Below are 57,389 nucleotides of genomic sequence, written 5' to 3'. Positions count from 1 at the left end.
TTAACAGAATATTTCATCTTTAACGTTTCGCAAAAATGTTCGCTGATGGGATCGCGGTTCAAAAAAACAAAGAGGCTTTTCTCTTCCTATTTATGCTGAAGAGAAAAGTCTCTTTAGTTTACGCTTGGCGGTTGTCGAAGTTCAGCTGTTCCATGGCGAACCTGCGATAGTCCATGAATTCGCGGCTGGTACGGCGACGCGGATAGGGCAGGTCGACTTTGATGTCGTTGTGGACGCGGCCGGGACGCGGCGCCATGACAATGACGCGGGAACCCATGTAGAAGGCCTCGTCCACGTCGTGCGTGACCATGGCGACCATGGGGCGGTGGCGTGACCACATGGAGAGGATCACGTCCTGCATGGTCATGCGGGTGAAGGCGTCGAGCGCGCCGAGCGGCTCGTCGAGCAGAAAGACCTGCGGGTTGTTGACCATGGTGCGCAGCAACGCGGCGCGCTGGGCCATGCCGCCGGACAGCTGGTGCGGCCAGTTCTTGCGGAAGTCCCACAGTCCGGCGGTCTTCATCAGTTCCTCGACTTCAGCCTCATGCCCGCGCAGCTGGCCGCGCATTCTCAGGCTGAAGGTGACGTTCTGTTCCACGGTCAGCCACGGGAAAAGCGTCGGCTTTTGAAAGACCATGCCGCGCACGGGGGCGGGGCCGTCGATGACCTCGCCGTTGAGGGTCACTTTCCCGGTCGTCGGCACGATCAGTCCGGCGATCAGGCGCAGGATGGTCGATTTGCCGCAGCCGGAGGGGCCGATGACGCTGATAAACTCGCTGGAACGGATTTCCAGATCGATGTCTTCGAGGGCGTTGGTGACGGAACTGCCGGCGTTGGCGAAACTTTTGCTGACGCGCTCGAGCTTGAGGATATTTTCGGACATCGCGGCGGCCTACCTTTCCTGCCAGCGCAGCATATAGTGGCGGATCGCGCCCAGCAGCGTGTTGACAAGCACGAAGATAACGCAGATGGCTACGACGGCGGCGTACATATTACCGTAGCGGGCCCAGCTTTTCTGCCAGGTGATGTACCAGCCAAGCCCCGATTCGACGCCGATCATCTCGGCTACCATCAGGGCGACGCAAGCCGTGCTCATGCCCTGAGTCATGCCCTGCAGAATGTTCGGCAGCGCCGAGGGCACGGCGATGGTTCCGACGAGGCGCATGCCCTTGACGCCCAGCGTGCGCGCCGCCTCGAAATAGGCGGGGTCGATGTTGGTGATGCCGGTCTTGGTGGCAATCGTGACGGAGTACCACACGCCGAGGGCGATGATGAACACGCTGCCGCGGAAGAGCGTGGCGGCCAGCACCATGACGACGGGAAGCCACGTCGTGGAGGGGATGGCGCCCAGCAGCCGCGTAAACGGTTCGATCCAATAATTGACGTTGCGGTTGTAGCCGCAGGCGATGCCGGTGACCAGCCCGGCGCCGACGCCGATGAAGTAGCCGGTGAACAGCAGGATCAGCGAGTTTTTGGCGCAGTCCATCAAGTACCCCCAGTCGGCGATGGCTGCTTCCAGCATCTGATCGAGCCACGGAAAGTACGGCAGCGGCAGGCCGCCGGTCTTGAGCGTCAGCCAGTCGTAGCCGGCCAGCGCCAGAAAGACGAACGTATAGAAAGGGGCTTTGTAGCGCATCCAGCGGAAGGCGCGGCGCCCGCAGAACGAGGCGAGAAAACCGATCAGCACCAGCCCCATCAAGACAAGAATGAACCAGTTGTAGTCGTTGCCGTGGGTATTTCCCTGCAGATCGGGAAGGCAGTTGTACTCCCACAGGGCGACGCCGCCGGCAACGACGGGAAGGAAACAGACGACGTAATCGAGAAATTTTTGGAATTTCGTTTTCGGGCGGCTCTCGAGAATCGCCAGTTCGTCCCGCGTCAGACGGCGGGGCGGCATCCCGGAAGCGTGGCCGTTTTCATGACCGGGCATAAAGAAAAATCTCCTTTCTTCGGCAAGCACCGCGCAGCGCTGGCTGCCTGTCACATTTTCAGTTTCCGTTTCGCGTCGGACGAAAACGCAAAAAGAGGGGGGGGAAGCCGCAGTGAGCCCTCCCCCTTCTGTGCCATACTGCCGGCAGATTTCGTTCATATCGGACGGAAACTTCGTCCGGAGCAGATCATTTCGAAAAGATGAATTTCATGAAACAGAGATAGGTATAAACCACGAGCACCACAGCGACCAGCGTCGCCGCCGAAGCGGCGTACGACAGGAGCGGCAGCGCATGCCCAAGCTTGACGGCGCAGGCCGCGCCCTGCTTGAAGGCAATCGCCGCGATCACGAACGGAAAAGTGAAAGCCGCATAGCTGGGATAGAACGGCAATTTCAGCATCGAGAAACTCCTGATCAGCGCGAAAACGTACGTCAACAGCGCCAGCGCCAGCAGGAAGATCAGCATCGCGAAGGACTTGGGCATGACCGACTGCACATAACCGGCCACGCAAAGGCTTGTGGGTGCCGCATAAACGCAGATCAGCGGCATCGCCGGCTCCGGCACGGGCAGCGTCTGATACCGCTTCGTCACCACGAACAGCAGGATCAGAAGCGCTGCAAAACCAAACCAGAAAGCGATGGCGCCGACATCGGCGCTGCGTCCATACGCGGGGGCAGTCACCGAAGCGACGACAATGCCGACATAGAGGATGAAGAACACCGTGGTGACTTTTTTCAGGTCAAAGTGGAGCACGAACTTGAGAGTGAACCAAACGATCAGCAGCGCGTGCAGCGCCACGGCGAACCACCAGAGAACGCGCGCCGCCCCGCCGGCAAAGGGCAGGATATACGTGCTCAGCAGCATCAGCGCCATCGGAAACGTGGCGGAGACGCCCGCCGTGATCGGATTTTGCATGTCCTCTCTGACTGCAGCGGGGAAGAAAAACAACTTCAACAGCAGCAGAACCAGCAGAAACGCCGCCAGCACCCCGCAGACGACGCGGATCCCCTCGCCGCAGCTCTGCAGCAGATTGCCCAGCGCGGCGACGCCCAGCATCACGCCCGCCGCGGGAATCGGCACTTTCTTGATGAACTGCATCCGTCGACCTCCGTTCAAATCAGCTCTTCGCAGGCGGCAAATAAGGCGCTTTCAAACCTTCGATCGGTCCGTCGTCAACGTTTTTGATGTTCAGCTCGCGGCACAGGATCTCGGCGACCTTGCCTGCGCAGAGACCGGTGAAGGCAATGCACTGAGCCTTGTGTTCCCCTTCGGCCATCTCGAAGCCTCCGGTAAGCACGCGGCAGCAGTTCGCGTGTTTGGCGTTCGCGTCCCTGAACCAGTCGTGCAGCTCGTGCGTGAGCTTCATGCAGTAGTTGACCTTCGGGTCCTTGGGGCCGTCCTGCGTCGTACGGCCGAAAAACAGGCTCAGCGCCATGATGCCGCCGTTCAGCGCCCCGCACATGCAGCCGGAACGACCGGCGCCGATCGCCATGCCCGACGACAGAGCGATGACTTCTTCGGGGACGTCCACGTTGAAATCGCTTCTGATCGCCGACATCACCGCCTCGCAGCAGAAGAAACCGTTTTTGTAAAGATCTTCCGCGTGCTTCTGGACGGCCTTCGGACTGACCTGTTCGACTGAATACTTTGCCATTGAAATTCCCCCTTTTGGATATGAGCGGATGTTCCCGCCGAGAGCCCTCTCTTGGCGGAAACATCCGAAAAGAAACGCCGCGGTCCGGAGCTAATGGTATCAGTCGTTCTTGACGACGGGATCCCAGACTTTCCGGATCAGCTCTTCGGTGTCCTTCTTGGCGTCGATCATGCCGAAGCTTTTGTAGTCGTCAATGGTGCTGCGCAGCGTGGCTTCGGTCGCCTTGTCGTCGATGCCGAAATTGTAGGTCTTGAAGATCTCGAGCACCAGCTTGGGATCGCCGGCCGCCCATTTGTTGGCCTGAAGAGTGTTCACGGCCTCTTCGGGGTGTTCCATCATCCAGGCGCTGGCGGCTTCGTGGGCGCGAGTCAGCTTTTTGACGGTGACGGGGTTCTCGTTGTAGAAATCGAGGTTGACGGCATGGATGCAGCAGGCTTCCTGCTTGAAATCCTCGTCGAACGTCAGCGAGCGGAGGATGCGCAGTTCGCCGCTGTCGAGGAACTTCTTGGCAAACTGATCGCCGAGCAGCGCCGCCTGCACTTCGCCCTTCTTCATGGCCATCACGGCGATACCGGCTTCGGCGACCTTCCACTTGATCTGGCGCGGATCGATCTTGTCGTGGTTGAAGAAGCGCATGGAGATGTTCTGGTCGGAGCCGCCGATGCCGTCGGGAATGGCGACGTATTTGCCGACGAGGTCGGCCGTAGTCTTGATCGGGCTGTCCGCGGGGACGTAGAGCGATTTGCAGCCGGAATGAATGCCCGTGGTGAATTTGACGCGCACTCCGTTGACGGCTGGAACGAGCATCGTGGCGATATGGTCGCCGGTGACGTCGACCTTGCCGGTGCCGATGGCGTCGATCTGGCCGCTGCTGCCGCCGGACATGCGGACCACCTCGGTCTTCAGCCCTTCCGCCTCGTAGAAGCCTTTGAGCTGGGCGATGCCGAACGTGCCGAGGCACAGCCCGCCGTTGTAGCCGATCTTGATCACCCGTCCGCAGGCGGGTTCCTTCTTCCATGCGGCGTCTTCCTCTTCCTTCGTCATGGCAAAAGCGGACGCGCCCATCAGCGCGGCGCAGAACAGAGCAACAAGAAACTTTTTCATCGACAGTTCTCCTTTGGTTTTCAGTAGACAAGATGGTTGTAAAAAAAAATCAGGCTGCTACCTGGCGCTGAACTGATCGTAGGACTCCAGCACGACTCCGGCATAGGAGAAGCTGGGGCCGCCGCCCATAAGCACGGCGACGGAAAGCGCTTCGGCCAGTTCCTCGCGGGTGACGCCGGCTTTGATGGCATTCTGGACGTGCGCGTTGATGCACATTTCGCAGTGGGACTGCAGGGCAAGCATCAGCGCGATCAACTCTTTCGTCTTCAAAGACAAGGCCCCGTCTTTCAGCGCGGCGGCCCCGAGGGCGCTAAAAGCCTGCGTCGCTTCGGGGGCGGCTTCGCGCAGCTTTTTACCGCGCAGGCCAGCTTGGCGCGCCGCGTTTTTGTAATCGATCTGCGACTTGACCGCCGCGGCATTCTTTTCGCTCATGGCAATGTTCTCCTTTCAAACAAAGTGCCGAAACCATAAAAATCAATCGCGCTGCAAGACCGGATCCCAAATCTTTTTCAGGATCTTGTCGGGATCGAGGCGGGGATCGAGAATGCCAAAGCCTTGGTAATCGCGGATGATAAGACGCAGCGTCTCTTCCGTCGCCTGATCGCTGATGCCGTAATCCAGAGTTTTCTGAATGGACTGCACGAGGTCGAAGCCGCCGGTGACGTACTTGTGGTCGAGCAGGAGGCGGACGCTCTCGTCGATATTGTCGAGAATCCACTGACTGGCCTTTTCATGGGCGCGAGTCAGTTTCTTCACGGTGATCGGGTTCTCGTTGTAGAAGTCCAGATTGACGGCATGAACACAGCAGGCCTCCTTTTTGAAGTCATCGTCGTAGGTCAGCGAACGCACGATGCGCAAAGTACCATCGTCGAGGAAGCGGCGGGCAAACTGATCTTCAAGCAGCGCGGCCTCGATCTCTCCGTTCTGCATAGCCATGATGCTGACTCCCGCTTCAACGACCTTCCATTTGATGTCGCGGAAGGGACTGATACCGTCGCGGCTGAAAAAGCGCATGGCGATGTTCTGATCGGAGTCGCCAATGCCGTTCGGCACAGCCACCGTCTTGCCGACCAGATCTTTTGTGCTCTTGATGTCGCCCTTGGCGGGCACGTACAGTGATTTGCAGCCGGTGTGGATGCCTGTCGTGAATTTCATGCGCACGCCGTTAACCGCAGGAATGATGAATTTAGCGATATGGCCGCCCACCACATCGACTTTGCCGGTGCCGATGGCATCCACATCCTTGGTCATGCGCGTGATCTTGACTTTCAGCCCCTCTTCGGCGTAGAAGCCTTTGATGTCGGCAATGCCAAAAGTGCCGAGACACAGTCCTCCGTTGTAGCCCACGTTAATCACGCGCCCGTAAGCAGGCTCCTTCTTCCAGGCCGCATCTTCCTCTTCCTTCGTCATCGCGAAGGCCGTGGAGGAAACAAGCGCCGCCGCACCTGCCAGAACCGCAACCAGTTTTCTGTCCATAAAACGATCGCTTCCTCTCAACCGTTAATAACGGTTATAGTTTTTATGCTTAATTTAAAATATCATTTGGCTTTTGAAAAGTCAATTCGAATTTATGAACAGTATTACTCTCGAGAAAGCGTTTTACAGCGTCTTGGGCTATCCGAAGGTTCTGCTTCGCCGTAAATCATTAATTCCGTCCGAAAGAATCGTTTGCAAAGGAGCGTTCCTGCCTTATTGTTTTACGGCTCCGTGAGCACGCTCAAAATTTTCCGGCAAAACCGAGAAACACATGCCAAAAATCACAATGCGGCGTTCTCTTTTTGTCCGTTTCGCACTGGACGGAAACGAACCCGTCGTTTATGATGAAACGAGTTTTTTGAAAAGAGCGCCCGTTCGATGAACTTTATTAAAGGGAGAGTCCGTTATGAACGACATGATCAAAGCCGCAGCCGAACAGTTCGCCCGTGAGAACGTAAAAGAGGCTCAAAACCTGCTGCGCACGCTGGGGAAGATTCCGGCGCCGTCGCACGACGAAGGCCGGCGCGCGGCCTTCGTCAGCGAGTGGTTCAAATCGCAGGAATTCAAAGACGTGCAGATCGACGCCGCTCAAAACGTGATCTGTAAGTTGGGGCCGCAGGACGGCGATCTGATCGTCTTCGCAGCGCACACCGACATCGTCTTTCCCGACACGGCGCCGCTGCCCATGCGCGAGGAAGACGGCAGACTCTACGCGCCCGGCATCGGCGACGACACTGCCAACCTCGTCAACCTGATGATCGCCGCCCGTCATCTGGCGCGGCGCGAAGACGAACTGACGCAGGGCGTGCTGATCGTCGCCAACGCCTGCGAAGAAGGGCTGGGCAACCTCGACGGTACGAAGGCTCTGTTCGCCGCCTACGGGGCGCGCGTCAAAGCCTTTTACTCGCTCGACGGCAAGCTTGGCCACTGCTGCAGCGGCGCCGTCGGATCCTATCGTTACCGCGTCACGTGCCGGACCGCGGGCGGCCATTCCTACGCCAACTTCGGCAACGCCAACGCCATCGAGTGCCTGGCGCACCTGATCGAGGATCTCTACGCCGTCAAACTGCCCGAAAGCGCGCGCACGACTTTCAACGTCGGGCGCATCGAGGGCGGCTCCACCGTCAACTCCATCGCCCAGTATGCCGCGATGCTGTACGAATTCCGCTCTCCCTCCCAGGAATGTCTGGATTACATGAAGGTTCAGTTCGACGCGATCCTCGACGCCAACCGCAACCGCGGCGGCGAATTCGCGGCCGAACTGTTGGGAGTCCGTCCCGGCGACGGCGCGCTGAACCGCGAGGCGCTGCAAGCCTTTACCGCCCGCACGTTGGATGTGATCCGCAGCTATTACGACGGCGAGCTGACCGTCACCCCCTCGTCCACCGACAGCAACGTGCCTCTGTCTCTGGGCATCATGGCCAATACGCTCGGCACTATCGTCGGCATGGGGGCGCACACCCGCGAAGAGTGGGTAGACCTGAGCAGCATGGAAACGGGGCTGAAAATCGCCCTCAGTCTGATGCTCGCCGCGCAGCGGTAAGGCGGTAAACGGGAAGAGCAGCATAAAATCGCCCCATCGGAGCCTGCTGAAAAAATTCACAGGCCCCGACGGGGCAATTTTCGTATGCAAAGCATCGCTGTCTTCTACCACACGGCTCTTTCGTATGGCAAACGCGCCGTCAGACAGACGAGCCTCGTTTTCCCGCGCCGTAGTCGCATTTGCGGCACTGGAACAAGAGCCGTTCGCCGCTCTCGCGATGAAACGCTCCCGACCAACGGCAGATGCTTTGCAGAATGGGAACCACCGATTTTCCTCTCTCGGTCAGGGAATATTCCACGCGCGGAGGGATTTCGTCATAGGAACGGCGACGCAGGATCCCGTCGCGCAGCAGCTCTTTCAGCATCGAGGAGAGCACGGCGTCGGTGATGTTTATCATCTCGCTGCGCAGCTCGCTGTAACGCAGCCGCCTTTTTTCGGCCAGCACGCAGATAATTCGCGACTTCCATTTGCCTCCGAAAATTTCCAAGCCATGTTCCAGCGGGCAACGGATGTCCTTTTCCAGTTTCGGCTGATACATAACAAGCCCCCCCTTTCCCGTCTTTCCTCATTTCATTCTACCCTAACGCCTCTTTCCGCAAAAATCGCTATGAAATTTATGAGCGACTCATAAATTTCTCCATATCTTTGATTTTTACAGCGAGACCGCTAAAATTTTCTCGGATTCAAAAACAAACCTTGAGGAGGTCTTACGATGAAAGTCAATGCCTATTTGGAAGTGGTCATGGAAATTGCTCCCGAAAATCGTCCGGCGGCCGCAAAAGTGTATCACGATTATCGAGCGCCTTTCCTCGACGAAATCCCCGGGGCCCTGACCAAGGAACTGCTGATTCGCGACGAAGACGTGCAGGTGATCCATGGTTTCGACAGCGCAGAACATGCGCGGGCCTACCTCGACAGCGCTCTGTTCACACAAAAGGTCGTCCCGGGGTTAAAGCCTCTCTGGGGCGCCGACCCCGACGTGCGCATTTACACAGTGGCGTAAGGCGCCGTCCGCAAAATTCGCACTGCAACGAATGCTCCTGCAAAAACACGGCAAAGGAGAACGGCCGGCGGGATTTTCTACCCCGCCGACCGTTCTCCTTTTTTCTCTTTTTGCAAGGCCCCTCCGCACCGGTGGAGGGACACCGCAGCGTTTCGTTCGAACGCCGATTCGCGCTGTTCCACGTGGAACATTTTCCGCTGTTTCAGTATTCTCAACGGTAGCTGTTCATTAGACACAGCTTAATATAATTTTCCCCGCACGATCTCGCGACGACGTTCACACCGGCAAAACATGATACACTGAGACGGAAAGGGAGGTGAAGCGGATGGCAGATAAAGACAATGACGAACGGCGCGAGATCCTCGGCGTGCCGCTGCTGATCCTGCGCCAGAGGCAGAAAAACATGTATCTGACGGTGCGACCCGACGGCACTCTGCGCATCTCCTGCCCGACGGCCACTCCCGATGCGGAGATCGAACGCTTCGTCGCTTTGCAGTCGCGCTGGCTGTACAAGCGCCGCGCCGCCGTTTTGCAGATGCGGGACGAGCGGGTGAAGCACGACATCGGCGACGCCGTGCTGTTATGGGGCCGTTCTCTGCCGCTGGTCGTCGCACACGGACGGCCGTACGGCGCCAGCCTGCGCGGCGAAACCGTTCTCCTGAACCTGCCGGAGAACGGCACCGCCGATGAACGAGGCAAACTGATCCACAGCTTTCTGCGCGCCCGTCTTGGGCTCGCCATCCCGCCGCTGCTGGCCCGCTGGCAGCCCGTGCTGGGCGTGCGGGCTTCGAGCTGGCGCGTGCGCGACATGACAACGCGCTGGGGCAGCTGCAATACGCGCACGGGACGTCTGTGCTTCAATCTTCGCCTCGCCGCCAAAGATCCGCGCTGCCTCGAGTACGTCGTCGTGCACGAACTCAGTCATCTGATCGTCGCCAGCCATTCGCCCGCCTTCTGGAACTGCGTGGCCCGCTGTCTGCCCGACTGGCGGCAGCGGCGCAAACTGACCAACGAAGGCGCGCAGGGAGCATCAGAAGAAATAGCTCTACGCGAAAACGCGCAGCGAAACCTCCATCCAGAACAGCAACGTCACCATGCACAGCAGCGTCGACGACGCTACCAGCATGGCCGCGTAGTCGGCGTCCATGCCGAAACCGCGGGCCAAAACGTAACAGTTGAAGGCCGGCGCCACGGCGGAACCGACCACCGCCGCCTGCATGACGACGGGACTCTCCACGGGAAAGAGCATGAACGCAGCCATGACGATCGCCGGATGAATGAACAGTTTCATGAACATGTCGGGCCAGGCCGATTTGATATCGCTCCACAGGCGTTCCGGCACCAGCGCCGCGCCGATGACCAGCAGCGCCATGCCGTTGCCGCAGTCTCCCAGGACCTTGAGGACGCGCGCAAACCATTGCGGGATATAAGGCGTCCAGCCCAGAGCTCCGACCAGGATACCGCAGATGCCCGCCAGCAGGATCGGATTCTTGACCGTCCGCGCCAACGCGCTCGCCAATGAGCGGGCGTCGCCCCGACCGCTCATGGCAATCTGCGACATCAGCAGCGGTACGAGGTTGAAATACGGCGTTCCGACCGCCACAAAGAGCAGCTGCGCTTCCGTGCCAGCTTGTCCGAGCCAGAGCGTCATCACCGGCAGACCGATAAAGATCGCGTTGGGACGCACCGACGTGAGCATAGACACGGCACGCCGTTCGGGCGCGATTTTGCGCAGCCCCGACATCACCCAGAGCACTGCCGTTGCCGCCGCATAAGCGCCAATGAGCACGGCGGCAAAACGCCAGCCACGGATCATGGACGCGTTGAAACCAAGTCCGGCCTTGAAAAAGCTGACGGGCATCAGCAACGAGAAAAGCAGCCCGTTCAGCTCCTTCAGTCCGGTTTCAGTCAGCCGCCTCTGTCTTTTCAGACCCCAGCCGCATCCCATGACAATAAAAATCACCAAATTCGTTAAAAGACCTTGCATCGTTTCGGTTCCTCCGCTTCAAACAAAAGCCGCCGCCAAGGCACAAAGAAAGCGAAAAGGACGCGCACGCAAATCCCGGACGCTTCCTCATTTACGCCGTGCCCGGCATGGGCACGGGAATGTCGGCGGGGATGGGACAACGGTAAGGTTCACCGCGGGTGGCTTTGAGGAACTCAGCCTTGGCGGCGGCAACAAGCTGCGGGTCGGCGGCGGCTTTGGAGGCAGTCAGAGCCAGGGCGCGGGCACCGTAAAGCATGCCTTTCATGCCGATGGACGAGCCGGCGCAGGATGTGACCTGCCAGCTGTGGCCGGGCGCGGCGCAGTTCCATGAGGCCGTGTTCACTTCCGCACAGGGAACGATGTGCTGCACGTCGCCCACGTCGGTGGAGCCAAAGCCATTCTCCTCGCGGATACCGACGCTGACGCCAAGCGGGCCGTCGTAATCAGGGCGCCGTTTGATCTGATCGTAATTCGGATTCTGTACGTTGATGGCCTCGGCGAATTCCAGCTCTTCCTCGGTCCAGACGGGCCTTTCCACCTCCTGCAGGCTTTGATGGAGCGCGTCGCCGAGGACGCGGTTCTCCAGCGTCGGATAACAGCCGCCGAGGAACTCGATCTCCACTTTTGTCTCGGTCATGTGCGCCGCCCCCTCGGCGACTAAGACGAGGCGGCGATACGTGTCTTCCACGGCTTCGCGGGTCAGGGCGCGCACGAAGTACCAGACGCAGGCTTTGTCGGGGACGATGTTGGGGGCCATGCCGCCCTCGGTGATGACGTAGTGGATGCGGTTGTCCATGGTGACGTGCTCGCGCAGGTAGTTGGCGCCGACGTTCATCAGTTCGACGGCGTCGAGGGCAGAGCGGCCGTTCTCCGGCGCGCCGCCGGCATGAGACGTGCGTCCGACGAAATGGAACTTGGCGCTGTTCAGCCCGGTCATGACGCCGCGCATGACGCAGTTTTTCGTGCCGCCGTGCCAGGAAAAGGCGATATCCAGCTCACGGAATGCGCCGCCGCGGGCCATGAAGACCTTGCCGGTGAGAGTTTCTTCGGCGGGACAGCCGTAGTAGACCACCGTGCCGGGACGGCCGAAAGCCCGCAGCTCTTCTTTCAAGCCGTACGCCGCCGCCAACGGCGCCGCGCAGAGCAGGTTGTGCCCGCAGCCCTCTCCCGGCGCACCTTCCTGTACAGCTTCCTGGCAGGTGCTGACCTTTTGGCTCAAACCGGGCAGAGCGTCGAACTCGCCCAAAAAACCGATCACCGGGCCGCCGCTGCCCCAACTGGCACGCAGGGCGGTGGGCATGCCGTACAGCCCCGTCTCCACGGCAAAACCCAGCTCGCGCAACAGCTCGGCCGTGACTGCGCACGTGTTCACCTCGTTGTAAGCGGTCTCGGGATGTTCCCAGATCTTTTTGGCGTGAGCGACAAATTGTTCCTCCCGCGCCTGAATCGCTTTTAACGCGACTTCTCCAACCATAAAAAAACCTCCCTCTGGATTTTTCGAATTCATGCGCGGCAAAAACGGGAGATTGCCGCGGAAACCAAGAAAAACATCCGAAAGCATATAACATAACACCAGCTTTCATCCGCTCCGACAGAAAATGTTCCACGTGGAACATTTTATCCGAAAAGGCGCACAGAGCTTTTTTTCCGGATTGACGCGTCTCTTTGCCTTTGGACTTAACAGCGTGGCGCGGGCAGCCCCGGCACGCGCCCGGCCAGATCGGCCAGCGAAACGCGCCGGTGGCCCTGAAAACCCGTCACCGTCTCGGCCGCCAGCATGGAGGTGAGGATCGCCTCGTGCGTCGACTCGATCACGGCGCGGAAGAAGAGATTGGCGTGAACGTCGCTGACCGAACGAAGCGCCAGTTCGCCCGTCGCGTCGATGGGAATCCGCTGCGCGGTGGAAAAGGCCACGGCGATCTCGCCGCTGCCGTTGCCGATGATCGAGCCGGTACGAGTGATGCCGGCGCTGGAGCGTTTGCAGAGCCGCTTCAGCTGGCGCGCGGTCATCGGCGCGTCGGTGGCGATCAGCACGATGCAGGATCCCTGCTCGTGCAGCTGTTCCGCGGCGAGGATCTTTTTCGCTTCGGCGCCCGTTAGCTGGCCGTTCAGCGTGAAGTCCTCCATCTCGCCGAAGTTGCTCAGCGCCAGCGCGCCGAGCGTATAGGTCCGTGCGCCGGCGGTCACCAAACGCGAAGCCGAGCCGACGCCGCCCTTGAACTGGTAGCAGCTCATGCCCCGTCCCGCGCCCACGGCGCCGAGCGCGAAATCGGGCGCGGCGGCCGCCAGCGCTTGACGCGCCAGCTCCGGCGTCACCGCCTGGGCGCGAATGTCGTTGAGAAAACCGTCGTTGCACTCGCACACCAGCGGATTGACTGTGCCCGCCGCGCCGCCGATCGACGGTTCGCTCTCGATCATCGCCTGGGACAAAGCGCGCCAGGCGTCGCCGACGCTGAGCGTGTTCGTCAGCAGAATCGGCGTTTCCAGCGTACCCAGCTCGTCGATCTGCACCAGCCCCGCCGTCTTGCCGAAGCCGTTGATCACGTGCGAGGCGGCGATCAGTTTGTTCTGAAACGGACTGCCCGGCGCGGGGATTACCGCCGTCACGCCCGTCTGCGTTTTTCCTTCCGCCAGCGTCGCGTGTCCCACGATCACGCCCGCCACGTCGGCGATCGTGTTGCGGTGGCCTTTGGGCAGGCGGCCGGCGCTCAGCCCAAAACGCTCGAGCCAGTCGTTGTTTTTCACGTTTCACACATCCCTTTCACAGCGCAAGATGAAAGAATCCCATCTATATTATAGCCGCCGGGCCATAAAAATCGAGCCGCTCCGTCTCTTCCATCCGGAAAGAACGGAGCGGCTCGATTTTGGGTAAAAGGAACTCAGCCCAGCAGCGCCAACAGCAGCCCGCCGGCGACGACGGAGCCGATCTGACCGGCCACGTTGGCCGCGGAAGCCTGCATGAGCACGAACGTGCCGGTTTTTTCCCTGGCCGCCATCTGCTGGATCGTGCGCGACGACATCGGGAAGGCGGAAATGCCCGCTGCGCCGATCATCGGATTGATCTTTTCCTTCATGAACAGATTCAGCAGCTTGGCGCTGAGCACGCCGCCGGCCGTGTCGAAGACGAAGGCCACCAGCCCCATGCCGAGAATCATCAGCGTGTCGGCGCGCAGGAAGCGGTCGCCCGTCATCGTGCAGGAGATGCCCAGTCCCAGCATGATCGTGACGATGTTGGCCAGCTCGTTCTGGGCGCTGTTGGAAAGCCGCGCGACCACGCCGCTCTCGCGCAGCAGATTGCCGAACATCAAAAAGCCGATCAGCGTCGACGACGAGGGCGCGAAGATGCCGACCACAATGGTGACGACGATCGGAAAGAAGATCCTGGCGCGCTTGCTCACCGTGCGCCCGGCGCGAAGCGTCATGTTCATCCGCCGCTCCTCTTTGGTCGTCAGGGCGCGGATCACCGGCGGCTGGATGACCGGCACCATTGACATATAGGAATACGCCGCCACGGAAATGGGACCGAGCAGCTGCGGCGCGAAGCGGCTGGAGACGAAGATCGACGTGGGGCCGTCAGCGGCGCCGATGATGCCGATGGAAGCCGCCTCCCTGACGCTGAAACCAAAAACATAGTACGCCAGCCCCATGGTGAGGAAGATCCCCACCTGCGCCGTCAGGCCGAAAAGCGCGTAGACCGGGCGCTCCATCACGGGCGAAAAATCCATCATCGCGCCGATGCCGATAAAAATCAGCAGCGGGAACATCTCATTGGCGATGCCGGCATCGAACAGCACGCTGATCGCGCCGGGCACCACCGTGCCGCCCACGGCCTGCGTCAGCGCGGCCGTCATGGGAATGTTCACCAGCACCGTGCCGAATCCCATCGGCAGCAGCAACGAAGGCTCGTACTCCTTCCCCACCGCCAGCCAGATCAGCGTCAGGCCGATGCCGATCATGACCGCCTGCTGCCAGGTCAGGCTCAAAAATCCCTGAAACAACGCTTCCAAAACGATTCTCCTCTCAAAATTCCAACGATGCCGCAGCGAAGCGCGGCTCAGTCGTCCTCGGGCGGCAGCGGCTCGTCGAGCAGGGCGAGGTTGACGTGGCAGTAGCCGCACGGCCTCTTTTTCAGATAATCCTGATGGTACTCCTCGGCCGCATAAAAGTTGACCAGCGGTTCCACCGTCGTGACGACGGGATCGTCCCAGTTCTTCTGCTCCTTGGCGAGAAGTTCCTCGGCCAGACGACGCTCCCCGTCGTCGTTGTAACAGATGGACGTGCGGTACTGCGCGCCGATATCCGGCCCCTGCCGGTTCAGCGTCGTCGGGTCGATGATGCGCAGATAGTGGCGCAGCAGCGTGCGCAGGCTGATGACCTGCGGATCGTATTCGACCTTGCAGGCCTCGGCGTATCCCGTACCGCCGGCTTTGACCTGTTCATATGTCGGGTGCGTCATGCGCCCGTTGGCAAATCCCACTTCCGTGTCCAATACGCCGGGCAATTCCCTCATGTAGGCCTCGAGGCCCCAGAAACAGCCTCCGGCCAGAACGATCCTCTTCGACATCGCTCTCCTCCTTATTGCTCATTGCTCCCGCGGCTCGGCGGAAACTGGCATACGCTCGGGAATCGCCGCCACGTCCAGCCCCAGATCCTCTTTGAAGGCGCGTCCCCAGTTCCACATGGATTCAATCACCGGTCGCAGCGAACGACCGCGCGCGGTCAGCGAATATTCCACGCGCGGCGGCACCTCGGGATAAACGGCGCGGTCTACCAGACCTGCCTTCTCCATGCTGCGCAACTGCGACGTGAGCACCTTCTGCGAAATGCCTGCGAGCGACCGTTTCAGCTCGCTGAAGCGCCGCGCGCCGAGAAAGAGGTCGCGCAGGATCAGCACGCTCCATTTGTCGCCGATCAGCTTCAGCGTCGTCTCCACCGGACAGGCGGGAAAGAGATCCTGCTTGTCCATGATCTTCCCTCCGATCTCGCGGACGCCGCAAGCTTGCGTCGAAACAGCAGGCGGCGGCTCCGGTTATTTTATATCGAAATTATATTCTGCGCCGCGGCGAAAAGCAAACGCGACACGTCTTGGCGCTTTCAAGGGAAGCCGTATCGGGTACGGCGCGGAAAGGCGCGATCTGTATCGTTTTCGGCGAATATTTCACGGAAAGGGCGCGCGATGACGCCAAGGCGCGCTTTCGCCGCACGGCGCCGCGGCGATCCCGTCTTTTGAATAAAATACTATAGATCAAATTGAATTCTCTGTCCGACGGGGCCGCAAAGAAACAGGGCCGCCGGCTGTCGTTTTTTCGACAGCCGGCGGCCCTGTCCATCCCGTTCGCTCAGGCGGACGAACGCGCGCTTTCTTTCCAGAGACGATATAGCGCGAAAAGCAGCGCCAGCGCCGTCAGCCCCACCGAGATCCAGCGCAACCCGGGCGACATCTCCGTCGCAGCCGCGCCGCCCTCCTGAGGCAAGGCCAGTGCCCAGATGTAGAAAAGGCCGTACCCCCCGAAAAACCATTTGATCACCTTTCCGTGGCGGCGGCTGAAGATGAACGGGATGCTGACGAAGGGGAAAACGACGCCGACAACGCAAAGGCAGAGCGTGCCAAACCACGAGGCCATCGCCGCGCCGGCTTTTTTGGCTTCGGCGGCCACGGCTTTGCCCTTATCGGCCATGTAGCCGCAGGACGAACACTCGCCCTTGAACATGCGCGCGCCGCAGCGCGGGCACTTCTGCCCTTCGTCGTCGGCCCGCACGCCGCACTGCGGACAGACCGCGCCGTCGTACTCGGCGCCGCAGTTTTTGCAGATGTGATCCGCCGCGCGCCCGCCGCAATAAGGGCATTCGTGCAGGGAGCCGTCGAATTCGGAACCGCAGTAAGCACACTTCTTCATCGATGATTCCTCCATTCGTCGGGGTGAGGTGAGACCCGGAATCAATTTTTTATTTTTAGATAATATCACAGCGGCCGCCAAAAAAGAAGCAATGCGGAACTCTTCATCCCGAAGCGCCGTACGATACGCGCCGAACGAACAATTTTGCGAACAATTTTGTGGCAAGAAATATTGATTAATATTGACTATAAATTTCCCCAGCCTCGGCCTCGCCGACGAAAAAGATCCCGCGAACGCTTTTCGTCCGCAGGATCTTTCTTCAAGCTTCTTCGTTTTTCTTCCACGTGGCGTCGGTGAACACTGTGCCGAAGCGCACGTTGACGCCGAACTTCGGAGCCGTCATCAGGCCGTCGGCGTTGCGCTCCGCCAGACCGGCGACGATCGCCGCGGTCTGATCGGGGAACTCCGTCACCGGCGTCTCGCCGTCCATGTACGCCTTGGGCATGACCTCGCCGGCAAAACCGTAACGGCGCAGGCAGGCCTTGGCGTGTTCGGCCAAAAGCGCCATTTTGCCCTCCGCTTCAAAATACGCGCGCGCGTAAGACCAAACGCTGCCGTCGGCCGGTTCGAGCCTGACGGCGTAGGATACGGCCTGCGTCAGCGCCGGATAAGGCAGTTTCTCATCGCCCCGCAGCGAAGCGTAGCCGACCAGCACGGCGCCGGCGTTCAGCAAGTTGCGGCGCAGTTCTTCCCTCAATACACCCATTGGAAAAATCCTCCTCGATCAGCGCTCTGTGAAACGTCGTTTTTCCTATTATATACCAGTTCCCGATCTCCCATTTGATTTTACAAATGTCAAGAGCGCCATCACTTATAAGTATAATTCGAATAGCAGACTTTATTGGCCTTTTGCGTCCTTTTTTATAAATGCTCGCCCTATATTAAACGCGAGAGTGCATAATAGCATTATTTATTTATGTTATAATTTTTTTTGCGAGCGATATGTCGCCGGCAAGTTCACTTCAAAGATGGGAACCTCTCTTAAGAAGAGACGCCGGTCTTCGAATTTTATTTTTACCGTGGATTGAACAGATAATGACGTTTTTTAAGGAGGGAATACATTGCTGGATCTTTTGATTCGAAACGGTACCGTCATCGACGGAACACGAACGACGCGCCGAAAATCAGACGTTGGCGTCCGCCATGGAAAGATCGTCGCGGTCGCCCCGCAGATCGAAGAAGAAGCAAAGGAAACGATCGACGCCTCTGGAAAAATCGTCGCTCCTGGATTCATCGATATCCATTCCCACTCCGACATGAGTCCCTTTTTCACCGATCAGAAAATGCAGAGCAAACTCTATCAAGGCATCACGCTCGAGATTGTCGGAAACTGCGGCATCTCGTGTCTGCCGACCGACGACGCTTCACGCGAGGCGATCACCCGCTTCATCTCCTCAGGTCTCGAGCTGCCGATGGATGGCAAGACCGTCGAGGACGATTCTCTGTCGGATTATGCAGAACACCTGAAGCGTTGCCCAGCCGCGACAAATATCGGCGTTCTTGTCGGTCACGGCACACTTCGCGGCATGGTCATGGGATTTGGCATGCGAAAGCCGACTTTCGAGGAACAGAAACATATGGAGCGCGTGCTTGAACGGGAGCTCAGCAAAGGGGCATTCGGCATGTCGCTCGGCCTGATTTATCCGCCCAGCTCGTACGGTGCGGTTGATGAGTTTATCGCGTTGGGCAAAGTGCTCAAAAGACATGATGCGATCCTCACTGTCCACATGCGCAGCGAGAGCACGAAAATCTTTGAAGCGGTCGACGAAATGCTCGAAGTGGCGCGCCATTCCGGAGTCCACGTCGAGATTTCCCATCTCAAGTTGATCGGCAAACCGCAGTGGGGCCATTCCAAAGCGCTCCTTGCGAAAATCAAAGCAGCCCGTGAAGAAGGGTTGAACATCACGTGCGATCAGTATCCCTATACCGCAACGTCGACAGGCATGTCGGCCTTGGTCCCTGCCTGGGCCCATGATGGCGGTTCGGATGAAATGTGCAAACGACTTGCATCTCCAACGGAAGAATTACTCTCTGAAACGGAAACTGAAATCGAACGTCGCGGCGGCGCTCATGCGGTTCTGGTCGTTTCCACGCACGGCAAGCTTCCGCAATATGAAGGAAAGCGTCTCGATGAGATCGCCGCGGATATGGAACTGCCTCCGGCCCAGGCTGTCGTTCGCCTGCTGCGTGCGAGCGATGGGGGCGTTCCGTGCTGTTACTTCAGCCTTTCGGAAAACGATATGCTGCACATTATGCGCGAGCCATTCGTCTGTATCGGATCGGACGGTTACGCAATGACCTATGACCGTCATTTCCTGGGGACGAATCCGCACCCGCGCAGTTTCGGTACCTTTCCACGTTATTTCCAGACGATCAGGGAGCATCAGCTGATGAGCCTCGAGGACGCTGTTTACAAGGCTACAACGCTTCCAGCGCAAATTCTCGGCCTGAAGGACCGTGGCGTGATTGCCATCGGTAAGATCGCGGATATAACCGTTTTCGATGCGGCCGAAATTAGCGACCGCGCCACATACACCGATTCTCTGCAGAAACCGGCAGGCATTGGCGCGGTTGTGATCGACGGCCGTATCGCGTTCAAAAATGGCGAACAGGTCGGCAATAATATCGGACATCTTGTCGTTCATAAATAACTATCATAAGGGGAGAAATTTCTATGTTGGGGCCACATGCGTTAATTCCTGAAGAATCGTTGTGGGCATTGAATGAAAGATGGCACTTTTGTAAATGAGTACATGATGATAAAACAGCTGTGATCGTTCAGCTGAAATTTGTGGAGGTAAAGCATGAGATTAGATGGTTTCGGATTACTGGTTAATGACATGGCAAAGATGATTCGGTTTTACAGAGATGTGCTTGGCTTTGAAATAAAAGAGTCAGAAGACACATCAAATGTGTATCTTGTAAAAGATGGAACATTGTTTCTGCTATACGGTAGGAAAGACTTTGAGAAGATGACAAGGCATCAGTATGATTATATCAATGGCCTAAATGGTCATTTTGAAATGGCACTCTATGTTGATACGTTTGAAGAGGTAGATGCTTCATTCAAATATGCCGTGGAAAAAGGTGCAACACCTGTGTTAGAGCCAACGACAGAACCTTGGGGACAGAGAACTTGCTATGTTGCTGATCCCGAAGGTAATCTGATTGAGATAGGTTCATGGGATAAGCCCTACGAAGAAAAGGATTTATGAATTTTGGTTTCATGAGGATAACGAAATGTACGCACTGGCAGCGATAAAATCGAATACCTTACTCCGTAACGGTGCATACGGCATCGTTATGAGGGGTGTGCAAAATTGCACACGGGGCTGTTCATCGTTAAGGGGTAGAAAAAGGCTGCCGTTATGTTGTATCAAATTAGACACGGCAACAGATCCCGCTTGTGGTATACATCCTTGTTTCGTTCCGTCCGAAAGTTCATGCGCTGACGATCGCGATGATCGCCTGTTTGTTTGGTTATATTCTGACGGGACAAACTCCCGCCATGACGGGAGCTCTCGTCGTGAAATCGCTGGGATCGACGCTCGGCCTGATCGGTTTCATCATCATGTGCGGCGCCGGGCTCGGCAGCGTCATGAGCGAGGCGCGCGTAAGCCATACGATCGTGTATTGGATCGTCAAATATATCGGCGTGACGACTGAAAAACGGGCCATTCTCTGCGTGATCGTCACGACAACACTTGTCTGCGGTCTGCTGGGAACCCTGGCGGACGGTTGCGCTATCGTCGCTCCCATCCTCATTCCGATTGTAGCGGCGGCAGGATTGAAACCTGCCACGGTGGCCTGTCTTTTCCAGTCATCCGGCGAAACGGGCCTGATCTGGGGTCCGTTCACGGGACCGACCGTCGCTCTCCTTGCGATTACACACCTGAGCTACGGTCGTATGATGCTGTGGGCCGCGCTTCCTTATAGTCTTATTTGGCTCACGGTCATCTACTTCTGCGGTCTGCGAATCCAGCACGATCCAAGTTATGACGAAAAATACGAGCTCGACGCGGCCGAACAGACCACGCTCGGCATCACAGCTCAGGAAAAACGCGTGACACTGGCGTTTATGATCGGCTTTGTCGGGCTTTTGACGTTTTCGATGATCACACATCAAAAAACAGCGTTCACGGTGTTTGTAATGTTGGTTCTGGCACTTGTGATCTGCCTTTTCAAACCCCTCGATATGTCAGTCATGTTCCGGGCGTTTGCCAAAGGCATGGGTTCCATGGCCGGCACATTTCTTCTCTTTATCTTGCTGAACATGATGCTCGAATACATCAACTATGGTCATGGCTTTGAATCTCTTGGCAAAATCCTTGTTTCGTTTGCAGGGCAGGGGAGCCGTATTATGGTCGTTATTATGGGCACATTGGTCGGTTCTTTCGGCGTCAACGGCGGCGCCGTCGCGCAGCTGCAAGTTACGCACGATTTGTTCGCCAGCGCCGTGGAAACAGCCTCCGTCCCCATGGAATTCTGGGCTCTGGCGCTGATTTGCGGTTCCCGCGTCACAACGTCGATCTATCCCGGATCGAACATGATCGCTCCAATGGGACTGGCGCGCAGCGAAAGTCTGAAGGCCATGCTGTTCGGCGGCTGGTCAGTATCTATGACGTCGATCGCATTCATCATCGTGTGGGCATGGTTTGCGATGCCGCTTTTCTTCCCGGTATAGCAAGGCAAGAGAGCCCCGAGAGAGCTAGAGATCGAGCTGCGCAGACCGCACAACGGTTGAGTATGTTCAAATGGCTGGATTTCTTCGAGAGATTCCTTGGAAAGATTACACCACGTGTTTCATGGGGAAATGCCATCATGAAGAATAAACCATCCGGTCAATAAAAATCGGCTCCTGCAAAGTTGTCTGCAGGAGCCGATCTTATTGATCACAGCGCAGATTTTAAGAACTGCTTACCGATAATCAAAACTCGTGACGCAAATCGTGACTTCCCGCCACTTCTCCGGTCTGTGGATCGATCAAAACGGCGTTAACATCCCCCATGTAGAATTTGAGTGACAGCGAATAGCCCGTGGCGAGCAGGCTGTCAACGGTTTCACCACTGAGGCCGTTCATCGGTTCCACGCGCAGTTCGTCGGGCAGCCACTGCATATAATACTCTGGGGACACTGACCGCCTCGTTGATAGGCATTTTATGGTCGATCACGTTGGAAATAATTGCAGTGCGGAAGTGATAATGCGGGCGCCGTCGGGGCTGCCGACGACCATAGAGATTCCCCTATCTATAGTCAATATTAATCAATGACTTATATCTCTTTTGCTTTCATGAAGAGGGAAAAATTCCATCGGCAAAACATTCGCTGGGCACCTTCCCCAACCGTCTGATGAACACAGCACCGCTTTTCTGCAGGAGGATTCGCACGTTAGCGCCAATGCCCCGTCGTTCCGCGTGCCTTTTCTTCCCAAGCAGGTTTTCAAGAAAAAGGATTCTCGCTGTTCCACGTGGAACATTTTTGCGATATGATTGAATCGAAAATGAAACATGGAGGTGAACCCCATGGAGATTCAACCGCTGCCGTTACTTCCCGAACTGTCCGCGAAAACGTTGACGCAGCTGCGTCGCTACGCTTCGCTGCTGTCTGTTGCCAACGAACGCGTGCGGCTGACGGGGCCGCACGACAAGGAAACTCTGTGGCACGATCATATCGAAGATTGTCTGCACGTGCTGCCGCTGCTCCCGCTTTCGGGCGCCGTCGTCGACGTCGGCACCGGCGGCGGCCTGCCGGGGGTCGTGCTGGCCATCTGCCGTCCCGATCTGAAATTCACGCTGCTGGACAGCCTCTCGCGCAAGATGAAGGCGCTGAACGAGATCGTCGCTGCGCTGGAGCTGGGAAACGCCGAGGTCGTCTGCGCGCGCTCGGAAGATTTCGCCGCTGCGTGCCGCGAGCAGTACGATGCCGCCGTGGTGCGGGCCGTCAGTGAAGCCGGCGTTATCGCCGAATATCTGGCGCCGTTGGTGCGCGAAGGCGGTGTGCTGGCCGCCATGAAGGGCAGCTCCGTCGGCGACGAACTGGCGCCGCTGGAAGGCCGCTGGAACGCGCTGGGGCTCTCGGAGCCGAAACTTTACGAATACGATCTCAAAGATCATAAAAGTTATATGCTGCTCTGGAAAAAAAGCGCTCCCTGCCCCGCGGCTTATCCGCGCAAGCCGGGGCGGGCCGAAAAAAAACTGTGGTGGAGGTGAGACGATGAAGACCATCGCGGTCATCAATCAGAAAGGCGGCGTCGGCAAGACGACGACCTGCGTCAATCTGGCTTCCGAACTCGGCGCCATGCGCAAAAAGGTGCTCGTCGTCGATGCGGACCCCCAAGGCAACGCGTCCAGCGGCCTCGGCTTCCAGTTCGACGATTCCGTGTCGCTTTACGACATCGTCGTCGGCAACGAAGACCCCAAGTGGGCGCTGCACTCGACCAGCGCCAAAAACGTCTCGCTGATCGCCTCGAATATCAATTTGGTCGGCGCCGACCTGGAACTGGGAGGGAGCGACGGGCGGGAGTTCCGCCTGCGCGAAGCGCTGCAAAAACTCGAAAACGACTTCGACGTTGTCCTCGTCGACTGTCCGCCGTCGCTGGGGCTGCTCACCGTCAACGCGCTGGCCGCCGCCAACCGCCTGCTGGTGCCCATGCAGTGCGAATATTACTCCATGCAGGGACTCAGCCTGCTGGCGCGCACCGTGCAGATGGTCCGCGAGCAGGGCATCAACCAGGGCGCGCAGATCGACGCGATCCTGCTCACCATGTACAACCCAAATCTGCGCCTGACGCGCGAGATCGAGACGCAAATCCGCGATGTCTTCGGCGAACACGTGCTGAAGACGGTAATTCCCCGCAACATTGACCTGGCGGCAGCCCCCGCGCAGGGACTGGCCATCCGCGACTACGGCCGTTCCAGCCGCGGCGGGCAAGCCTATCACGATCTGGCATTGGAGGTCAAAAGACTATGGCTGTAAATCGCAAGAACACCGCCGCGGCCCAGGCCGCGAAGAAATCCGCCGCTTCCGCAAAAGGTCAAGCCCGCGTGACGGCAAAACCTTCCGAAAGCTCCGCAAAGTCCATCATCCAGGCCGGCCGCGGCCTCGGCGCGCTGCTGGCCAGACAGAACGTGAGCCGCGTCCCGCAGAACAGCGAAATAGCGCCGCTGGCCGACATCGAACCCAACCCCGACCAGCCCCGCAAAAATTTCGACGCCGCCGCGCTGCGCGAACTGGCGGCGTCCATCAAAGTTCATGGGCTGCTTCAGCCCCTGATCGTCACCCCCGCGCCGGCAAAAAGCTCCAAAAAATATCGCATCGTCGCCGGCGAACGCCGCTTTCACGCGTGCGAGCTGGCCGAACTCGCGGAAGTGCCCGTGCGCATCGTCCGCGGCGACGAGCAACTCTTCAGCGAGATCGCCCTCGTAGAGAATCTTCAGCGCGAAGATCTGACTGTGCTCGAGACCGCCAACGCGCTCAAAGTTTTGATGGAGAAACATCAGCTCACCCAGAACCAACTGGCCGAGCGCATCGGTTGGAGCCGCAGCGTCGTGGCCAACAAGCTCCGCATCCTCTCGCTGCCTCAGTGCGCGCTGGACCAGGTCGCCGCCGGCAACCTCAGCGAAGGGCACGCCAAAGCGCTGCTGTCTCTGAAGGAGCCGCAGAAATTTATTGAAGAGCTCGTGACGGGCTGCGTTGCACACCACTGGTCCGTTCACAACCTGCAAAAACGCGTCGATTCCCTCAACAGCCGCCGCGTTACCGTCCTTTACAAGGCCCCTCAGTTTGACCCCTGGCGTCCCAAAGGAGCGCTGAAAGTGGCACGCCGGCTCGGTCTGTCTTTCAGTGTCCTCGGCAACGAGAGAGAAAACCGCGTCGTCATCAACGGCATGCGCCGTGAGCAAGTGGAACGTCTTTTCGCCCTGCTGGACCGCGAAGCCGATTTTATGAGCGGAGATCCGGACAGCAATAAATGAAAATCCCCAACGTCAGAGACATCATCGTCTTCAGCCGCATTGTCGGAGCGGCTTTGCTCGTCTGCGGCTATCTGCTGGGGGGACTGTTCATCGGCCGCTGTTTTCTGGCCCGCGGTTACCCGCAATGGACGCTCCCCTTGTGCCTGATCGCCGGCCTGATCGGCGCGCTGCTCTCGGGAGTTTACGAGTTGAAAAGCATTCTCGCGATGATCCGCCGCGACCGTCAGAATCGGTGAAGTTGCGGCGTGATGCATCGAATGTCCAAAGTTATCCACATTTTGTCCACTTCTCCACCAGAACAAAAGCATACTTTCCGGCACTTGACAAAATTCCCCGGAAGAAAGGGGGTTCTTTCAAAAAATCTTTTGAAGAGAATACCATTTCAAGACGCCTAACGCTGAGGACTTTTGAAAACTCCGTTACAAAGAACGAACACAGAAAATTCGTTTTCACGATAAATCGCGATGCCGAAAAGTTCACATGGGAAGAGTTTTCTGACCATTCAAATTTCCCTTCGGCGCTTTGATTCACAGTTTCCACAGGATCACTCCGTTTTTTTCAAATCCTCTTGAAAAGAGCTTTTAAAAATCTTTTCTCGTACAGACGTGGCTGCAAAATTTTATAAGTACACATCTCGCTCACAAGTTATCCACCAATGTTATCCACAGCGGTGAATAACTCCCACCTTTTTGCTCATAGAAAAGAGGAAAGAACATGGAAACACTCATGGCCCCATGGAGATACACGTACCTCAACTCCACCAAAAGCGGCGGCAAGAGCTGTATCTTCTGCGATTTCCCCGCCGACGGCAGCGACGACAGAAAACACTTTATCGTCTTTCGCGGCACATATTGCTTCGTGATTCTCAACGCCTACCCCTACAGCTCGGGTCATCTGATGGTCATTCCCTACCGCCACACCACCGACCTGAGATCATTTACCTCCAAGGAGTCCCTGGAGTTCCACGACTTGATCGCCCGCTCCGTCGAATGTCTTAAAAGCGCGTTTCATCCCGACGGCTTCAACGTCGGCATTAACATCGGCACCGCCGCCGGCGCCGGCATCGATACCCATATCCACTGCCACGTCGTGCCGCGCTGGAACGGCGACAGCAATTTCATGGGCGCGATCGGCAATGTCAAGGTCGTCCCCATCTCCCTTGAAGAGACCTGGGAACGCTGCCGCACGTGCTGGCGTTAGAGCGGCCTTGCCGCCGTCCCACGGCTCCCGCTGTTTACAGCTTCAAGGAAAAACGCAGCGAATTCATCGCCGCCCTCTTTCCTTCCGCTGCGGGAGACGAAGCCCGCGCCGCGCTGGAATCCGTGCGCAGAGAGCACCACGGCGCCACGCACAACTGCCCGGCCTGGCGCGTCGGCTACCCCGAGGTGGAAGAGTTCTGTTCCGACGACGGCGAACCGGGAGGAACCGCCGGGCGCCCAATCCTCGGCGCTCTGCAAAAAGCGGGTTTGTTCAACGCTGCACTCGTGGTGACGCGCTACTTCGGCGGCATCAAGCTCGGCGTGCGCGGCCTCATCGACGCTTACGGCACCGCCGCGGCCGGCGTCATTGAACGTGCCGCGATCGAAACCGTCCTGCCTTTCAAAGAACTGGAACTGCGCTGCGGCTACGAGCATCTGGCCGCCCTCAGCCGCGCCGTCAAAAGCGCCGGCATCGCCGAGAACCGCCTGCGTACGACCTATGCCGTAGACGTCACGCTCAGCCTGCTCGTCTCTCCGGCACGGGAAGAACGGTTGCGGACTTTGCTCGACAGCTACGAAGGACGTCAACTGCTCGCCGCCCCGCCGCGCTGGGGAAAAAACTACGTGCTCACGGCGGAAACATAAACTCCCAATTCTCATGTCTTCAAAGATAGAAAAGCTCTCACACTCGCTTTCGCAAAAAAGGGCACAGGTTCTTCGCCCTTCTCAGCGCGCCGGAGGTGCGTCGAAAATCGCATGCCGTATGTTTTTTGCGGCACGGCTGCGCCAGCGCGACATTTTCAATGATGCTTTTTCATCGAAAATCAGTCTCAAAACATTGCAGGCGTTCATCGGAAACTTTCCGATGAACGCCTGCAATGTTTTGAGAGCGGGACTATTCGCTCCAGGCGCCGTAGCGCACTTTGCTTTCGTCCACGCCGCTGTAGGCTTCTTTATGCTCGGCGGCATAGCCCATCACGGTGATGCCGAGAACTTCTACGCCGTCAGGCAGCTGCAAAAACTCGCGGACCGCCGGTTCTTTGGCGGCACGGCGGTAGACGCCGTACCACAGCGAGCCGAGGCCCAGCGACTTGCAGGCGATCTGCATGTTCTCCATAGCGGCGGCACCGTCTTCGATCCAGGCCAGGCCGCCGTCGTAGTCGCGCAGATCGGCAAGGACGGCAATGCCCCATTGCCCTTCGCGGAAGGGATCTTTCTGCTGGACTTTTTCGGCCAGAGAGCCCATCTGTTTTTTATCCAACACGACAAAACGCACCGGCCGCTCCCCTTTGGCGCTGGGAGCGGCACAGGCGGCCGCGAGGACAAGTTTCATCGTCGATTCGCAGACCGATTCGTCAGTGTACCTGCGGATGCTCCGGCGAGCCATAATATTCGTCAAACTCTCGTTCATGATGACAACCTCCAATACCATAGCAATTACGTATTATTTTATACGTGAGCGTATTATAGCATGGAGATCAGATAAATTCACCAAAAATAGAGTATACAATGCTTAAAATTTCCGTCAAAAGGACCTGACAGAAGCTGCTTCGACATCGACAAACGCTTGTCGTCGATGTTCCACTGAAAAAAATTTCCGCAGGTAACGTTCACGGGGATCGCGACGATCAATTTACCGGCACGTTCATTGTGCCGACAACTTTTGGGCGCGCATGACCACCAGCGAATCAGCCAAGATTTGCAACGCTTCGTCGACCTGAGCGGAGGTGTTGAAATAGCCCAAACTGAGGCGCAGCGCCCCCTGCGGAAAGCAGCCCAGCGTCTGGTGTCCCCACGGGCTGCACTGCAGTCCGGGACGCGTTTCCAGACCGCGGCTGCTGAGCTCGGCAGCGAGAATGCCGTTGTCCACTCCTTCGAAGTTAACGGCAAAAACGGATAACCGTTTTTTGTCGACCATTTCCGGAAGACCATACAGGATCAGACCGTCCAATTTTTTCAACCCCGTCAGGAAACGGGCCCCCAGCTCGTTCTCGTGGGCGCGGATAGTGTCGATGCCGCGTTCTTCGATCCATTTCAGGGCCGCGTTCAAGCCGGCAATACCGGGCAGATTTCCCGTACCGCTCTCGAAGCGATCGGGCATGGCTTCCGGCTGCGTTTCCACGTGCGAGAAGCTGCCGGTGCCGCCTTCGACCAACGGCTCGCAGAGACGCGCGAATTCGGGCTGCCAGAGAATTCCGCCCATCCCTTGGGGCCCCATCAACCCTTTGTGCCCCGTAAAGCACAGCGCCGCCAGGCCGAGCGCCGCGGCGTTCAGCGGTATCAGTCCGGCCGTCTGCGCCGTATCGACGACGAGGCGCACATTCCTCTCGCGGCAGGCGGCGGCAACGGCTTCGAGATTTTGTACGGAACCGCACACGTTACTACAGTGGCTCATCACGACGAGATCGTTTTTTTTCGCGTCAAGCGCAGCCGCCAGTTTTTCAGGATCGAGATACCCCTGCCGGTCGCAGGGCAGGATCTCCAGTTCGACACCATTCTTCTCCAGGTGGCGCAACGGGCGCGTCACGGCATTGTGCTCCATGGAAGTGGTGACGACACGCGTGCCGGGCTTGAGAAAGCCCTTCAGCACGATGTTAAGCGACTCAGTGACATTGGCCGTGAAGGTCACGTAAACGGGCGAAGCGTTCTCATAGCCTCCCAGCAGACGCGCCGCGCGTTCGCGGCACTCCAACACCAATCCCATGGTGCCGAGGTCGCGAACGGAAGCGGTTCCCCTCCCAAGATTGGCGCCGCCGGAACCGAGAAAATCGCTCATGGCATGGGCGACACAGTCCGGCTTCGGCCACGTCGTGGCCGCGTTGTTGAAATAGATCGACATGATCAGCAGTCCCCTCCAGCGAATGATCGACGAAACGAAAACGAAGATAAAATAACTGGGCGTCGGAGTTATTCCAGTTCTTTGAATTAGATCAAAAAGTTCTACTTATCATAATGAAAAGTTTTAGCGAGACCCTCTTGATTATACACCAGATTTTTCCTTTTTCTCACCATAAAAAAATCTCGGCTCTCGAGTTATGGTGAACAACTCTTGCAACTCTCGTCCAATTGTGGATAATAAGACTGGATTATTTTTGAGTTCAGGAATGGTAAAACACAAAAGTAGGAGCTTTCGACGATGAAAAACGCAGAAGAAATATGGGAGCAAATTCTGGAAGGAGCCGCCCCGCTCCTGCCGAACCAGACGGTCGACATCTGGCTCAAATCCTGCTCCGCCCTCCGCATGGAAGATGATCGACTGGTGCTGGATGCCGGCAACTCCTTTGTCGCTAAAAAAGTCAAGGACAGTTTCCTGGCGACGTTGGAAAGCGTGATGCAGCGTCAGGGGAAAGGCAGCGGCATCGACCTGGTCTACGACAGCAAGCCAGTCGGAGCGGAAGAGACGCTCCCGCCTCCCCAGCCGCATTCTCCGATCAGCTCGAACGGACTCAACCGACAGTACGATTTCACCTCCTTTGTCGTCGGCAAATCGAACCGTCTCGCTCACGCCGCCAGTCTGGCTGTCGCCGAAAGTCCCGGAGAGGCATACAATCCTCTGTTCATCTGGGGAGGCGTCGGACTGGGCAAGACTCACCTGATGCACGCCATCGGCAATTATGCACAGGGGAAAAACGGGAACACGAAAGTCACCTATCTCTCCTCGGAGAAGTTCACCAACGAGCTGATCACGGCGATCAAAAATGCCCGTACCGCTGAGTTTCGCGCCAAATACCGTCACGTGGACATCCTTTTGATCGACGACATCCAGTTTCTGGCCGGCAAGGAAAGCACTCAGGATGAGTTCTTTCACACCTTCAACGACCTTCATACCGAACACAAGCAGATCGTGCTCAGCTCCGACCGGCCGCCCAAGGAACTTGGCGACATCGAGGACCGTATTATCAGCCGTTTTGAATGGGGGCTGGTGACCGACATTCAACAGCCCGATTACGAAACGCGTATCGCTATCCTCAAGAAAAAAGCCGAGCAACGCCGCATTCCCGTCAACGACGACATCATCGGTTTCCTTGCCGAGAACATCCCCAGCAACATCCGCGAGCTGGAAGGCGCTTTAAATCGCGTCATCGCCAGCGCCAACTTCTCGCAGGAGCCAATCACCATCGAAAACACGCAGGAGTGGCTCAAAGACGTGATCGGCAACGGCCGTCGCGGCCCGCTCACTTTTCAGAGCATTATGGACGTGGTCTCCAGCGAGTTTGGCTTCTCTCCCGAGGACATCTGCGGCAAGCGTCGCACGGCGGAAGTGGCGTTAGCCCGTCAGGTGGCTATGTACATGTGCCGGACTCACACCGAATCCAGTTTGCAGCAAATCGCCAAGGACTTCGGCAAGAAGGACCACACTACCGTTCTGCACGCGCTGAAAAAAATCGAGATGCTCATGAAGGAAGACGCCCGCGTAAGAAAAATTGTGGAAAACATCGATAAAAAGCTGTGATTGAAAAGGGGTTTTTTGGAGATTCAATGGTGGATAACCGTTTCGATTCTCCAAAATCACAAAAAAATGTGTATATTGTGGATAAATTTTCACAGCTTGTCCGAAAAACCTTCCACAGCGCCACGTCAGTTTTCCTTTGTTAATTTCCCGTTTATCCACAATACTCACGGGACCTACTACGGCTCTTACGATTTTTATAAATCACAATCCGAAGAACAAGTCAAACGAAAGAGAGGATTTTCTACAGATGAAACTCGAAATTGTCCAGAACGAATTCATGAAATACTGGTCCATGGCCGAAAAAGTCACCGGAACGAAGAGTACGATGGCAACGCTGGCCAGCGTCCTTTGCGTTGCCGACGAGACGGGCGTGACGCTGAACTCCACAGATCTGAAGACGACAATCCGCGTCAAAGCCGAAGGGGTAACCGTTCTCGAGCCCGGTAAGGCGATTCTGCCTCTGAAAGTCGTCGGCGAACTTTTCAAGAAGATCGTCGTCAGCCCTTTTACCGTCGAGGTTGATAATGAAAAAGGGACAATCAACGCCGGACGCAGCCATTATTCCTTTACGACGTACAACGTCGGCGATTTTCCCGATCTGCCGTCGCCCCGTGCCGCCGAGGAGTTTACCCGCGTTTCCGCCGGCGAGCTCTCGCGCGTGCTGGCCGAAGGCGGCATTGCCGGGGCGCCGAACGAAGATTTTCCCAAGTATCTCTCCGGCGGTCTGATGCAGATCGCCGGCGGCGAACTGCGCGTTGTCGCCACCGATGGGCGCCGCCTTTCGCTGTCGAAGACCGTGATCGAAAACGCCGATGCGGAATCTTCTGCCCGAGAGATGTTGCTGCCGCTGAAATCGCTTGAAGAATATCAGCGTATTCTGACCAGCTTTTCCCCCGATCAGGAGGTCGAGGTGCTTCAGGACGGCGCCGTAACCTACTTCAACATGCCCGGCGTGCAGTATTCCGTGCGCTGTATCGACTCCAAATTCCCCAACTACGAGCGCATTCTCAGCAACACCAGCACTACACAGATGCAGGCGGAGCGGGCCGGCTTCATGCAGGCGCTGGACCGCATCAACATTGTCGTCGGCGACAACAGCCGCGTCGTCATCCTGACGCTGTCGCCCGGAGCGGGCATGGAGCTGAGCGGGCGCGCCCCCGAGATCGGCGAAGCCAACGAAAGCGTTGACGCTTCCATCAGCGGCGAGCCGCTCAAGGTGGCGTTCAACGTCGGCTATTTGATGGCCGGCATCAAGGCGTTCCACGGCAGCGATGTGACGCTGGCTTTCAACGGCGCCGAGGGGCAGATGATGATCACGCGCCCGGGCGGCACGGATTTCATTTACATGCTTATGCCCATCAAGCTCAAGTCCATGGACGCCTCTGAGACGGCCGGGGAGTCTTAAGGCGGCATGCGGATCGCACAGACGCGCTTCCGCAATTTTCGCAATCTGGAAAACGCGCTTATTGGCTGGGATTCGGGACTGAATCTGCTGACCGGAGTCAACGGCGCAGGCAAAACCAACGTGTTAGAGGCTCTCCATGTCGTCACCGGCTGGGGAGCCTTCAGCGGTTCGAAATGTTCCGATACCGTGAAATGGCATTCCGAGGGCGGCGCTTCGCTGGCGGCACAGGCGACAGGTGAACGGGAAGCCGTGATCGAAGCCGTGATTGTAGGGCGCGCTTCGCTGCGTCTCGATAGTAAGCTCTGCCGCTGGGGTGATCTGAGAAGCTGCGTGCCGTCGCTGACGTTTTTGCCGTCGGACATGGCGCTGATCGAAGGCGCGCCGTCCGTGCGCCGACGCTTTCTCGACCTGCTCTGCGCGCTTTGTTTTCCGCTGTACGCTTACAAACTTTCCGAGTACCGCAAGATCACGCAGCATCGCCGTCATCTGCTCGGCCTCGGGCATTCGACGCGCGTCACAGAGGAGACTATGGCCAATTTATCCGTGTGGATCTGGGAGTGCCGCCTCGAAGTGATCGCAGCACTGCGGGTCCATCTGGAAAAATGGTGCGATCTTTTGCCTCGCAAAATCGACCTGAACTTGAAAAGAGGCGGGGGCGGCAATGCCGATGGCCTGTTGGAAGATTTTCACCGTTCCTGTGCGATCCTCGCTGAACGAGAGAGGGCTTCCGGCCTGCCTCTGGTAGGTCCGCATCGTGACGATCTGATTATTGGCTGCGAAGGGCGTCCGGCGCCGGAGGTTCTCAGCCGCGGCCAACGCCGTCGCGCCGCGTTGGCGCTGGTGATGGCCGCAGCCTCGGCGGTGGAGCGGCGCAATCGCGCGTCGCCGGTGCTGCTGTTTGACGAAGTCGCTTCCGAACTCGACGAGGCGGGCCGCACCGTGCTGATGGAATGTTTGCAGCGCAGTCGCTGGCAGGTTTTTGCCGCCACGGCGGAAAGCACGCTGCCATGGTTTCAAGGAACGCGTTGGCGGGTGTCGGCCGGAAAGATCCAACGCTGTGACTGAACGGGTTTTAAAGCATTGACGAATCCTGATGAATAAAACCGGCTTGCGCCGGAAATTTCGTTTCCGTTATTTTTTTCCAAGGAGGAATTTTATTATGAAGAAAATTCTTTTGGCGCTTTTGTTTGCCGCGGTTATGGGCGCAGGGGCCGGCGCTGCCGAAATCGACGACACGATCGACGGCGTCTGGGGCATGAAGTTCGGCACGCCGGTCGCGGAGGCCGCCCGTATCATGACCGAGCAGAACAACGCCGCACTGCTGTGCGAGTACAGTTATGTTCCCAACTACCACGAGGCTTTTTACAAAGTCAACTTTTTCGGGCGCGAAGGCCATTTGTTGCTGCGCTTTTCAAAACGGGGACTCTTTTTGGCTCGCTTCGCCTTTATTCGCGCGGAGCAGCTGCCGGCCGCCGCGCCTCAGAGTTCTTCCGCCGAAAACAAGAAGAAAGAGAAGAAGTATCTCGCTTTCAGCCGCAATTTTACGGAGCTCAACGCCATGCTGACTCGTAAATACGGCGCTGCCAAAGCGGAATACACAGCTGACGGCGCGCTTTCGGGCTATCAATGGATCACCGGCACGTTTGGGCGCCAGTCCGTCGTTCTTTTCGAGAATCGTTCGCTGTCCCGCAACGACACTGTGCTCAGCTACGAGGACGCCAGCCGCAAGTAAGGGTTTCGGTGCCTCCGTGCAAATTTTCCCCGAAAACACTTTCGACGTTATCGTTGTCGGCGGCGGTCATGCCGGCTGCGAAGCGGCCCTCGCCGCGGCGCGCATGGGCGCGCAGACGCTGATGATCGTGCAGGACATCGATCACGTCGCGCATATGCCCTGCAATCCTTCCATCGGCGGCCCGGCTAAAGGCCATCTGGTGCGCGAAATTTCGGCGCTGGGCGGCGTTCAGGCCCGAGCCGCCGACGCTGCCGCGATGATGATGCGCTGGCTTAACACCTCGAAGGGACCGGCTGTGCGCGCGCTGCGCGCGCAGTGCGACCTGCACGATTACCACGATTATTATCTGCGGGAGCTGGTGAATTGCCCGAATCTGCGCGTCTTCCAGGATCAAGTCGACGCGCTGTGGGTTGAAAACGACCGGCTCAAGGGCGTGAAAACGCGCTTTCAGCTGGCTTTCGAAGCGCCGCGCGTGATTCTGACGACCGGCACGCATCTGGGCGGGCGCGTCCACGTCGGCCTGGTGAATTTCGCTTCGGGGCCGATGGGGCAGCAGCCTGCCGTCGGGCTTTCCCAATCCATGGCGGAGTTGGGCATCGCCATGCAGCGCCTCAAGACGGGCACGACGCCGCGCCTGTACCGCGATAGTATCGACTGGAGCCATATTGAGCTTCAGGAAGGCGATCCTCATCCCGTCGGCTTCGATTTTTGGGACGAAAAAAAGGTCCGCCGTGAGGTCAGTTGCGGCATGATTCGCACCAACGCCCGCACGCACCGCATCATCAAGGACAATCTCGACCGTTCGCCGATCGTCCACGGCGAGATCACCGGTGTGGGGCCGCGCTATTGCCCTTCGATCGAGTCGAAGGTGATGGCTTTTCCCGAGAAGGACAGCCATCCCATTTTTCTCGAGCCGGTGGCGCGCGGCAGCGTCGAGATCTACGTGCAGAACTTCTCCACCAGCCTGCCCTTCGACGTGCAGATCGCCATGACCCGTACGCTGCCCGGCTGCGAACGCGCCGTGATCCTGCGCCCCGGCTACGCGATCGAGTACGACGCCATCGATCCGCAGCAGCTTTCGCTGTCGCTTGAGATGAAGTGTCTTCCCGGTCTGTTCTGCGCCGGTCAGATCAACGGCACCTCCGGTTACGAAGAGGCGGCTTCGCAGGGGCTATTGGCGGGCGTCAACGCCGTGCTGTCGCTGCGCGGCGAGGAACCGCTGGTGCTGAGGCGCCATGAAGCGTATCTCGGCGTGCTCGTGGACGACTTGGTCACCAAGGGCACTCGCGAACCGTACCGCATGCTCACGAGTCGGTGCGAACACCGGCTGCTGCTGCGCCATGACAACGCCGACCGCCGTCTCGCTCCGATCGGGCGCCGTCTCGGCCTTCTGAGTGACGAAAGATGGCGCTCGCTTTGCGAGCGCTGGGAACGTGAGGATCGCGAGATCGAAACGCTGGAACGGGTTCGCGTCGTCCCGGCCTCGGCCAACGCAGTGCTGGCGGAAGAAAAACTGCGGCCGTTGGAGCGCGGCATGAGTGCCGCTGAACTGCTGCGCCATCCCGAGGTGGATTACGAGCTGCTCTGCCGTATCGTTCCCGATGGCCGCCTCAAAGGCGAAGAAGCCGCCAACGTCGAGACCGCGGTCAAATATCGGGGCTATATCGCCCGCCAGCAGGCAGCGGTGGATAAGATGTTCCGCTTGGAAAGCATGAAGATCCCCGTCGGTTTCGACTACGGTGAGCTTCGGGGACTGCTGGCCGAAAGCCGCGAGAAGCTCGAACGCATCCGTCCGATGACGCTGGGGCAGGCCAGCCGCATTTCCGGCGTCACTCCCACCGATCTTCAGCATCTGGCCCTCTATCTGAGCGAGCGCGCTCGCCGTCGCGAATAACGGCTGAAAATTCCGGAATGTTCCACGTGGAACATTTTTCAAAAACACTTATGGAGACAAGTTTTGTGGAGTGTACCGTTTTTCTCCATTTATATTGCGAAAGGGAGTGAGACAATGGCGAAGGATCGGATATCTGCCCCAAGGGCGGTCGGTTCCGTGATCGTCCGTAATCTGCCGTCGGCTTTTCAGATCGCTTTTAAGTTGGCCGACATGGAACGCCAATGGCTCACAATCGTCGGCCCGCAGCTCTCCGCTTCGACCCGTCCGAACCGCCTCGAACGCGGCGAACTGATCGTCGCCTGCGAGTCGCCGGCCGCGGCGCAGATGATCAAATTGAGCGCCGGCACGTTGCTGCGCCGCGTGAAAAAGCTGACCGGCCTCGAACTGCCGGGCGTCCGCGCCGTCGTGTCGCGCCTCGAACGTCCGCGCCAAACGCCGCCCGCTCCGTCGCGCCGGCTTCGAGTTTCGCCGGAAATGATCGACGAGGCCTTGAACCGCGTGAAAGCGACCGTCAAGGATCCCGACACGGCGTTGTCGCTGGCACGTCTTGAAGCTGCGGCGCGGGCGCGATGGGGTGAAGGGCGCGAAGAAGGATGAAACCCGTCGTTTTTTGATTATGAACGGTTTGCTCGGTAAAGAAACTCGTGTATTCACAAAGAGAGGTGCATAACTTGTGAATAACTTGCGCTGGGAGATGCGCCTCTCGAAGCGCATGGCAAAACTTGGTCTTTGTTCTCGGCGTGAAGCCGACGACTATATTTCGCGCGGACTCGTCAGCGTCAATGGAGTTCCCGCCGTGCTCGGGCAGAGAGTAACGGAGCGCGATCGCATCGAAATGAACCGCATCGCCGAACGGAATCAGGGGCGCCGTGTCACGATCCTCCTGCACAAGCCGCTGGGGTATGTTTCCGGCCAGGCCGAAGACGGTTACCGCCCCGCTCGCATGCTGGTTCGCCCGGAAAACCACTGGAGCGGTGACAAATCGCCGCTGTGTTTCGACCTCCGTCAGCTGCAGAACCTTGTTCCGGCCGGGCGGCTCGACGTCAACTCCACTGGGCTGCTCGTGCTCACCCAAGATGGGCGCGTGGCGCGGCGTCTCATCGGCAATGACAGTGTTGTGGAAAAGGAGTATCTCGTGCGCGTGGTCGGATCTTTGAGCGAACGCGGCCTGGCGCTGCTCAATCACGGCCTCAGCCTCGACGGGGAAGAACTTTTGCCCGCCCAGGTGCGATGGCAGAACGACGATCAGCTGCGCTTCGTTCTCCGTCAAGGAAAAAAACGCCAGATCCGCCGCATGTGCGCTCTCGTCGGCCTCGAAGTGCTGGCCCTCAAACGCGTGCGCGTCGGTTCGGTGCGCTTGGGCGCTCTACCGCCGGGCCAGTGGCGCTATCTGCTTCACGAGGAGACTTTCTAGGAAAAAGCAAATTGTTAGTCTTGACAAATTTTATCGGAATAACCTATATTAAACGAAGTTCCGGGGGGAACAGGCAGAGATTTTTGCGGGAAATCCGTACATTGATTCCAAAGGGGGATTTTTATCATGGAAAACATCAAGGGCACTCAGACTGAAAAGAATCTTCAGATCGCTTTCGCCGGCGAATCGCAGGCGCGCAACAAGTACACCTACTATGCCAGCAAAGCCAAAAAAGAAGGTTACGAGCAGATTGCCAAGATCTTCGAAGAGACCGCGGGCAACGAGAAAGAGCACGCCAAGATCTGGTTCAAGCTGCTTCACGAGGGCGATGTGCCCACCACGACGGTAAACCTCGAAGACGCCGCCGCCGGCGAGAACTACGAATGGACCGACATGTACGCCGGCTTTGCCAAGACCGCTCACGAAGAGGGCTTCACCCGCATCGCCAAGCTTTTCGAGATGGTCGGCGCCATCGAGAAGGAGCACGAAGAGCGTTACCGCAAGCTGCTCGCCAACGTCGAGAACGGTCTGGTCTTCTCCCGCGACGGCGACATGGTCTGGCAGTGCGCCAACTGCGGCCACATCGTCGTCGGCAAGAAAGCGCCGCAGGTTTGCCCCGTCTGCGCCCATCCGCAGGCGTATTTCCAGATCAGGGCGAACAATTATTAAAATCTCGGAACCTGGAAAAAAGACTATCGATAAAAAACGGCTCATTCCTGTAAAGGAGTGGGCCGTTTTTTTCCGCGCGCTTCGGCTGTGCTTTACGAGAACGAATACGGCGGTATAATAAAATTCCCGTGTCATATTCAGCGAAGAAAAGGAGCGGGTTTTCATGACGGGTCTGACTGTTGCCGGAATCGTTTTGGTTCTGGCGCTGATCATCGGCGTGGGGCTGTACTCGGGGAGAAAGGTGAAGAGCGCCAAAGATTTTCTCACCGGAGGCGGCAAGGCCGGACCAGGCTTGGTCTGCGGCGCGTTGATGGGCGGCCTGGTCAGCAGCCAGTCGACGCTGGGCTCTGTGCAGCTGGCCTTTCATTACGGCCTGGCGGCCTGGTGGTTCACGCTCGGATCCGGCCTCGGCTGCCTGCTGATGGCGCTGGGATATACGAGGGCGCTGCGGAACAGCGGCTGCGTCACGGAGCTGCAGATTATCTCGGGCGAATACGGCGGCACGGTGGAAAGCATCGGTTCGGTGCTGAGCGCGACGGGGATCTTCATCACCGTGCTGTCGCAGGTGATGGGCTGCATCGGTCTGTTCACTCTGATGTTCCCGTCCATGTCGGCAACAGCGGCGGCGGCGCTGTCGGTGCTGGTCATGTGCTGTTACGTGATTTTCGGCGGCGCCTGGGGAGCGGGGCTGGGCGGCGTGGTCAAGGTGGTTCTGCTCTACCTTTCGCTGATGGGCGGCATGGTTCTGATCCTCCGCTCCGAAGGCGGGCTCGGCGGCTTGACGGCGTCGCTGGAACGGCTTCTGGGGGGGACGCCGCTGGGCTTGGTGCAGCAGGCGGCGAACAATGTCCCCAATCTGGAAAGCGCGGCGGATATTTCCCGTCGTTTCATGAATCTGACGGCGCGCGGTACGATGAAGGACCTCGGCTCCTGCGTCTCGCTGATTCTCGGGGTGCTCTCCACGCAGACGTACGCTCAGGCGGTATGGAGCGCCCGTACCGACGAGGCGGCCCGCAAGGGCGTGTTGATGAGCGCTTTTTTGATTCCGCCGCTGGGGATCGCCGGCGTGCTGATGGGGTTATCCATGCGCGCTCATTATCTGACGGCGGCCGAGGCGGCAGCGCTGGCGGCCGCAGGGCAGGCCGTGCCGGATCTGCCGGTGCTGGCCAGCACGCTGCACGTGATGCCGGCTTTTGCGCTGGATCATCTGCAGCCGATTCTGGCCGGCGTGGTGCTCGGAACGCTGCTGATCACGGTGATCGGCGGCGGCGCCGGGTTGTCTCTGGGGATGGCGACGATCCTCGTCAAGGACATTTACAAACGTTTCTGGCCGCGTCTGTGCACGCCCGCGGGGGAACTGCTGGCCACGCGTTTGACGATCGCCATTGTGCTGATCGTAGCGGCGGTGCTCTCGATCGTCATTCCCAACAAGACGCTGAACGATTTCGGTTTTCTCTCCATGGCGCTGCGCGGCGCCGTAGTCTTCGCGCCGATGACCTGCGCTCTGGCGCTCAAGGGACGCATCCGTTCCGGCTTCATCCTCGCGGCGATCGTTCTCGCTCCCGTGGCGGTGGCGGCAGGCCATTTCTTCAAACTGCCCGGCGATCCGCTGTTGACAGGCATGGCCGTTTCGGTTGGCGGCTGTTTGCTGGGGCTGCTGTTCCCGCCGTACAAACGATAAAGAGCCGTTCCCAAAAACGGCGAGCTTCCCATGGCTCTGCACAAGGGAAGCTCGCCGTTTTTTTTGCGGGCAGTCTTTCTGGAATTTTACGACTCTTTCGCTTATACTTATGAAGTTGTGAGTTTCTGGCGTCGGCAAATTTCAACCGATTTGGGGAACGACAAAAGAGGTGGATTTCTTTGCTTGGATATTTTCGCCGCCATCGCGCGGTGGCCTCACTCGTTCAGGGCGCACTGCTGGCGGCGCTGATGACGCTGTTTTTGGCCTGGCCTCTGTACCGCTCCTGGATTTCGGCGAATTTCCTGACCTTCGTGATGTCGGAGCGTCTGCGGACGACGCAGTTGCTTGTCGAGTTTACCGGCTGTTGGGCGCTGTGGTCGGCGATCTTGTACTGGCGCGGCGGCGCCGGCGCGAAGATTTACGCGTTCTTTCTGTTTTTCGAGTTTGCGCCGGCCATTCTCTGCCGCGCGCCCAGCGGGCTGTATGAATACGCCTGCCTGTGTCTTTTTCCGGCCTGCTGGACGCTGCTGGCGTGTATGCTTGCGCAGCGGTTTGCCGGCGCGAAGCGTCTGGTCGGGGCGCTGCTGACGGCGCTGTTGGCGGCCGGCGTGGCGCAATACATCGTTTATTTCGTCTATATCGTACGCTACGGGCGGCGACTTGGTTCCAACACGCTGATGACCATTCTCGGCACCAATCTGGTCGAAGCGCGGTCGTTTCTGCTCGATCAGTTCGGCCTGCTGCCGACACTTATGAGTGCGGGGCTGCTTTTGTCGCTGATCAGGCTGCTGCGCGCGCTGATCCGGAACTGCCGCTCCATAAAGAGCCCGCGGCGCGGCGCAGCTCTTCTCTGCCTCTGCGCGGCGTCGGCGCTGTTCTGCCGTACGAAGGCGGCCAGCTACAGCAATCTGTTTTTCGACTTTCAAAAAGGGTACCGTCAGTACCAGACGGCGCTCGACAGTCTGGAAAAAGCCCATGCCGACCCGCAGCGGCGGCTTGAGGATTTGAAGATTTCCAGGGAAGGACGCGGCGAGGTCTGCGTGATCGTCGTCGGCGAGTCGGCCAGCCGCCGCCACATGCAGCGCTGGGGCTACCGCCGTCCCACCACGCCATGGCTCTGTTCCGAAGACGCGGAAACGCAGGAATCGCTGATCGTAATGGAACGCGCCTATTCCTGCATGGTCCATACCGAATCGGCCGTGACGCTGGCGCTGAGCCAGTTCAGCAATTACGACCCACGCGTGCTGCTCCGCCTCGACCACAGCGACAGCTCGTTCATGTTCACCGGCATCATGAAGGCTTTCTCGCTGTTCGAGATCCTCAAGGGCGCCGGCGTCAAAACGCACTGGTTCAGCAACCAGGAGAAGATCGGCGCTTACAACAACCTGGTCAGCGCCTTGTCGCGCAGCGCCGGCGAGCAGGAATTCGTCGAGGATCTGCCGCTGGTCGACCACAAAAACGGCCATCAGGACGAAGAGCTTCTGCCACTGCTGCACCGCGCGCTGGAACGCGCCCAAGACGGCGAGAGCCACGCGATCTTCCTGCACCTGCGCGGCAGCCACTGGAGCTATCGCAACAGCGCGCCGGAGAACTGGCCGTGGCTGCCCCGCGTCAAGGGCAACAAACTCCTTTCGCGCGAGCTGCGCGAGCGCATCGACGCCTACGACCGCAGCCTTACCTACACGGACGACCTGCTGCGGCAAATCAGCGAGATCCTCGCCCGCTCCAAGTTTGCTGTCAGCAGCATGGTCTACTTTTCCGACCACGGCGAGGACGTGACCGGCGTCGGTCATAACTTCGACGCCTTCAAGCCCGTCATGGCCGAGATTCCCGTGGTGCTGTGGCTTTCGCCGGAATACCGCCGCCGCTACGCGGCGACGACGGCGCGTCTGCGTGCCAACTCCGGGCGGATCTTCACCAGCGACCTGATCTGCCCGCTGGTGCTGGGGCTGATGCACGTCCAGTACGCCAACGCCGTGCCGGAACGTCAGCTTACCTCGGAGAAATACGCCGTCAACGAACAGAACGCTCGCTTCTGGGAAGGCCGTCTGCTCAGATCGGTTGTGCCGGATCTCTAGTTTTTTGCTCCGCATGAAATATCGGGCGAAAAAAATTGAACGCCGCTTTTTTGGCGAAAAAGTCGCGTCGTTCCTTGCGCGCAGGTCTGCCCTCCTGGGCTGCCGAACGAAAACGAGCCGTAGCACAAACGGACGGCCGCTTTTCCCGGTGCGGGGAAAAGCGGCCGTCCGTTTGTGTTCGATCGTCTTTGCCTAACGGCGCGGTTTAAGCGAGTCGCGGTAGATCTTGGCGACCGCTTCGGCGGTGGCGGGCACGGGCGCGAGGTCGAGCAGGCCGCCCAGCGACGGCGTTTCGCGCGTGAGACGCACAAGTTTTTCCACGTCGGCTTCGGTGTAGCCCATGTCGGCCAGTTTTTCCGTAACGCCCATCTTGAAGATCCACTGCTCTACGGCGTCGGCGGCCGCGGCGGCGTTGGCCGGATCGGCGGTGATGTTGCCGGGCAGCATCGGGCGCAGCACGTCGCTCAGCGTCTCGGAGACGGCAGGCCAGCAGGCCTCGACGACGGAGGGCAGGATCATGGCCAGTCCCAGGCCGTGAGTGAGCGTGGGCTTAATGGCCGAGAGCGGGTGCTCCAGTCCGTGGGTGAGGTGCAGCATGCCGTTGTCGAACGAGATGCCGGCGATCATCGAAGCGTAAAGCAGGTAGTAGCGGGCTTCGAGGTCGTTCGGGTTGGCGACGGCACGGGGCAGGTATTTGTCGACGAGGCGCACCGTCTCCTCCGCCAGCAGGATCGTGTAGGGCGAGGCGAACAGCTTCGTGGTCGCGGCTTCGACGACGTGATTGACGGCGTCGATGGAGACGTAGCGCGTCTGGTCGGCGCTCAGCCCCGTCATCAGCGCCGGATCGTCGATGGCGTAAGTGGGATAGATGCAGTCGTAGGCGATGGCGGGCTTGAAATCCTTTTCGAGGATCGAGGCCACGGCGAAGCGGTCCACCTCGGTGCCCGTGCCGTGGGTCAGGTTGACGGCCACGATCGGCTTGGCTTTGTCGGGCGTGAAACGGTACTCGTACAGGTCGCGGGCGTTTTTGTCGGCGTATTCCAGCAGGATGGCCGCGCTCTTGGCCGTGTCGATGGGGCTGCCGCCGCCGATGCCGAACACCGCCGTGGCGCCGACGCCCCTGCCGAGCGCGACCGCTTCGTCGATGCCGTCCACGGTCGGATTGGGCGTAACCTTGTCGTAGAGGACGTAGTTGATCTTGTGCGCGGCAAACGCCTCGACGACGTGATCCCATGCGCCGGTGGCCTTGTAGGAACCGTGCCCGGTGACCACGAGCACGTTCTTGACCCCCTTGTCGGCCAGCGCCTTGCAGATGTCGTCCACCCTGGCGATCGCACCGACGCCCAGATAGCATGTCGTACGCGAGATGATCGTCTTCACTTCGTTGATGTCGATGTTTTTCTCCCACATGATATTTTCCCCCTCATTGATGTGATAAAATTCACATATTTTGTGACTAAAATCACAATACATCGCGAACGAGAATTTGTCAACCAGAAATGTGGCGATGTTTTGTTTTCCCGATGCATTTCCCATGGCGAAGCCCCGAAAAAAAGAGGCCGTCTCAAAAGTCAATTGAGGCGGCCCCTTTTTGAAAGCAATCCAGAGCAACGGTTGAGAGAGTTCTGAGCGGCTGAACTCCTTCGCAGCGTCCAGCAACTCTGGTAATGCTTTCTCTCAAGAATCAGTATGAGTCGTTCTCTTAACGGGCAATACTATACGAGCGATTCGGCGAGCTTCATTCCCGCTTCGAGGCAGCGGAGATTGCCGTCGACGAACTGCGGCTTGACATTGGCTTTCACGGCCGCCGTCCAATCGATGTTCGTGACGCTCAGCAGCTGAACGAGCGCCCCGAGCAGGACGACGTTCATGCCGCGGGGGTTGCCGTTGTCGCGGGCCACCTGCGCCGCGTCCAAAACGAGCGTGGGGGCCTTGCCTTTGAGCTCTTCGATGATGCCGTCCGGGTACTCCTTAGCGCCGCTGAGGATGGGAAGCGACGGCATTTTATAATCGTTCACGACGATCTTTCCGCCGGGTCTGAGGCCGTCCAAACAGCGGATGGCTTCCATCGTCTCGAACGAAACGAGCACGTCGGCTTCGCCCTTGCCAATGATCGGAGAATAGACCTTTTCGCCGTAGCGGACCTGCGTGGAAACGGAACCGCCGCGTTGGCTCATGCCGTGAACTTCGCTCATTTTCACGTCGTATCCCGCCTCGATGAGCCCGGTGGTGAGGATCTTGCTGGCGAGGATGGTCCCCTGTCCGCCGACGCCGACGAGAAGAACGCTTTTCGTTTTGTTCTTGCTCATTTTCTCGCTCCTTTCACGATTGCTTTCATCGGACAGACCTGAGCGCAGACTGTGCAGCCGACGCACTGCATCTTGTCGATGCTGACCTTGCGTTCATACTTGTCGAAGCTCAGCGCAGGACAGCCGGTCTGCAAACATTTTTTGCAGCCGATGCACTTCTCATGATTGACGGTGCACTGGGCCGGTGCGGTGCGGAACTCGCGCCGGTCTTCCGTGGAGAGTTTTTTGAGGACGCAGGGCCAGCGGGTGATCAGGACCACGGGGCCTTCGCGGACTTCCCGATACGCCCAGTCGAGCGCTTCCTTCATCTCGTCCAGCTTGAGAGGGTTGACAGTGCGGATGCGGGTCACGCCGAGGGCGCGGACGATCGTCTCGATGTCCATGATGTTCGCCGGCTCGCCTTTCAGCGTGTAGCCAGTGCCGGGATTCTCCTGATGCCCGGTCATGCCGGTGATGCGGTTGTCGAGGATGCAGCAGATGACGCGAGAATCGTTGTAAACGACTTCCTCAAGGGAATTGATGCCGGTGTGGAAGAAGGTCGAATCTCCCATGCAGGCGACGATCGTCTTTTCCTGACCGCTTTTCTTGAAGGCTTTATCCATGCCGTGTGCCAGCGAAAAAGCGGAACCCATGCACAGAGCTAAGTCCTTGGCGTTGAGGGGTTCGCTGCCGCCAAGGGCGTAGCAGCCGATGTCGCCGACCATGACGGTATCTTTGTGCTTGGCGCACTCGTAGAAGAAGCCGCGGTGGGGGCAGCCGGCGCACAGGGCGGGCGGACGGTCGACGACCAGATTGTGGTTGAACTCGATCTCTTTGGCCTTTGTGCCCAGCAGGGCCTCGCGGACGATGTTCGGGTTCAGTTCGCCGACCAAAGGGATCTTTTCCTTGCCGATACAGTCGATGCCGGCCGCGCGAATCTGTTCTTCCATGTAAGGGTCAAGCTCTTCGATGACGTACATCGTCTCGACGTTGGCGCGGAATTCGCGGATCAGGTCCATGGGCATGGGATTGGTCATGCCGAGTTTGAGGTAGGATGCGCTCTCGCCGAAAACCTCTTTGGCGTACTGGTAGGAGACGCCGTTGACCACGATGCCGATCTTTTTCGAGCCGCTGTATTCGGCGAAGTTGAAGGGACAGTCGTTGGAATAGGCGTTCAGCTTGCGATCGCGGTCGAGCATCTTCACGCGAAGCTGGCGCGAGATGGCCGGGACAGGGTCGTTTTTCATACGGTTTTTCACGTAAGGGATGGCGCCGAATTCCTTTCGCTCGCCGAGCTCGACAAGCGACTTGGAGTGGCAGACGCGGGTGGTCATGCGGAACATGACGGGCGTGTCGAACTTTTCGGAGATGTCGAAGGCGGCGCGAAACATGTCTTTGGCCTCTTGCGAATCGGAGGGTTCGAGCATCGGGACTTTCATGAACTTCGCGTAATTGCGGTTGTCCTGTTCGTTCTGCGAGGAGTGCATGTCCGGGTCGTCCGCGGAGACGAAGACCATGCCGCCGCTGACGCCCATGTAGGAATAGGTGAAGATCGGATCGGCCGCCACGTTCAGGCCGACGTGCTTCATCGCGGCCATGGCGCGCACGCCGCCCAGAGAAGCGCCGATGGCGGCTTCCATCGCGACTTTTTCGTTGGGCGCCCACTCCGCGGTGATCTCTTTGTACGTGCCGGCATTTTCGAGGATCTCGGTGCTGGGAGTGCCCGGATAGGCGGAGGCGAAGCAAACCCCCGCTTCGTATGCGCCTCTGGCGACCGCTTCGTCGCCGGTCATGAGTTTCTTGATCAATTCAATTCCCCCTTTTAATTGCTTTGCTCGGAATCACTTGCTTTGTGCTTGCAATTCTTTCTGATGTAATCCGCGAAAATCGGCACACAGGGATTGACGCAGTTACGGTTCCAGAGAAATGAAAGCTCGACGGTCCCCTTATCCGCCAGCGGAACGAATTTCAGCCTTCCGGCCGCGAGGCTGCGATAGTTATCGGACAAAAGCGTCACATACCGCCCCGTCGCGACGATCGAAAGCAGATGCGCGACGCTGGAAGCGTTTTCCTCCACCGAGGCGTCGAAACCGGCGTCTCTCGCCCGCGCGCGGATCTGCTCATAACCGCGACGGGCCAGAGAACGGGCGATGACGACGAAGCGCTCCTGCTTCAGCTCCGCGAACGCGACCTCTTCCCTTTGCGCCAACGGATGGCGAGGGGAGAACACGGCGCAGTCGCGGTATTTGCGCAGCACGATGCGCTCGATATCGCGGTCTGCCGGTCGGCCGGTGCAAATGGCGCAGTCGATCGCTCCCGTGTTGAGATCGTAGATCATTCGTTCGGTGTTGCTGCCGCTCACCCGTACGAGGATATCCGGATGTTCCGTCTGGTAATCGTTCAGAAGCGCGTACACGAAAGAGTTGACGAAATATACGTTCACCGCCAGACGGATGATCCCGGAAAACCCTTCCTGCGCGTAGCGCGCTTTTTCCACCGCGGCGTAGTAGCTGTCAAGAATCCCCTCGCTGTTCAGATAAAAGCTCTGGCCGGCCGCTGTCAGCGAGACGGAACGGCGGCTGCGGTCAAAGAGCTGAAAGCCCAGCTCGGCTTCCATCTGCTGGATGGTCCTCGTCAGCGACGACGGCGTGAGATACAGCCGGTCGGCCGCATTGGTGTAGTTCAGAGTTTCCGCGAGAATGCGGAAGCATTCGATATCGTCGATACGCATGTCAACCCCCCTCTGAAACAATATTTCTATTCTTCCAAGAGTACTCCGAATGCGCCGCCATGATTTTCGAACTGTTTAGAGCGCCGAAGGGCTGAGAACGTCTGCGACAGGTCCGTAGAAGAGCCAGGAGACCGCGAAAAGCAGCACGAGGGTCAGCATGGAGATGATCAAAAGCTGCACAAAGAGCTTGTTCTCGTCTTCCTTGGTAAGGTTGATGCGATTTTCGCCAGCGATCGCCGCGATGATCAGTGCGCCGCCCGTGGACATCGGCGAAATGCCGCTGGCCGCGCCGGCCGCCGCGACGGCGGACATGAGGGCCGCGGGGTTGACGCCGCCGATCTGCTTGGCGATGTCGATGCACATCGGCATCATCGTCGGGTAGACAACGCCCAGAGCGCTGCTGACGAGGCTGAGCAGGCCGGCCGACAGACTCATCAGAGGCGTGGCCGTGCCGCTGTTCATGATCTTGCTGAGGCCGCCGCTGAGCAGGGCGATGCCGCCCGCTTGGGCGACGATCGAAAGCAACGCGCCGACGCCGAGGACCAGGATGATCGTGTTCCAGGGGATGGCCTTGATGCATTTGCTGTCGTCCGCGACGTGGAACACGAGCAGGACGGCGGCGACCGACAGCGCCGCAAGGCCGAGGTTGACCTTCGCGTAGACGATGAGGAAGAGCATGGCGAGGATGCTCAGCAGGGCGACGATCTGTTTGCCGCTGAATTTTTCGGCCCGTTTGACTTCGGCGTCGGGAGCGGCCTTGACCTTGTAGCCCTTGAAGGCGATGTAGATGACGACGGCCAGGATCAGGTTGTAAAGGACGGCGTTGACCCAGATCGCGGGAGTGACGTTGCCGGTGTATCCGGCTTTGGCGACGGCGCTGAGGATGATGGTGCCCTCGGGCGTGATCGGCGAGAAGCGCCCGGACGTCATGCCGCAAATGCCGATCAGCGCCAGCATCAGAGGATTATAGCCGACTTCCACGGCGATGGCGGCCGCAAGAGGGGGGATGATGGCCAGCGCGGGCACGCCGCCGGGGCCGACCGCAACGATCGTGAAACCGGCGAGGTACATGAGGATCGGGATCATCCACGTGCGCTTGCCGGCCCCGGCGATGATCTTGCGGGCCAGCAGTTCGAGCGCTCCCGTGCTGGTGATCACGGCAAAGAGCAGTGTGATGCCGACCAGCGTCACGAACAGAGAGACGCTGACGGCGCCGATCAGTGCCCTGTCGTTCATGCCGAACAGTCGTACGGCGACGACGCCTACAGCCAGGGCAAGGACGCCGATGTTGTTCTTGCGGAAGAAGGCAAGTGCGATGACGATGATGAAGAGAATGAGCGATAAAACGTCCATAGACCATATCCCCCTTTTATTTGTGCTATTCGTGCTTGCAGGCTGCTCCCTGAGCGCTCACGACCGTCGCCTGGATCTCGGCTGCCATCTCAGCCGCGGTCTGATTGAGCTTGTTCAGATCGTAGCCGGTCTCGATGCCCATCTTGTCCAGCATATAAACAAGATCTTCGGTGGCGATGTTGCCCTTGGCGCCGGGCACGAAGGGACAGCCGCCCATGCCGGCAAGAGAGGAATCCATCATCGCGATGCCCTCTTCCATCGCCACATAGCAATTGGCAAGCCCCATGCCGTAAGTGTCGTGCATGTGCAGCGACACCTTGTTCAGGTCGGTATACTCGCGGATGGCTTTGACGAGGCGGCGAGTGTTCTCGGGCGTGCTGATGCCGGCCGTATCAGCGATGCCGAACTCGGCGACGCCAACGCTCTGAGCCTCGTCGATGAGCCATTTGACGCGGTCCACCGGCACTTCGTCGCCGAACGGAGAGCCGAATACGCAAGGCATGGCGAGGATGATGTGCAGACCTTCGGCATTGGCGGCAAGTTCCTTGAAGGCGTCGAGCGACTCCTGGATGGTGCGGCGCGAGTTGCGCAGGTTATGCTCTTCAGACGCGGAGAGCACGAACTCGACGTGAGTGAATCCGGCTTCGCGGGCGTTTTCCACGCCCTTTTGGTTGAGCGTCAGAGCGAAGGCGGTGACGCCGCGCTCTTCAAGATACGAGCGTACTCCACGGAAGACCTCGCGTGCGTCGCCCATCTGCGGGACGTACTTGGGATTCACGAACGACGTGATCTCCATCTTGCGCGCGCCGCAGTCGACCATCTTTTTGATGTACTTGATCTTGGTCTCCGTGGGGATGGGAACGGGATGATTCTGCCAGCCGTCGCGGGGAGCTACTTCGGAGATCAGAACTTTCTTCGGCAGTGACATGACCTTCGCCTCCTTAGTTCATGAGCCCTGCGGCCTTGAAGGCGGCCAGCTGCTCGTCGCTGAAGCCAAGCTCCTTGAAGATCTCGTCGTTGTCTTCGCCGAGGTCGGGGGCGGCTTTTTTGTACTTCACCGGCGTTTCGGACATCTTGATCGGATTGCCGATGACAGTCAGCTCGGCGACTTCCTTGTGGTTCTTGGGTGAAGGCACCGTGACGAGCATCTCGCGGTCCTTGATGATGCTGTCGTCTTTGCAGAGCGCTTCGCAGTCGTAAATCGGGGCGGCGGGGATGCCGGCCTTGTCGATGATAGCGACGGCTTCGGCGACGGTCTTGTCGGCGGCCCAGTTCTCGATGACCGCCTTGAGCGCGTCGGCGTTCTTCTTGCGAAGCTCGGTGTCGCAGTACAGCGGATCCTGAGCCAACTCGGGCATGCCCATGGCGGCGGAAAGTACTTCGAAATGCTTGTCGGTGCCGGAGGCGATGACGAACCAGGCGTCCTTCGCCTTGAACGAGTCGTAGGGCGCGCTGGAGATGTACTTGTTGCCGGTCATCACGGGCGACTCGCCGGTGTAGACGTACTGCATCAGCTTGGCTTCCATGCCGGAGACGATGGAGTCGACGAGGGCAACGTCGATGTGGTTGCCCAGGCCGGTCTTTTCGCGCTCGTAGAGCGAGGCGCAAACGGCGACGCCGACGTTCAATCCGGCGAACAGGTCGCCGATGGCCATGCCGGCGCGGGTGGGTTCCATGCCGGGCCAGCCGGTGATGCTCATGCTGCCGCCCATCGCCTGGGCGATCAGATCGTAGCCGGGTTTGTAGGAATTGGGGCCGGTCTGGCCGAAGCCGGAGATTGAAGCGTAAATGAGGCGGGGATTCAGAACTTTGCACTCTTCCCAGCCGAAGCCGAGACGCTTCATCACGCCGGGACGGTTATTCTCGATGAGGACGTCGGCGGATTTGACCAGCTCGGCAAAGAGCTTCTTGCCCTCCTCCTGCTTGAGATCGAGAGCCACGCCGCGCTTGTTGCGGTTGAGGTTCTGAAAGTACATGCTCAGACCGGTTTTCGGCTCAAGAGGTCTCGCGTTGCGGACGAAGTTGCCGTGGCTTTTCAGATTTTCGAATTTGATGACGTCTGCGCCCATATCCGCGAAGTACATGCCGATATAAGGACCGGCCAGGAAATCCGTAAAGTCGATGACGCGAACTCCCTGAAGAATCCCCTCTCTGTGCTGTGCCATTTGTGTTTCCTCCTCTTTGTGGTTTTTGTCGAGGCTTCGGTTGAGCCTGTATTCGTATTATAAAAGCAAATGATTTGTTAATCAAATCAAATTTCGAAACACTGTCTTGCCGGTTCGGCAACAATGCCAAACTGGGCCTCCGCGCCGCCGCACGACAGGCTGAAAAAGCGCCGTGAACAGAGTAGCGCGCAGAATATCTTTGGGGCAGTACGAATTCCATCTCAAACGCTGCGCAGTCTGAGCAGCTCGCTTTGTGAATCTCCCTGGCAGCACCGCGAAGTTCGGTCTTTTATTTAAAGAAGAAGCATAAAGCACAAGGAAGCCACTTCGACCGAAAAGGCCGAGGCGGCTTCCTTGTCATGCGATACTGTTCGTGATGTTATACCAGCTGCCGTCTCAGGCGCTCCTTTTCGGCCGCTTCGTCGTCGGCGGGGTACCAGACGGGGTCGGCAAGGCGGACGGCGCACTTTTCGCCCTGACTGAAGGAGACGCGGTGCGGCGTCTGCACTTTCAGGATCTGATTGCCGACGGGGACCAGGTATTCGGTGCGGTCGGTGAGGAAGATGCGCTTTTCCACGTGGGTCTGGTAGCCGTCGCTGCCGCCGCTCAGTTCGATGGCGTTGGGGCGCGCGGCGACGACCATGCGCTCGGCGGCGCCGGCGGGGACGGAGAGGTCGAGCGGGTGCTCGGGATCGCCTTCGGCGTAGGCTCGGCCGTCTCTGACGAGGACGTTGAGGAAGGTGCTCTCGCCGAGGAAGCTGTGCACGAAGCGGTTGGCGGGCTTGTTGTAGAGGTTCTCGGGCGTGTCGATCTGCATGATCCTGCCCATGTCGCAGACCATCATGCGGTCGGAGATGGCCATGGCTTCCGACTGGTCGTGGGTGACGAAGATGATGGTGAAGTTGAACGTGCGCTGCAGCTCTTTGATCTCGAAGCGCATGGACTCGCGCAGTTTGGGGTCGAGATTCGAGAGCGGCTCGTCGAGCAGCATCACCTTGGGGCGCGTGACGATGGCGCGGGCCAGGGCGATGCGCTGCTGCTGCCCGCCGGAGAGGTCGGACGGATAGGAGTTTTCCAGGCCGGTCAGGCTGGTGTGCGCCAGCGCGTCGGCGACCTTGCGGTTAACGTCGGCGCGGTTCATCTTCTGGATGCGCAGCGGGAAGGCGACGTTCTCGAAGACGTTCATGTGCGGCCAGACGGCGAAGGCCTGGAAGACCATGCCGAGGCCGCGCTCTTCCGGCGGCACGTAAAGGTTCTTGCTTTTCACCGAGACGGGGCGGCCGCAGAGTTCGATCTCGCCCTCGCTGAGATCTTCGAAGCCGGCGATCATGCGCAGCGTCGTCGACTTGCCGCAGCCGGAGGGACCGAGGAACGAAAAGCACTCGCCCTCGCGGACGCTGAAGGTGAAGTTGTCCACGGCGACGATGTCGCCGAGCGTTTTTGTGGCGAAGCGTTTGGTGACGCCGCGCAGTACGACCTGATCCATGGCCCTAGACCCCCTTCCGGTCGCGGGTGAAATAGGTGACGACCGCGTTGCAGACGATGATCAGCAGGATCGCCACCGAGCCGAGCGCGGCCGCCTGCGGCATCATGCCGGCGTCGCGCAGCGAATAGATCTGCACGCCCAGCGTGCGCGTGTAAGGCCCGTAGAGCAGCACCGAGGTGGTGACTTCGCGCATGGCGGGCAGAAAGATCAGGAAGAACCCGGCCACCATCGCCGGGCGGATCAGCGGCAGCGTGATGTCTTTCAGGCTCTCGGTGTGCGAGGCGCCGCACGCGCGCGCCGCTTCCTCGAGCGAGGGGTGGACCTGCAGCAGCGCCGCCGACGAGCTCTTCATCGAGAAGGACAGATAGCGCGCCAGATAGGCGACGAGAATGATCCAGATCGTATTGTAGAGGCTGACGCCGCCGAGGCTGCCCGACCAGGCGAGAATGACGCCGACGGCCAGTACCGTGCCGGGGATCGAATACGGCAGCACCGAGAGCACCTCGAGGACGCCGCGGCCGCGCGGGCGGATCTTCTGCACCACGTAGGCGATCAGCGTGCCCAGGAACATGCAGACGACGCCGGCCGTGGACGAGGCGAACAGCGAGTTCTTGATCGAAGCGAAGGTTCCCGAGGCCGAGAAGACCTTGACGTAGTTGTTGAGCGTGAAGTTCTTGGGGATCAGCGGCAGGCCGTAGGCCTTGACCAGTCCGACCAGGAAGATCATCACCAGCGGCACGACGACGATCATCACCAGCGTCGCGACGGCGAGGATCAGCAGCGGGATCTTGGAGCCGCGCAGCTTGATCAGCGTCGGGCGCATCGACTTGCCCTTGATGATGTCGTAGCTGCCGGCGCTGAGCACTTTTTTCTGCACGATCAGAGCCACGGAAACGACCGCCACCAGCAGGATCGACAGCGCCGCGCCCTGGCGGATGCCCTCGAAGCTGCCCTCGGCGCGCTGGATCGTGTCGAAGATCTGCGTCGGCAGCGTGAATATCCCCTGCGAAAAGCCGAGGATCGACGGCACGCCGAAGTGCGCCAGCGACGAGATCAGAATCAGCAGCGCGCCGGCGGAGATAGCCGGCAGCACCAGCGGCAGCGTGATCTTGCGGATCACGGTCATCTGCCGCGCGCCGGCGATGCGGGCGCACTCCTCCAGCGTCGGATCCATGCGCTCGAGCGCGCTGACCACCTGCATGAAGACGAACGGGAAATAGTAGGAAATTTCCACGAAGACGATGCCCCATACCGAGTTGATGTTGAACGGCGCGCCGGCGAGGCCAAGCGTGCGTACCAGCCAGCGGTTCAGATAGCCCGAACGCCCGTTGAGCAGCAAGTCCCAGGCCATGGCCCCCAAAAACGGCGGGAACATGTAGGGAATGCTGAACAGCGCGCGCATCAGCCCCTTGGCGGGGATGTCGCTGCGCCCCAGCAGCCAGGCGTAGAAGACGCCCATGATCGTGCCGAACAGCGTCACCCAGAAGGCGATCTTGACCGTGTTCCACATCGAACCAAGCGTCTTGGGCGCAAGCAGCTGGCTTGCAAACAGCGATGGATCGAAGCGCCCCTGGTAGAAAAAGGCGTGATACACGATCATGAAAATGGGAATGACGACGATCACCAGCAGCAGCGCGAAGCTGAGCAGCGTCATGGCGCCGTCGAGGTTGAAACGGCGGCCGTCGAGTGCCGCCAGATCTTTGTTTCTGCGCAGGCCGAGTCTCATGCCGACACCTCCTGTTTCGCTTCGTAGTAGCGGGGATTGAGCAGACGCAGCCCTACCTCGTCGCCAACATCTGCCGTGCCCTGCCGCGCCGCGTCGAGCGTGCTCTGCTGCACGCGCAGTTCGCGCGCGCCCAGCGTGACGCGGTAGTCGTACTCGCTGCCGAGGAACGTGCGCCGTTCCACGCGGGCGCGCAGCGGCGAGGCGGCGTCGAAAACGACGTCGTTGGGACGCACCCCCAGATCGACGCCGCGGCGTGGATCGAACCCAGCGGGAAGCTCCCCGTCCCACGGCGCGACGCCTGTGCCGGTATCCAGCCCCAGGCCGCCGCCCAGCGCGACGACGGGGATGAAGTTCGACACGCCGATGAACTCGAACGCGAAGCGGTTGGCCGGGCGCAGGATGATGTCCTCGTCCGTGCCGACCTGGCACAGCGAACCGTCCTGCTGCATGACGGCCATCTTGTCGCAGATCTGCAGCGCCGACTGCTGGTCGTGGGTGATGTAGAGGATCGTCGTGCCCAGATTGCGCTGGATCTCGCGGATCTCGAGCAGCATCTGCTCGCGCAGCTTGGCGTCGAGGTTGGTGATCGGCTCGTCCATGACGATCAGGCCGCCGTTGCACACCAGCGCGCGGGCGATGGCGACGCGCTGCTGCTGGCCGCCCGAAAGCTGGCTGGGCAGGTGGGCGGCGTATTCCGTCATGTTGACCTGAGAAAGGGCGTGCATGGCCCGTTTCTCCGCCTCGTCTCTGGGGACGCGGCGTTTCCTGAGCGGGTAGAGCACGTTTTCCTTCACGGTCATGTGCGGCCACACGGCGTAATCCTGAAAGACGATGCCGATGTTGCGCCGCTCCACGGGAACGTTGATCCGCTTTTCGGCGCTGAAAAGGCACTCGTCCCCCACGTAGATCTCTCCCGTCCGCGGGCGGCTCAGCCCCAGAAGGCAGCGCGCCAGCGTGGTCTTGCCGCAGCCCGAGGGGCCGACGAGACAGAGGATCTGCCCGTCCTCCACTTCGAGGCTGAAGTCCTTGAAGATGTCGCGCTCGCCGTAACGGAAGGAGACGTTTTTGAAGATGACTTTGCCCATAAAACTCCTCCTGCTTGAAAGGTTGTACAAAAATGGGGGCAACTGGCGCTGCCCCCATAAATCGAATCGCTTTTTTCGTTTGGAACGAAGCGGCGTTAGCGGAAGATCTTGTCGAACGCGGCGGCGTTCTCTTTCTGCTTGGCGACCACCTCGGCCATGTCGCTGACCATGGCCTTGGCGGCGATGGCGGCCACGTCGGCGTTCTGCGCCACGTCGCCGCGCACCGAGAGCAGATTGTTGGCGACGAGGATCTCCTGCCCTTCCTTGGAAAGGATGAAGTCGTAGAGCAGCTTGCCGTTGGCCTCGTTCTTGCAGTCCTTGACCAGTCCGATGGGGCTGAAGATGGAAACCGTGTCCTCGGGATAGACGAAAGCGATCGGCGAGCCTTCCTTGATCAGGTTGGCGGTGACGTAGTCGAGGCACACGCCGAGCTTGTAGGCGCCGGCCGCGACCTGATTGTGCGTGGCGGTGGTGCCGCTTTCGAAGTAACACTTGTTGGCCTTGAGCTTTTCCATGAACGGTGCGCCGTACTTGGCGTTGGCCATGATCGCGTTGCGCCAGTACTTGGTGGTGCCGGCGGTGTTGGGGTCGGTCATCACGACTTGGTCGTTCCATTTGGGGTCGCAGAGGTCGTTCCACGTCTTGGGCGCGTCGGCGGCTTCGACGTTGAGCGTGTTGTAGGCGATGCCCATGTTCATCATGCGCGCGCCGGTGTAATAGCCCTCGGCGTCGACGAACGCCTTGTCGATCTTCTCCGCTTCGGGCGAGCTGTACGGCTGCAGGATGCCCTGCGCCTTGAACGACACGTAGTTGGTCGGGTCGCCGACCCAGATGATGTCGGCGTCGACGCGACCGGCCTGGGCTTCGGTGGCGATCTTGGTCATGACCTTGCCGGTGCCGGCGAAGTAGTACTCCATGGTGACGCCGGGATATTTCTTTTCGAAACCCTGTTTGATGGCGATCAGCTGGTCTTCCTGCATCGAGGAATAGAGCATGACCGTGCCGGAAGGCTCGGCGGCGGCGCAGGCCGCGAAAGCCAGGCTGAGCGAAAGCGCGGCGACGAACTTTTTCATGACGACGTTTCCTCCTTGGGATTCTTCTCGACGAATTGCCGGAACGCGGCGGCTCCGGCGGACGGCTCGATTATAGCATATCAAGGGGGTTTCAGGACGAGAACCGCCGCTTTTTTCGGAGAGATCGTCGGGATTGTGCCGGCCGTCCCGCGCCGGGAAAAATATTCGGCAGAGCTGCCCGACGCGAACGTAAAAATCCAGTGACTTTCGCTCATTTGTGACGTTGAAAATTATCGTTGTTAAGTTATAATCATTATGCATACTGTAAATTTTGGGAGGCCATCATGAAGCTCGTGCTGGGAATCGACATCGGCTCCACCGCCGTCAAGGGAGTCCTTTACGGCGGCGAGGCGCTGGAGTGGGGCCTCGCGCCGACGGGCTGGAGCCCGCGCGACGCGGGCGAGGCCATGATCGCGGAGCTGCTGCGGCGGCGCGGATTGGACAAGAGCGATCTGGGCGCGCTGATCTCGACGGGGTACGGGCGCCGCGCGCTGACGGCTGCCACGAAGCAGGTCACCGAGATCACCTGCCACGCCCGCGGCGCGCACGAGCTCTGTCCGCAGGCGCGCACGGTGCTCGACATCGGCGGGCAGGACAGCAAGGTGATTCGGCTCGACGAGCGGGGCGGCGTGGTGGATTTCGCCATGAACGACAAGTGCGCCGCCGGCACGGGACGCTTCTTTCAGGTGCTCAGCCACGCGCTGGATTACGACGTCGAAGCGTTCGGCGCCGTTCCGGCCGACGGCCCGAGCGAGCCGCTGTCGAGCATGTGCACCGTCTTCGCCGAGAGCGAAGTGATCGGCAACCTCGCCCGCGGCGTGCCGCGCGAAAACATCGTGCGCGGTCTGCTGAAGAGCATCGCCTCGCGTTCGGCGGGGATGCTCGCCAGGGTGGGGATGAAGCCGCCGCTGTTCTTCTCCGGCGGTTTGTCGCGCAGCCCGTCGCTGCGGGCGTTTTTGGAAAAGGAGCTGGACTGCCCCGTGCAGGTCCACGAAAAATCTCAATTTGCCGGCGCGCTCGGCGCCGCGCTGATTGGCTGGGGGGCCATCGTATGAGAACGATCGAACAGATTGTCGAGGGGATGAGGGAGCACGCCAAGGACGGTCCGGTGCTCATCAAGGAACTGAGCGAAAAGGGCGTGCCCATCGTCGGCACCTACTGCACGTTCGTGCCGTGGGAGATCATCCACGCCGCCGGCGCCGTGTCGGCCTCGCTGTGTTCGCGCAGCCAGAAGCCGATCGCCGCCGCCGAGGAGCGCCTGCCGCGCAACCTCTGCCCGCTGATCAAGGCCAGCTACGGCCACGCCATGACCGATACCTGCCCGTATTTCCACTTCTGCGGGCTGGTCGTCGCCGAGACGACCTGTGACGGCAAGAAGAAGATGTTCGAGCTGCTCAACGACATCAGGCCGGTCTACACGATCCAGCTGCCGCAGCGCGGCGACCGTCCCGAAGATCTGCAGATCATGAAAAAGGAATTCGCGCTCTTCAAGGAGGAGATGGAGCGCTTCACCGGCCATGAGATCACCGACGGCGACCTGCGCGCCGCGATTCGTCTGCGCAACCGCGAGCGTACGGCCTTGCGCGATCTGTGGTCGCTGGCCGAGCTGGAAAATCCGCCGCTGACCGGGCACGAGATCTGGGAGTTCGGCGAGTACATGAGCTTCCACTTCGACAAGGAAGCCTCCATCACCTGGCTCAAGCAGCAGGTCGCCGACCTGCGCGCCGCCGTCGCCGCGGGCGAAGACCGCGGCCTGGGCAAGAAGCCGCGCGTGATGATCACCGGCTGCCCGATCAGCGGCGCCACGAAGGTGATCGACGCCGTGGAAGCGGCCGGCGGACTGGCAGCCTGCTACGAGAACTGCGGCGGCGAAAAGGAGCTTCGCTACCTCGTCGACGAAGACAAGGATCCGCTCGAGGCGCTGGCCGAAAAGTACCTCGGCATCGGCTGTTCGATCATGAGCCCCAACGAGGCGAGACTGGATGCGATCCGCTATTTGGCCGACCTCTATCGCGTCGACGGCGTGCTCGACATGACGCTGACGTCATGCCACACCTACGCCGTCGAGACGTACCGCGTGCGCGAGTTCGTGCACGGCCTCGGCAAGAGCTATCTGGCCGTGGAGACCGATTTCTCCGAGAACGACAAGGAGCAGCTGGCCACGCGCATCGGCGCGTTCATCGAAATGCTCTAGGTTCGAAAAAACGAAACGGCGGCGCCGGGAGCGCGAAAAGCGCCCGGCGCCGCCGTTGTTATTTTGTCCGTTCCCGTATTATAATCAGCCCCGACAGGAGGGGCTTTTCCCATGAAAAAAAGTTCTTCACCGGGGGCGTGTTTGGCGCGCGTTCTGCTGGCGGCCGTTCTCGCGCCGCTGCTTTTGGCGCCGCCG

54 protein-coding genes and 1 pseudogene (1 of these 55 cut by a window edge) are annotated in these 57,389 nt (G+C 59.2%); 25 read left to right on the top strand and 30 right to left on the bottom strand.

The window, feature by feature from the left end; all coding sequences use genetic code 11:
* Positions 1–118: 118 nt before the first annotated feature.
* From FYJ74_RS07795 to FYJ74_RS07765, 7 genes are all read right to left on the bottom strand, one after another.
* A complete protein-coding gene (locus FYJ74_RS07795; RefSeq protein ID WP_154529009.1) occupies positions 119–883 on the bottom strand; it encodes an ABC transporter ATP-binding protein in 765 nt (254 codons plus the stop codon).
* Between the two features lie 9 nt (positions 884–892).
* A complete protein-coding gene (locus tag FYJ74_RS07790; RefSeq protein WP_154529008.1) occupies positions 893–1,930 on the bottom strand; it encodes an ABC transporter permease in 1,038 nt (345 codons plus the stop codon).
* Between the two features lie 187 nt (positions 1,931–2,117).
* Positions 2,118–3,029: a TDT family transporter gene (locus FYJ74_RS07785; protein WP_154529007.1), complete on the bottom strand. Its 912-nt coding sequence runs from the start codon at positions 3,027–3,029 to the stop codon at positions 2,118–2,120.
* A gap of 19 nt (positions 3,030–3,048) precedes the next feature.
* Positions 3,049–3,585 (bottom strand): C-GCAxxG-C-C family protein, encoded by a 537-nt coding sequence (locus FYJ74_RS07780; protein ID WP_154529006.1) that lies wholly within the window; start codon positions 3,583–3,585, stop codon positions 3,049–3,051.
* A gap of 99 nt (positions 3,586–3,684) precedes the next feature.
* Positions 3,685–4,689, bottom strand: coding sequence for an ABC transporter substrate-binding protein (locus FYJ74_RS07775; RefSeq protein WP_154529005.1), 1,005 nt, complete (start codon positions 4,687–4,689; stop codon positions 3,685–3,687).
* Positions 4,690–4,746: 57 nt separating this feature from the next.
* The gene (locus tag FYJ74_RS07770; RefSeq protein ID WP_195838855.1) at positions 4,747–5,121 is read right to left on the bottom strand and encodes a carboxymuconolactone decarboxylase family protein; all 375 of its coding nucleotides are present in this window, start codon (positions 5,119–5,121) and stop codon (positions 4,747–4,749) included.
* Between the two features lie 42 nt (positions 5,122–5,163).
* The gene (locus FYJ74_RS07765; protein ID WP_154529004.1) at positions 5,164–6,165 is read right to left on the bottom strand and encodes an ABC transporter substrate-binding protein; all 1,002 of its coding nucleotides are present in this window, start codon (positions 6,163–6,165) and stop codon (positions 5,164–5,166) included.
* Between the two features lie 406 nt (positions 6,166–6,571).
* Here FYJ74_RS07765 and FYJ74_RS07760 point away from each other — a divergent pair, with 406 nt between their 5' ends.
* A complete protein-coding gene (locus tag FYJ74_RS07760; RefSeq protein ID WP_154529003.1) occupies positions 6,572–7,708 on the top strand; it encodes a M20/M25/M40 family metallo-hydrolase in 1,137 nt (378 codons plus the stop codon).
* 139 nt (positions 7,709–7,847) lie between these two features.
* Here the strand turns inward: FYJ74_RS07760 and FYJ74_RS07755 are convergent, their stop codons facing one another.
* The gene (locus FYJ74_RS07755; RefSeq protein ID WP_154529002.1) at positions 7,848–8,246 is read right to left on the bottom strand and encodes a winged helix-turn-helix transcriptional regulator; all 399 of its coding nucleotides are present in this window, start codon (positions 8,244–8,246) and stop codon (positions 7,848–7,850) included.
* A gap of 174 nt (positions 8,247–8,420) precedes the next feature.
* Between FYJ74_RS07755 and FYJ74_RS07750 the strand changes: the two genes are divergently transcribed.
* Positions 8,421–8,711, top strand: a complete 291-nt coding sequence (locus tag FYJ74_RS07750; RefSeq protein WP_154529001.1) for a hypothetical protein — start codon at positions 8,421–8,423, stop codon at positions 8,709–8,711.
* A 325-nt stretch (positions 8,712–9,036) separates the two neighbouring features.
* A pseudogene (locus tag FYJ74_RS12010) lies at positions 9,037–9,657 on the top strand (M48 family metallopeptidase); the annotation flags it as partial.
* A gap of 99 nt (positions 9,658–9,756) precedes the next feature.
* On the opposite strand, the gene FYJ74_RS07740 reads toward FYJ74_RS12010, so the two are convergent.
* The 8 genes from FYJ74_RS07740 to FYJ74_RS07705 all read right to left on the bottom strand — a co-directional run bounded on the left by FYJ74_RS07740 (position 9,757) and on the right by FYJ74_RS07705 (position 17,301).
* The gene (locus FYJ74_RS07740) at positions 9,757–10,698 is read right to left on the bottom strand and encodes an AEC family transporter (RefSeq protein ID WP_154529000.1); all 942 of its coding nucleotides are present in this window, start codon (positions 10,696–10,698) and stop codon (positions 9,757–9,759) included.
* Positions 10,699–10,789: 91 nt separating this feature from the next.
* Positions 10,790–12,172 carry an amidohydrolase gene (locus FYJ74_RS07735; protein WP_154528999.1) on the bottom strand — a complete coding sequence of 461 codons (1,383 nt, stop codon included), beginning with the start codon at positions 12,170–12,172 and terminating at the stop codon, positions 10,790–10,792.
* A 203-nt stretch (positions 12,173–12,375) separates the two neighbouring features.
* Positions 12,376–13,443 carry a DmpA family aminopeptidase gene (locus tag FYJ74_RS07730; RefSeq protein WP_326830908.1) on the bottom strand — a complete coding sequence of 356 codons (1,068 nt, stop codon included), beginning with the start codon at positions 13,441–13,443 and terminating at the stop codon, positions 12,376–12,378.
* A gap of 134 nt (positions 13,444–13,577) precedes the next feature.
* Positions 13,578–14,705 (bottom strand): sodium ion-translocating decarboxylase subunit beta, encoded by a 1,128-nt coding sequence (locus tag FYJ74_RS07725; protein ID WP_154528998.1) that lies wholly within the window; start codon positions 14,703–14,705, stop codon positions 13,578–13,580.
* A gap of 47 nt (positions 14,706–14,752) precedes the next feature.
* Positions 14,753–15,262 carry a peptide-methionine (S)-S-oxide reductase MsrA gene (msrA, locus tag FYJ74_RS07720; RefSeq protein WP_154528997.1) on the bottom strand — a complete coding sequence of 170 codons (510 nt, stop codon included), beginning with the start codon at positions 15,260–15,262 and terminating at the stop codon, positions 14,753–14,755.
* Between the two features lie 18 nt (positions 15,263–15,280).
* A complete protein-coding gene (locus tag FYJ74_RS07715) occupies positions 15,281–15,664 on the bottom strand; it encodes a winged helix-turn-helix transcriptional regulator (RefSeq protein ID WP_154528996.1) in 384 nt (127 codons plus the stop codon).
* Between the two features lie 373 nt (positions 15,665–16,037).
* Positions 16,038–16,595 (bottom strand): zinc ribbon domain-containing protein, encoded by a 558-nt coding sequence (locus FYJ74_RS07710; RefSeq protein WP_154528995.1) that lies wholly within the window; start codon positions 16,593–16,595, stop codon positions 16,038–16,040.
* Between the two features lie 259 nt (positions 16,596–16,854).
* Positions 16,855–17,301 (bottom strand): hypothetical protein, encoded by a 447-nt coding sequence (locus FYJ74_RS07705; protein ID WP_154528994.1) that lies wholly within the window; start codon positions 17,299–17,301, stop codon positions 16,855–16,857.
* Between the two features lie 355 nt (positions 17,302–17,656).
* On the opposite strand from FYJ74_RS07705, the gene FYJ74_RS07700 reads away from it, so the two are divergent.
* From FYJ74_RS07700 to FYJ74_RS07690, 3 genes are all read left to right on the top strand, one after another.
* Positions 17,657–19,246: an N-acyl-D-amino-acid deacylase family protein gene (locus FYJ74_RS07700; protein ID WP_154528993.1), complete on the top strand. Its 1,590-nt coding sequence runs from the start codon at positions 17,657–17,659 to the stop codon at positions 19,244–19,246.
* Positions 19,247–19,399: 153 nt separating this feature from the next.
* Positions 19,400–19,810 carry a VOC family protein gene (locus FYJ74_RS07695; protein WP_154528992.1) on the top strand — a complete coding sequence of 137 codons (411 nt, stop codon included), beginning with the start codon at positions 19,400–19,402 and terminating at the stop codon, positions 19,808–19,810.
* 191 nt (positions 19,811–20,001) lie between these two features.
* Complete coding sequence (locus FYJ74_RS07690) at positions 20,002–21,279, top strand: GntT/GntP/DsdX family permease (protein WP_154528991.1); 1,278 nt, start codon at positions 20,002–20,004, stop codon at positions 21,277–21,279.
* Between the two features lie 243 nt (positions 21,280–21,522).
* On the opposite strand, the gene FYJ74_RS07685 is transcribed toward FYJ74_RS07690, so the two are convergent.
* The gene (locus tag FYJ74_RS07685; RefSeq protein ID WP_195838853.1) at positions 21,523–21,729 is read right to left on the bottom strand and encodes a gamma-glutamyltransferase; all 207 of its coding nucleotides are present in this window, start codon (positions 21,727–21,729) and stop codon (positions 21,523–21,525) included.
* Positions 21,730–22,117: 388 nt separating this feature from the next.
* Here FYJ74_RS07685 and rsmG point away from each other — a divergent pair, with 388 nt between their 5' ends.
* The 6 genes from rsmG (at position 22,118) to FYJ74_RS07655 (ending at position 26,412) form a co-directional block, all read left to right on the top strand.
* The gene (rsmG, locus tag FYJ74_RS07680; protein ID WP_154528990.1) at positions 22,118–22,804 is read left to right on the top strand and encodes a 16S rRNA (guanine(527)-N(7))-methyltransferase RsmG; all 687 of its coding nucleotides are present in this window, start codon (positions 22,118–22,120) and stop codon (positions 22,802–22,804) included.
* A 4-nt stretch (positions 22,805–22,808) separates the two neighbouring features.
* Complete coding sequence (locus FYJ74_RS07675; RefSeq protein WP_154528989.1) at positions 22,809–23,570, top strand: ParA family protein; 762 nt, start codon at positions 22,809–22,811, stop codon at positions 23,568–23,570.
* Positions 23,561–24,568 carry a ParB/RepB/Spo0J family partition protein gene (locus FYJ74_RS07670; RefSeq protein ID WP_154528988.1) on the top strand — a complete coding sequence of 336 codons (1,008 nt, stop codon included), beginning with the start codon at positions 23,561–23,563 and terminating at the stop codon, positions 24,566–24,568. The genes FYJ74_RS07675 and FYJ74_RS07670 overlap by 10 nt, the downstream gene beginning before the upstream one ends.
* Positions 24,565–24,804, top strand: a complete 240-nt coding sequence (locus FYJ74_RS07665) for a hypothetical protein (RefSeq protein ID WP_154528987.1) — start codon at positions 24,565–24,567, stop codon at positions 24,802–24,804. Before FYJ74_RS07670 ends, FYJ74_RS07665 begins: the two co-directional genes overlap by 4 nt.
* 478 nt (positions 24,805–25,282) lie before the next feature.
* Complete coding sequence (locus FYJ74_RS07660; RefSeq protein WP_154528986.1) at positions 25,283–25,768, top strand: HIT family protein; 486 nt, start codon at positions 25,283–25,285, stop codon at positions 25,766–25,768.
* Positions 25,756–26,412, top strand: coding sequence for an IMPACT family protein (locus FYJ74_RS07655; RefSeq protein WP_195838852.1), 657 nt, complete (start codon positions 25,756–25,758; stop codon positions 26,410–26,412). The genes FYJ74_RS07660 and FYJ74_RS07655 overlap by 13 nt, the downstream gene beginning before the upstream one ends.
* Positions 26,413–26,662: 250 nt before the next feature.
* Here FYJ74_RS07655 and FYJ74_RS07650 read toward each other — a convergent pair whose 3' ends face one another.
* Both FYJ74_RS07650 and FYJ74_RS07645 read right to left on the bottom strand, forming a co-directional pair.
* Positions 26,663–27,178: a nitroreductase family protein gene (locus FYJ74_RS07650; protein ID WP_154528984.1), complete on the bottom strand. Its 516-nt coding sequence runs from the start codon at positions 27,176–27,178 to the stop codon at positions 26,663–26,665.
* Between the two features lie 234 nt (positions 27,179–27,412).
* Positions 27,413–28,606: an aminotransferase class V-fold PLP-dependent enzyme gene (locus tag FYJ74_RS07645; RefSeq protein WP_154528983.1), complete on the bottom strand. Its 1,194-nt coding sequence runs from the start codon at positions 28,604–28,606 to the stop codon at positions 27,413–27,415.
* A 297-nt stretch (positions 28,607–28,903) separates the two neighbouring features.
* On the opposite strand from FYJ74_RS07645, the gene dnaA reads away from it, so the two are divergent.
* The 10 genes from dnaA to FYJ74_RS07595 all read left to right on the top strand — a co-directional run bounded on the left by dnaA (position 28,904) and on the right by FYJ74_RS07595 (position 41,093).
* Positions 28,904–30,220: a chromosomal replication initiator protein DnaA gene (gene dnaA / locus FYJ74_RS07640; protein ID WP_154528982.1), complete on the top strand. Its 1,317-nt coding sequence runs from the start codon at positions 28,904–28,906 to the stop codon at positions 30,218–30,220.
* A gap of 247 nt (positions 30,221–30,467) precedes the next feature.
* A complete protein-coding gene (dnaN, locus tag FYJ74_RS07635) occupies positions 30,468–31,625 on the top strand; it encodes a DNA polymerase III subunit beta (protein ID WP_154528981.1) in 1,158 nt (385 codons plus the stop codon).
* A gap of 6 nt (positions 31,626–31,631) precedes the next feature.
* Entirely contained in the window at positions 31,632–32,690 is a 1,059-nt protein-coding gene (recF, locus tag FYJ74_RS07630) for a DNA replication/repair protein RecF (protein ID WP_154528980.1), read from the top strand.
* A 94-nt stretch (positions 32,691–32,784) separates the two neighbouring features.
* A complete protein-coding gene (locus FYJ74_RS07625) occupies positions 32,785–33,357 on the top strand; it encodes a hypothetical protein (RefSeq protein WP_154528979.1) in 573 nt (190 codons plus the stop codon).
* A gap of 16 nt (positions 33,358–33,373) precedes the next feature.
* Positions 33,374–35,251 carry a tRNA uridine-5-carboxymethylaminomethyl(34) synthesis enzyme MnmG gene (gene mnmG / locus FYJ74_RS07620; protein WP_326830907.1) on the top strand — a complete coding sequence of 626 codons (1,878 nt, stop codon included), beginning with the start codon at positions 33,374–33,376 and terminating at the stop codon, positions 35,249–35,251.
* Positions 35,252–35,407: 156 nt separating this feature from the next.
* Complete coding sequence (locus tag FYJ74_RS07615) at positions 35,408–35,848, top strand: DUF721 domain-containing protein (protein ID WP_195838851.1); 441 nt, start codon at positions 35,408–35,410, stop codon at positions 35,846–35,848.
* Positions 35,849–35,924: 76 nt separating this feature from the next.
* On the top strand, positions 35,925–36,665 hold the full coding sequence (locus FYJ74_RS07610; RefSeq protein WP_326830906.1) for a pseudouridine synthase: 741 nt from the start codon (positions 35,925–35,927) through the stop codon (positions 36,663–36,665).
* Between the two features lie 126 nt (positions 36,666–36,791).
* Entirely contained in the window at positions 36,792–37,334 is a 543-nt protein-coding gene (rbr, locus tag FYJ74_RS07605; protein ID WP_154528977.1) for a rubrerythrin, read from the top strand.
* Between the two features lie 163 nt (positions 37,335–37,497).
* Complete coding sequence (locus FYJ74_RS07600; protein ID WP_154528976.1) at positions 37,498–39,015, top strand: sodium:solute symporter family protein; 1,518 nt, start codon at positions 37,498–37,500, stop codon at positions 39,013–39,015.
* A 179-nt stretch (positions 39,016–39,194) separates the two neighbouring features.
* On the top strand, positions 39,195–41,093 hold the full coding sequence (locus FYJ74_RS07595; protein ID WP_154528975.1) for a phosphoethanolamine transferase: 1,899 nt from the start codon (positions 39,195–39,197) through the stop codon (positions 41,091–41,093).
* A gap of 192 nt (positions 41,094–41,285) precedes the next feature.
* Here FYJ74_RS07595 and FYJ74_RS07590 read toward each other — a convergent pair whose 3' ends face one another.
* The 11 genes from FYJ74_RS07590 to FYJ74_RS07540 all read right to left on the bottom strand — a co-directional run bounded on the left by FYJ74_RS07590 (position 41,286) and on the right by FYJ74_RS07540 (position 55,000).
* Complete coding sequence (locus FYJ74_RS07590) at positions 41,286–42,503, bottom strand: iron-containing alcohol dehydrogenase (protein ID WP_154528974.1); 1,218 nt, start codon at positions 42,501–42,503, stop codon at positions 41,286–41,288.
* Between the two features lie 305 nt (positions 42,504–42,808).
* Positions 42,809–43,402, bottom strand: coding sequence for an indolepyruvate oxidoreductase subunit beta (locus FYJ74_RS07585; protein ID WP_154528973.1), 594 nt, complete (start codon positions 43,400–43,402; stop codon positions 42,809–42,811).
* Entirely contained in the window at positions 43,399–45,189 is a 1,791-nt protein-coding gene (iorA, locus tag FYJ74_RS07580; RefSeq protein ID WP_229769413.1) for an indolepyruvate ferredoxin oxidoreductase subunit alpha, read from the bottom strand. Before iorA ends, FYJ74_RS07585 begins: the two co-directional genes overlap by 4 nt.
* Before the next feature lie 14 nt (positions 45,190–45,203).
* Entirely contained in the window at positions 45,204–46,112 is a 909-nt protein-coding gene (locus FYJ74_RS07575; protein ID WP_154528972.1) for a LysR family transcriptional regulator, read from the bottom strand.
* A 75-nt stretch (positions 46,113–46,187) separates the two neighbouring features.
* On the bottom strand, positions 46,188–47,465 hold the full coding sequence (locus FYJ74_RS07570; protein ID WP_154528971.1) for an SLC13 family permease: 1,278 nt from the start codon (positions 47,463–47,465) through the stop codon (positions 46,188–46,190).
* A 25-nt stretch (positions 47,466–47,490) separates the two neighbouring features.
* A complete protein-coding gene (locus tag FYJ74_RS07565; RefSeq protein WP_154528970.1) occupies positions 47,491–48,393 on the bottom strand; it encodes a hydroxymethylglutaryl-CoA lyase in 903 nt (300 codons plus the stop codon).
* A 13-nt stretch (positions 48,394–48,406) separates the two neighbouring features.
* Positions 48,407–49,630 (bottom strand): CaiB/BaiF CoA transferase family protein, encoded by a 1,224-nt coding sequence (locus FYJ74_RS07560; RefSeq protein WP_154528969.1) that lies wholly within the window; start codon positions 49,628–49,630, stop codon positions 48,407–48,409.
* A gap of 379 nt (positions 49,631–50,009) precedes the next feature.
* Complete coding sequence (locus FYJ74_RS07555) at positions 50,010–51,116, bottom strand: ABC transporter ATP-binding protein (RefSeq protein ID WP_154528968.1); 1,107 nt, start codon at positions 51,114–51,116, stop codon at positions 50,010–50,012.
* Positions 51,117–51,120: 4 nt separating this feature from the next.
* Entirely contained in the window at positions 51,121–52,842 is a 1,722-nt protein-coding gene (locus FYJ74_RS07550) for an ABC transporter permease (protein WP_154528967.1), read from the bottom strand.
* On the bottom strand, positions 52,839–53,927 hold the full coding sequence (locus tag FYJ74_RS07545; RefSeq protein ID WP_154528966.1) for an ABC transporter ATP-binding protein: 1,089 nt from the start codon (positions 53,925–53,927) through the stop codon (positions 52,839–52,841). The genes FYJ74_RS07550 and FYJ74_RS07545 overlap by 4 nt, the downstream gene beginning before the upstream one ends.
* A gap of 95 nt (positions 53,928–54,022) precedes the next feature.
* Positions 54,023–55,000: an ABC transporter substrate-binding protein gene (locus FYJ74_RS07540; RefSeq protein WP_154528965.1), complete on the bottom strand. Its 978-nt coding sequence runs from the start codon at positions 54,998–55,000 to the stop codon at positions 54,023–54,025.
* 284 nt (positions 55,001–55,284) lie between these two features.
* Between FYJ74_RS07540 and FYJ74_RS07535 the strand changes: the two genes are divergently transcribed.
* From FYJ74_RS07535 to FYJ74_RS07525, 3 genes are all read left to right on the top strand, one after another.
* Positions 55,285–56,055 carry an acyl-CoA dehydratase activase gene (locus FYJ74_RS07535; protein WP_154528964.1) on the top strand — a complete coding sequence of 257 codons (771 nt, stop codon included), beginning with the start codon at positions 55,285–55,287 and terminating at the stop codon, positions 56,053–56,055.
* Positions 56,052–57,194, top strand: a complete 1,143-nt coding sequence (locus FYJ74_RS07530) for a double-cubane-cluster-containing anaerobic reductase (protein WP_154528963.1) — start codon at positions 56,052–56,054, stop codon at positions 57,192–57,194. Before FYJ74_RS07535 ends, FYJ74_RS07530 begins: the two co-directional genes overlap by 4 nt.
* A 111-nt stretch (positions 57,195–57,305) precedes the next feature.
* Positions 57,306–57,389: the beginning of an autotransporter domain-containing protein gene (locus FYJ74_RS07525; protein WP_154528962.1), read on the top strand. It continues 438 nt past the right edge of the window; only the first 84 of its 522 coding nucleotides appear in the window; it begins with the start codon at positions 57,306–57,308; its stop codon lies off the right edge, out of view.

This window comes from Pyramidobacter porci (assembly GCF_009695745.1).
In the GTDB taxonomy this organism is placed as follows: Bacteria; Synergistota; Synergistia; order Synergistales; family Dethiosulfovibrionaceae; genus Pyramidobacter; species Pyramidobacter porci.
This window is presented reverse-complemented; position numbering and strand designations above follow the sequence as displayed.

Coding starts and splice junctions, on each gene's coding strand:
- FYJ74_RS07795 (WP_154529009.1), bottom strand. CDS start 883: ATGTCCGAAAATATCCTCAAGCTCGAGCGCGTCAGCAAAAGTTTCGCC.
- FYJ74_RS07790 (WP_154529008.1), bottom strand. CDS start 1,930: ATGCCCGGTCATGAAAACGGCCACGCTTCCGGGATGCCGCCCCGCCGT.
- FYJ74_RS07785 (WP_154529007.1), bottom strand. CDS start 3,029: ATGCAGTTCATCAAGAAAGTGCCGATTCCCGCGGCGGGCGTGATGCTG.
- FYJ74_RS07780 (WP_154529006.1), bottom strand. CDS start 3,585: ATGGCAAAGTATTCAGTCGAACAGGTCAGTCCGAAGGCCGTCCAGAAG.
- FYJ74_RS07775 (WP_154529005.1), bottom strand. CDS start 4,689: ATGAAAAAGTTTCTTGTTGCTCTGTTCTGCGCCGCGCTGATGGGCGCG.
- FYJ74_RS07770 (WP_195838855.1), bottom strand. CDS start 5,121: ATGAGCGAAAAGAATGCCGCGGCGGTCAAGTCGCAGATCGATTACAAA.
- FYJ74_RS07765 (WP_154529004.1), bottom strand. CDS start 6,165: ATGGACAGAAAACTGGTTGCGGTTCTGGCAGGTGCGGCGGCGCTTGTT.
- FYJ74_RS07760 (WP_154529003.1), top strand. CDS start 6,572: ATGAACGACATGATCAAAGCCGCAGCCGAACAGTTCGCCCGTGAGAAC.
- FYJ74_RS07755 (WP_154529002.1), bottom strand. CDS start 8,246: ATGTATCAGCCGAAACTGGAAAAGGACATCCGTTGCCCGCTGGAACAT.
- FYJ74_RS07750 (WP_154529001.1), top strand. CDS start 8,421: ATGAAAGTCAATGCCTATTTGGAAGTGGTCATGGAAATTGCTCCCGAA.
- FYJ74_RS07740 (WP_154529000.1), bottom strand. CDS start 10,698: ATGCAAGGTCTTTTAACGAATTTGGTGATTTTTATTGTCATGGGATGC.
- FYJ74_RS07735 (WP_154528999.1), bottom strand. CDS start 12,172: ATGGTTGGAGAAGTCGCGTTAAAAGCGATTCAGGCGCGGGAGGAACAA.
- msrA (WP_154528997.1), bottom strand. CDS start 15,262: ATGTCGAAGAGGATCGTTCTGGCCGGAGGCTGTTTCTGGGGCCTCGAG.
- FYJ74_RS07715 (WP_154528996.1), bottom strand. CDS start 15,664: ATGGACAAGCAGGATCTCTTTCCCGCCTGTCCGGTGGAGACGACGCTG.
- FYJ74_RS07710 (WP_154528995.1), bottom strand. CDS start 16,595: ATGAAGAAGTGTGCTTACTGCGGTTCCGAATTCGACGGCTCCCTGCAC.
- FYJ74_RS07705 (WP_154528994.1), bottom strand. CDS start 17,301: ATGGGTGTATTGAGGGAAGAACTGCGCCGCAACTTGCTGAACGCCGGC.
- FYJ74_RS07695 (WP_154528992.1), top strand. CDS start 19,400: ATGAGATTAGATGGTTTCGGATTACTGGTTAATGACATGGCAAAGATG.
- rsmG (WP_154528990.1), top strand. CDS start 22,118: ATGGAGATTCAACCGCTGCCGTTACTTCCCGAACTGTCCGCGAAAACG.
- FYJ74_RS07675 (WP_154528989.1), top strand. CDS start 22,809: ATGAAGACCATCGCGGTCATCAATCAGAAAGGCGGCGTCGGCAAGACG.
- FYJ74_RS07670 (WP_154528988.1), top strand. CDS start 23,561: ATGGCTGTAAATCGCAAGAACACCGCCGCGGCCCAGGCCGCGAAGAAA.
- FYJ74_RS07665 (WP_154528987.1), top strand. CDS start 24,565: ATGAAAATCCCCAACGTCAGAGACATCATCGTCTTCAGCCGCATTGTC.
- FYJ74_RS07660 (WP_154528986.1), top strand. CDS start 25,283: ATGGAAACACTCATGGCCCCATGGAGATACACGTACCTCAACTCCACC.
- FYJ74_RS07650 (WP_154528984.1), bottom strand. CDS start 27,178: ATGAACGAGAGTTTGACGAATATTATGGCTCGCCGGAGCATCCGCAGG.
- FYJ74_RS07645 (WP_154528983.1), bottom strand. CDS start 28,606: ATGTCGATCTATTTCAACAACGCGGCCACGACGTGGCCGAAGCCGGAC.
- dnaA (WP_154528982.1), top strand. CDS start 28,904: ATGAAAAACGCAGAAGAAATATGGGAGCAAATTCTGGAAGGAGCCGCC.
- dnaN (WP_154528981.1), top strand. CDS start 30,468: ATGAAACTCGAAATTGTCCAGAACGAATTCATGAAATACTGGTCCATG.
- recF (WP_154528980.1), top strand. CDS start 31,632: ATGCGGATCGCACAGACGCGCTTCCGCAATTTTCGCAATCTGGAAAAC.
- FYJ74_RS07625 (WP_154528979.1), top strand. CDS start 32,785: ATGAAGAAAATTCTTTTGGCGCTTTTGTTTGCCGCGGTTATGGGCGCA.
- rbr (WP_154528977.1), top strand. CDS start 36,792: ATGGAAAACATCAAGGGCACTCAGACTGAAAAGAATCTTCAGATCGCT.
- FYJ74_RS07600 (WP_154528976.1), top strand. CDS start 37,498: ATGACGGGTCTGACTGTTGCCGGAATCGTTTTGGTTCTGGCGCTGATC.
- FYJ74_RS07590 (WP_154528974.1), bottom strand. CDS start 42,503: ATGTGGGAGAAAAACATCGACATCAACGAAGTGAAGACGATCATCTCG.
- FYJ74_RS07585 (WP_154528973.1), bottom strand. CDS start 43,402: ATGAGCAAGAACAAAACGAAAAGCGTTCTTCTCGTCGGCGTCGGCGGA.
- FYJ74_RS07575 (WP_154528972.1), bottom strand. CDS start 46,112: ATGCGTATCGACGATATCGAATGCTTCCGCATTCTCGCGGAAACTCTG.
- FYJ74_RS07570 (WP_154528971.1), bottom strand. CDS start 47,465: ATGGACGTTTTATCGCTCATTCTCTTCATCATCGTCATCGCACTTGCC.
- FYJ74_RS07565 (WP_154528970.1), bottom strand. CDS start 48,393: ATGTCACTGCCGAAGAAAGTTCTGATCTCCGAAGTAGCTCCCCGCGAC.
- FYJ74_RS07560 (WP_154528969.1), bottom strand. CDS start 49,630: ATGGCACAGCACAGAGAGGGGATTCTTCAGGGAGTTCGCGTCATCGAC.
- FYJ74_RS07555 (WP_154528968.1), bottom strand. CDS start 51,116: ATGGATCAGGTCGTACTGCGCGGCGTCACCAAACGCTTCGCCACAAAA.
- FYJ74_RS07550 (WP_154528967.1), bottom strand. CDS start 52,842: ATGAGACTCGGCCTGCGCAGAAACAAAGATCTGGCGGCACTCGACGGC.
- FYJ74_RS07545 (WP_154528966.1), bottom strand. CDS start 53,927: ATGGGCAAAGTCATCTTCAAAAACGTCTCCTTCCGTTACGGCGAGCGC.
- FYJ74_RS07540 (WP_154528965.1), bottom strand. CDS start 55,000: ATGAAAAAGTTCGTCGCCGCGCTTTCGCTCAGCCTGGCTTTCGCGGCC.
- FYJ74_RS07535 (WP_154528964.1), top strand. CDS start 55,285: ATGAAGCTCGTGCTGGGAATCGACATCGGCTCCACCGCCGTCAAGGGA.
- FYJ74_RS07530 (WP_154528963.1), top strand. CDS start 56,052: ATGAGAACGATCGAACAGATTGTCGAGGGGATGAGGGAGCACGCCAAG.